The organism is Carboxylicivirga caseinilyticus, assembly GCF_050589785.1.
In the GTDB taxonomy this organism is placed as follows: Bacteria; Bacteroidota; Bacteroidia; order Bacteroidales; family Marinilabiliaceae; genus Carboxylicivirga; species Carboxylicivirga caseinilyticus.
Genome location: NZ_JBNGOX010000043.1, coordinates 1 through 52820, shown reverse-complemented (window position 1 = coordinate 52820; position 52820 = coordinate 1). Strand labels below are relative to the sequence as shown.

Annotated in this window: 45 protein-coding genes; 29 read left to right on the top strand and 16 right to left on the bottom strand. The window is 36.3% G+C overall.

Translation table 11 applies throughout. The features are described from left to right. Positions 1-129 precede the first annotated feature (129 nt). From ACRD62_RS18270 to ACRD62_RS18245, 6 genes are all read left to right on the top strand, one after another. A complete protein-coding gene (locus tag ACRD62_RS18270) occupies positions 130-495 on the top strand; it encodes a diacylglycerol kinase family protein (RefSeq protein WP_430821553.1) in 366 nt (121 codons plus the stop codon). Positions 496-972: 477 nt separating this feature from the next. Next, positions 973-2529 carry an acyl-CoA carboxylase subunit beta gene (locus ACRD62_RS18265; protein ID WP_430821552.1) on the top strand — a complete coding sequence of 519 codons (1557 nt, stop codon included), beginning with the start codon at positions 973-975 and terminating at the stop codon, positions 2527-2529. Between the two features lie 12 nt (positions 2530-2541). Next, complete coding sequence (locus ACRD62_RS18260) at positions 2542-2730, top strand: hypothetical protein (RefSeq protein WP_321410991.1); 189 nt, start codon at positions 2542-2544, stop codon at positions 2728-2730. Between the two features lie 43 nt (positions 2731-2773). Next, positions 2774-4684 carry a pyruvate carboxylase subunit B gene (locus ACRD62_RS18255; protein WP_430821551.1) on the top strand — a complete coding sequence of 637 codons (1911 nt, stop codon included), beginning with the start codon at positions 2774-2776 and terminating at the stop codon, positions 4682-4684. 193 nt (positions 4685-4877) lie between these two features. Beyond that, positions 4878-5678 carry a metallophosphoesterase family protein gene (locus ACRD62_RS18250; protein ID WP_430821550.1) on the top strand — a complete coding sequence of 267 codons (801 nt, stop codon included), beginning with the start codon at positions 4878-4880 and terminating at the stop codon, positions 5676-5678. A 2-nt stretch (positions 5679-5680) separates the two neighbouring features. Then, positions 5681-6373: a hypothetical protein gene (locus ACRD62_RS18245; RefSeq protein ID WP_430821549.1), complete on the top strand. Its 693-nt coding sequence runs from the start codon at positions 5681-5683 to the stop codon at positions 6371-6373. 47 nt (positions 6374-6420) lie between these two features. Here ACRD62_RS18245 and ACRD62_RS18240 read toward each other — a convergent pair whose 3' ends face one another. Then, on the bottom strand, positions 6421-7464 hold the full coding sequence (locus tag ACRD62_RS18240; protein ID WP_430821548.1) for a glycoside hydrolase family 43 protein: 1044 nt from the start codon (positions 7462-7464) through the stop codon (positions 6421-6423). A 253-nt stretch (positions 7465-7717) separates the two neighbouring features. Here ACRD62_RS18240 and ACRD62_RS18235 point away from each other — a divergent pair, with 253 nt between their 5' ends. Both ACRD62_RS18235 and ACRD62_RS18230 read left to right on the top strand, forming a co-directional pair. After that, positions 7718-9127 (top strand): NfeD family protein, encoded by a 1410-nt coding sequence (locus tag ACRD62_RS18235; protein WP_430821547.1) that lies wholly within the window; start codon positions 7718-7720, stop codon positions 9125-9127. A 302-nt stretch (positions 9128-9429) separates the two neighbouring features. Then, on the top strand, positions 9430-9987 hold the full coding sequence (locus tag ACRD62_RS18230) for a DNA-3-methyladenine glycosylase I (protein WP_430821546.1): 558 nt from the start codon (positions 9430-9432) through the stop codon (positions 9985-9987). A 131-nt stretch (positions 9988-10118) separates the two neighbouring features. Here ACRD62_RS18230 and ACRD62_RS18225 read toward each other — a convergent pair whose 3' ends face one another. From ACRD62_RS18225 to ACRD62_RS18215, 3 genes are all read right to left on the bottom strand, one after another. Beyond that, the gene (locus ACRD62_RS18225) at positions 10119-10730 is read right to left on the bottom strand and encodes a fumarylacetoacetate hydrolase family protein (RefSeq protein ID WP_430821545.1); all 612 of its coding nucleotides are present in this window, start codon (positions 10728-10730) and stop codon (positions 10119-10121) included. 18 nt (positions 10731-10748) lie between these two features. Further along, a complete protein-coding gene (locus ACRD62_RS18220) occupies positions 10749-11519 on the bottom strand; it encodes an exonuclease domain-containing protein (protein ID WP_430821544.1) in 771 nt (256 codons plus the stop codon). 93 nt (positions 11520-11612) lie between these two features. Next, entirely contained in the window at positions 11613-13154 is a 1542-nt protein-coding gene (locus ACRD62_RS18215; RefSeq protein WP_430821543.1) for a hypothetical protein, read from the bottom strand. Between the two features lie 199 nt (positions 13155-13353). On the opposite strand from ACRD62_RS18215, the gene ACRD62_RS18210 reads away from it, so the two are divergent. From ACRD62_RS18210 to ACRD62_RS18190, 5 genes are all read left to right on the top strand, one after another. Then, positions 13354-14094, top strand: a complete 741-nt coding sequence (locus ACRD62_RS18210) for a superoxide dismutase (RefSeq protein ID WP_430821542.1) — start codon at positions 13354-13356, stop codon at positions 14092-14094. 84 nt (positions 14095-14178) lie between these two features. Beyond that, a complete protein-coding gene (kefF, locus tag ACRD62_RS18205) occupies positions 14179-14769 on the top strand; it encodes a glutathione-regulated potassium-efflux system oxidoreductase KefF (protein ID WP_430821541.1) in 591 nt (196 codons plus the stop codon). Between the two features lies 1 nt (position 14770). Next, positions 14771-16651 (top strand): monovalent cation:proton antiporter-2 (CPA2) family protein, encoded by a 1881-nt coding sequence (locus ACRD62_RS18200; RefSeq protein WP_430821540.1) that lies wholly within the window; start codon positions 14771-14773, stop codon positions 16649-16651. A 176-nt stretch (positions 16652-16827) separates the two neighbouring features. Then, positions 16828-18177 (top strand): sigma-54-dependent transcriptional regulator, encoded by a 1350-nt coding sequence (locus tag ACRD62_RS18195; protein ID WP_430821539.1) that lies wholly within the window; start codon positions 16828-16830, stop codon positions 18175-18177. Between the two features lie 93 nt (positions 18178-18270). Then, the gene (locus ACRD62_RS18190) at positions 18271-19032 is read left to right on the top strand and encodes a Rossmann-like and DUF2520 domain-containing protein (RefSeq protein WP_430821538.1); all 762 of its coding nucleotides are present in this window, start codon (positions 18271-18273) and stop codon (positions 19030-19032) included. Here the strand turns inward: ACRD62_RS18190 and ACRD62_RS18185 are convergent. Both ACRD62_RS18185 and ACRD62_RS18180 read right to left on the bottom strand, forming a co-directional pair. Next, a complete protein-coding gene (locus ACRD62_RS18185) occupies positions 19025-19543 on the bottom strand; it encodes a GNAT family N-acetyltransferase (RefSeq protein ID WP_430821537.1) in 519 nt (172 codons plus the stop codon). The genes ACRD62_RS18190 and ACRD62_RS18185 overlap by 8 nt on opposite strands. Positions 19544-19547: 4 nt before the next feature. Next, complete coding sequence (locus tag ACRD62_RS18180) at positions 19548-20255, bottom strand: (Fe-S)-binding protein (protein WP_430821536.1); 708 nt, start codon at positions 20253-20255, stop codon at positions 19548-19550. Between the two features lie 199 nt (positions 20256-20454). Here ACRD62_RS18180 and ACRD62_RS18175 point away from each other — a divergent pair, with 199 nt between their 5' ends. Further along, entirely contained in the window at positions 20455-20919 is a 465-nt protein-coding gene (locus tag ACRD62_RS18175) for a hypothetical protein (protein WP_430821535.1), read from the top strand. Between the two features lie 15 nt (positions 20920-20934). On the opposite strand, the gene ACRD62_RS18170 is transcribed toward ACRD62_RS18175, so the two are convergent. Together ACRD62_RS18170 and ACRD62_RS18165 are read right to left on the bottom strand one after the other, a co-directional pair. Further along, the gene (locus tag ACRD62_RS18170) at positions 20935-21342 is read right to left on the bottom strand and encodes a tellurite resistance TerB family protein (protein WP_430821534.1); all 408 of its coding nucleotides are present in this window, start codon (positions 21340-21342) and stop codon (positions 20935-20937) included. Between the two features lie 68 nt (positions 21343-21410). Further along, entirely contained in the window at positions 21411-21869 is a 459-nt protein-coding gene (locus ACRD62_RS18165; RefSeq protein WP_430821533.1) for a methionine-R-sulfoxide reductase, read from the bottom strand. Between the two features lie 333 nt (positions 21870-22202). Between ACRD62_RS18165 and ACRD62_RS18160 the strand changes: the two genes are divergently transcribed. The 6 genes from ACRD62_RS18160 (at position 22203) to ACRD62_RS18135 (ending at position 28878) form a co-directional block, all read left to right on the top strand. Continuing rightward, positions 22203-23075, top strand: a complete 873-nt coding sequence (locus ACRD62_RS18160; RefSeq protein WP_430821531.1) for an electron transfer flavoprotein subunit beta/FixA family protein — start codon at positions 22203-22205, stop codon at positions 23073-23075. A gap of 21 nt (positions 23076-23096) precedes the next feature. Continuing rightward, a complete protein-coding gene (locus ACRD62_RS18155; protein WP_430821530.1) occupies positions 23097-24116 on the top strand; it encodes an electron transfer flavoprotein subunit alpha/FixB family protein in 1020 nt (339 codons plus the stop codon). Between the two features lie 139 nt (positions 24117-24255). Then, a complete protein-coding gene (locus ACRD62_RS18150) occupies positions 24256-25956 on the top strand; it encodes an acyl-CoA dehydrogenase family protein (RefSeq protein WP_430821529.1) in 1701 nt (566 codons plus the stop codon). Between the two features lie 314 nt (positions 25957-26270). Further along, entirely contained in the window at positions 26271-27563 is a 1293-nt protein-coding gene (locus ACRD62_RS18145) for a cysteate synthase (protein ID WP_430821528.1), read from the top strand. Between the two features lie 237 nt (positions 27564-27800). Next, on the top strand, positions 27801-28367 hold the full coding sequence (locus ACRD62_RS18140; protein WP_430821527.1) for a PhnA domain-containing protein: 567 nt from the start codon (positions 27801-27803) through the stop codon (positions 28365-28367). Between the two features lie 28 nt (positions 28368-28395). Beyond that, positions 28396-28878 carry an arsinothricin resistance N-acetyltransferase ArsN1 family B gene (locus tag ACRD62_RS18135; protein ID WP_430821526.1) on the top strand — a complete coding sequence of 161 codons (483 nt, stop codon included), beginning with the start codon at positions 28396-28398 and terminating at the stop codon, positions 28876-28878. 81 nt (positions 28879-28959) lie between these two features. On the opposite strand, the gene ACRD62_RS18130 is transcribed toward ACRD62_RS18135, so the two are convergent. Next, positions 28960-29787: a CvfB family protein gene (locus ACRD62_RS18130; protein WP_430821525.1), complete on the bottom strand. Its 828-nt coding sequence runs from the start codon at positions 29785-29787 to the stop codon at positions 28960-28962. A gap of 339 nt (positions 29788-30126) precedes the next feature. Here ACRD62_RS18130 and ACRD62_RS18125 point away from each other — a divergent pair, with 339 nt between their 5' ends. Next, positions 30127-30885 carry an SOS response-associated peptidase gene (locus ACRD62_RS18125; RefSeq protein WP_430821524.1) on the top strand — a complete coding sequence of 253 codons (759 nt, stop codon included), beginning with the start codon at positions 30127-30129 and terminating at the stop codon, positions 30883-30885. A 98-nt stretch (positions 30886-30983) separates the two neighbouring features. Beyond that, positions 30984-31622 (top strand): PAQR family membrane homeostasis protein TrhA, encoded by a 639-nt coding sequence (gene trhA, locus ACRD62_RS18120; RefSeq protein WP_430821523.1) that lies wholly within the window; start codon positions 30984-30986, stop codon positions 31620-31622. A 9-nt stretch (positions 31623-31631) separates the two neighbouring features. Here the strand turns inward: trhA and ACRD62_RS18115 are convergent, their stop codons facing one another. Next, complete coding sequence (locus ACRD62_RS18115; protein ID WP_430821522.1) at positions 31632-33380, bottom strand: glycoside hydrolase family 31 protein; 1749 nt, start codon at positions 33378-33380, stop codon at positions 31632-31634. Next, complete coding sequence (locus ACRD62_RS18110; protein WP_430821521.1) at positions 33347-33784, bottom strand: hypothetical protein; 438 nt, start codon at positions 33782-33784, stop codon at positions 33347-33349. The genes ACRD62_RS18115 and ACRD62_RS18110 overlap by 34 nt, the downstream gene beginning before the upstream one ends. Before the next feature lie 127 nt (positions 33785-33911). Between ACRD62_RS18110 and ACRD62_RS18105 the strand changes: the two genes are divergently transcribed. After that, a complete protein-coding gene (locus tag ACRD62_RS18105) occupies positions 33912-34796 on the top strand; it encodes a patatin-like phospholipase family protein (protein WP_430821520.1) in 885 nt (294 codons plus the stop codon). 4 nt (positions 34797-34800) lie between these two features. Here ACRD62_RS18105 and ACRD62_RS18100 read toward each other — a convergent pair whose 3' ends face one another. Both ACRD62_RS18100 and ACRD62_RS18095 read right to left on the bottom strand, forming a co-directional pair. Further along, positions 34801-36087 carry a metallophosphoesterase gene (locus ACRD62_RS18100; RefSeq protein ID WP_430821519.1) on the bottom strand — a complete coding sequence of 429 codons (1287 nt, stop codon included), beginning with the start codon at positions 36085-36087 and terminating at the stop codon, positions 34801-34803. A gap of 122 nt (positions 36088-36209) precedes the next feature. Then, a complete protein-coding gene (locus ACRD62_RS18095; RefSeq protein WP_430821518.1) occupies positions 36210-39197 on the bottom strand; it encodes a TolB family protein in 2988 nt (995 codons plus the stop codon). Between the two features lie 139 nt (positions 39198-39336). Between ACRD62_RS18095 and ACRD62_RS18090 the strand changes: the two genes are divergently transcribed. The 4 genes from ACRD62_RS18090 (at position 39337) to ACRD62_RS18075 (ending at position 43646) form a co-directional block, all read left to right on the top strand. Beyond that, positions 39337-41016 carry an alpha-amylase family protein gene (locus ACRD62_RS18090; RefSeq protein WP_430821517.1) on the top strand — a complete coding sequence of 560 codons (1680 nt, stop codon included), beginning with the start codon at positions 39337-39339 and terminating at the stop codon, positions 41014-41016. Between the two features lie 143 nt (positions 41017-41159). Continuing rightward, a complete protein-coding gene (locus ACRD62_RS18085; RefSeq protein WP_321410940.1) occupies positions 41160-41486 on the top strand; it encodes a hypothetical protein in 327 nt (108 codons plus the stop codon). 130 nt (positions 41487-41616) lie between these two features. Next, positions 41617-42666, top strand: a complete 1050-nt coding sequence (locus tag ACRD62_RS18080) for a nucleoid-associated protein (RefSeq protein WP_430821516.1) — start codon at positions 41617-41619, stop codon at positions 42664-42666. A gap of 68 nt (positions 42667-42734) precedes the next feature. Then, positions 42735-43646: an endonuclease/exonuclease/phosphatase family protein gene (locus ACRD62_RS18075; RefSeq protein WP_430821515.1), complete on the top strand. Its 912-nt coding sequence runs from the start codon at positions 42735-42737 to the stop codon at positions 43644-43646. Here the strand turns inward: ACRD62_RS18075 and ACRD62_RS18070 are convergent, their stop codons facing one another. The 3 genes from ACRD62_RS18070 to ACRD62_RS18060 all read right to left on the bottom strand — a co-directional run bounded on the left by ACRD62_RS18070 (position 43647) and on the right by ACRD62_RS18060 (position 49898). Continuing rightward, complete coding sequence (locus ACRD62_RS18070; RefSeq protein ID WP_430821514.1) at positions 43647-44414, bottom strand: creatininase family protein; 768 nt, start codon at positions 44412-44414, stop codon at positions 43647-43649. It abuts the gene before it with no gap. Between the two features lie 50 nt (positions 44415-44464). Further along, positions 44465-46888, bottom strand: a complete 2424-nt coding sequence (locus ACRD62_RS18065; RefSeq protein WP_430821513.1) for an alpha/beta hydrolase family protein — start codon at positions 46886-46888, stop codon at positions 44465-44467. Positions 46889-47099: 211 nt separating this feature from the next. Continuing rightward, positions 47100-49898 carry a SprB repeat-containing protein gene (locus ACRD62_RS18060; RefSeq protein ID WP_430821512.1) on the bottom strand — a complete coding sequence of 933 codons (2799 nt, stop codon included), beginning with the start codon at positions 49896-49898 and terminating at the stop codon, positions 47100-47102. 192 nt (positions 49899-50090) lie between these two features. On the opposite strand from ACRD62_RS18060, the gene ACRD62_RS18055 reads away from it, so the two are divergent. Continuing rightward, entirely contained in the window at positions 50091-51200 is a 1110-nt protein-coding gene (locus ACRD62_RS18055) for an isochorismate synthase (RefSeq protein ID WP_430821511.1), read from the top strand. Next, positions 51193-52820, top strand: a 1628-nt coding sequence (gene menD, locus ACRD62_RS18050; RefSeq protein WP_430821510.1) for a 2-succinyl-5-enolpyruvyl-6-hydroxy-3-cyclohexene-1-carboxylic-acid synthase, incomplete at its 3' end; no start/stop codon positions are given. The genes ACRD62_RS18055 and menD, both read left to right, overlap by 8 nt.

The following is a 52820-nucleotide window of genomic DNA, read 5'->3' as shown; positions in this document are numbered from 1 at the left end:
TTCAGGGGATTTAGGGGTGACATAAAATGATATTTTATTACAAATTGAAACTAACGTTGTTCTGATGTTTAATTTTTGGACACCCTCTTTTTTGTTTTAAATTAGTAATGGATCTTACTTCTTTAAATTATGAAACAACATCAAAGTAGACTTAAGAGTTTCAGATGTGCTTTTAAGGGAATTTTCATTCTTATCAAAGATGAAGCAAATGCCCGTATTCATTTAATTGCAGCAGTTCTGGCGGTCGTATTAGGTTTATTTCTGAAGTTAAATGTGAATGAGTGGTTGTGGGTTGTTTTAGCAATTTTTCTTGTCTTTATTATGGAGTTAGTGAATACTGCCATTGAGAATGTGGCTGATGCTGTTTCAAAGGATTACAATAAGTTTCTGGGTAAAGCAAAGGATTTAGGAGCAGCGGCTACCTTGTTGGCGACTATTTTTGCTCTAATAATAGCATTGTTTGTATTTGTGCCTAAAATATTAATGTTTATATAAATTTATTCCTCTAATAAATTTTAGAACTTAATCAGTAACCTGATAAAATATTAAATTGAATCGGTTTCAATTTTTCCCTCCATTATCATTTTATCAAATTATTTGTGATTTCAGAAAAACAGGGTTTGACTTCAATATAATTGTCCTTTAAATTTGAAGTTTCGCCATTGATATTTGAACGGGTGTTTTTTGAGTATTAAAAATGAAAATTTTACCCTCTTTTGATTGGTTTTATGTTGTATAACTATGTTGTAAAACATGTTTTAAAGATGACAAAAGTCTTAGTTTTCAGCCGTTCTGTTTAGATTGAATTTAAAATAGAGAAAAATTTCTATAATTTTGGAAATTTTAAGATATTGCGCCGCCTTGTTATTAATTTTTAACATTTCTATTGGCTAAAAATCAATCGCTGTATCTAATTTTGATGGCGAAATTGAATTAAAGAAATTTTGGTGTAATTATAAATTATCTGTATTTATGAAAGTGTCTGAAAAAATTGAGCTGCTCAAAAAAAAGAGAGAAGAAGCCAAACAAATGGGTGGAGAGGGTCGTGTAGCGAAGCAACACGAGAAAGGAAAACTTTCTGCTCGTGAGAGACTTGATGTTCTTTTTGATGAGGGGTCATTTAGGGAAATAGACATGTTTGTGGAACACCGCTCGGTCAATTTTGGTATGGAAAAGGTAGAGATTCCATCCGACGGAGTGATTGTGGGTCACGGTTTAGTACATGGACGTCCCGTTTTTGCTTTTTCACAGGATTTTACTTCGCGAGGTGGTTCGTTGGGTGAAATGCATGCAGCTAAAATCTGTAAGGTTATGGATTTAGCTGTTAAAGCCGGAGCTCCTGTGGTAGGATTAAATGATTCAGGAGGTGCTCGTGTGGAAGAAGGAGTAGATGCTCTGAAAGCATACGGTGAAATTTTTATGCGTAACTCGCGATCTTCGGGTGTGATTCCCCAGATTTCAGCGATTATGGGGCCTTGTGCCGGTGGTGCTGTTTATTCTCCTATCATGACTGACTTTATCTTCATGGTTAAGAAGAAAAGTCATATGTTTATCACAAGTCCTTATGTAATTAAAACTGTTACCGGTGAAGAAACTACCTTTGAAGAATTAGGTGGTGCTATGGTTCACAACTCAAAGAGTGGTAATGCGCATTTTGCTTATGACAGTGATGAGGAAACAATTGAGGGTATCAAAGAATTACTAGAGTATTTGCCAAATAACAATCTGGAAGAAGCTCCACAAATTCCTATGGGTGATGATCCTCAACGTGTATGCGAAGAGTTAAATACAATCATTCCTGATGAATCAAATGTACCTTACGACATGAAGAAAATCATCGAATCAGTTCTTGATAACGGTGAATTCATGGAAGTACATGAACATTATGCAGAAAATGCAATTGTTGGTTTCGGACACTTAAATAACAGATCAGTTGGTATCATTGCTAATCAGCCTATGATTCAGGCAGGTTGTTTGGATATCGATGCTTCAGATAAAATCAGTCGTTTTGTTCGTACTTGCGACGCTTTTAATATTCCAATGATTACTTTCGTTGATGTTCCTGGTTACTTGCCAGGTGTTCAGCAAGAGTGGGACGGTATCATTCGTCACGGAGCTAAGTTGCTTTGGAGTTATGCCGAAGCTACTGTACCTAAGTTTACAGTTATCACACGTAAAGATTACGGTGGTGCGTACCTTGCCATGTGTTCTAAACCATTGGGTGCTGATATGGTTTTTGCATGGCCAAGTGCAGAGATTGCTGTAATGGGTGCAAAAGGTGCTGTTGAGGTAATTTCAACCTATCGTAAACAAATTGCTGAGGCTGAAGATAAAGCCGCTAAAACAGAGGAAAAAATAAAAGAATACGAAGACGCTTTCAGTGTACCTTATTTGGCTGCTAAACGTGGATATATCGATGATGTTATCATCCCAAGTGAAACACGTCAGCGTTTGGTAGATGCAATGGAAATCATGTCGACTAAGACTGAAGTGTTGCCTCCTAAAAAACACGGTAATATTCCTTTATAAAATAGCATTGTCATGACAGAAAGAGAAAAGAAAAGAAAAGCTGCAATGATAGCAGTAGCCTATTATCTGGAACAGGAAAAAGCAGCAGCTGCTGAAGTTGTAAAACCTGCCAACAATTGGGCTGCAATGGGTAAAGGAATGATCATGAATAACCGTACCAATGTACAGCGCAAAGGTAGGTTGATGATGAAAGCTGTTTAATTGTCGGTTTAACCGATGTAAATCATTTAAAAAAGGAATAAAGATGAAATTCGATAAACACGGGGTCCTTGAGATGACCCAAGTACAATATAACGCGGATCGTCCAAAAGCGGAAAATCCAATTAAAATTAATGATGTCAGCCTTCGCGACGGACATCAATCATTGTTTGCAACTCGTGGTCGTACAGAAGATATGTTACCTGTTGCCGAAATGATTGATAACGCTGGTTACAACGCTGTTGAAACTTGGGGTGGTGCTACTTTTGATACTATGCACCGTTACTTAGGTGAAGATCCATGGGAAAGATTGCGTACGCTTAAAAAAGTGATGCCTAAAACTCCTTTCTCAATGTTACTTCGCGGACAGAACGTAGTGGGTTACCGTAACTATGCTGATGATGTGGTACAGGCATTTGTTCAGCGTGCTATCGATAACGGTATGGATATTTTCCGTTGTTTTGATGCATTGAATGATTACCGTAATTTCGAAACAGCAGCAAAGGTTATCAAAGATAATGGTAAGCATTTTCAAGGTGTAGTATGTTATACTTTAACTGAACCTCGTTTAGGTGGTGAAGTGTATAACATGGAGTATTATCTTAACAAAGTAAAGGAATTGGTAGAGTTTGGTGTTGATTCAATCTGTATCAAGGATATGGCAGGTTTGATTGCTCCTTACGATATCTATAACATGGTTCGCGAAATCAAGCAGTTTACTGATATTCCATTGAACCTGCATACTCACTTTACATCGGGTATGGGTGACTTGGCTATCTTCAAAGCTATCGAGGCAGGTATCGACATCGTGGATACTTGTATCGGACCTTACGCTTACCGTACTTCTCATGCTGCTGTTGAGCCAATCATCATGTCGTTGTTAGGTACTAACCGTGATTCAGGTATGGATATTAAAAAAATCACAGCGATTGCTGATGAAATGGAAAAATACATACCTAAGTACAAGCACCTTGATAACAGTCCTAAATATTCTACAACCGACATCAATGTATTGCTTCACCAAACACCGGGTGGTATGTTATCTAACCTGGTTAACCAGTTGAAAGCAATGGATGCGTTGGATAAATTACCTGAAGTATTCCGTTTATTACCTAAAGTTCGTAAGGATCTTGGTAGTATTCCATTGGTAACTCCAACTTCTCAGATTGTAGGTGTTCAAACAGTAAATAATGTGTTGTTTGATAAATTTGAAGGTGAGTACGCTCAAATCACTAAAGAGGTAAAAGACCTTTGTTACGGTTTGTATGGTAAAACTACCAAGCCAATCAATCCAGAGGTAATGAAAAAGGCTTTGAAAGATTACCCACGTGGCGAGAATCCTATTACTGAGCGTCCTGGAAGTATCTTGGAGCCGGAAATGGAAGGGGTTAAATCAGAATTTGCTGACTTAGCTAAAGATATCGATGACGAAGTATTAGTTGCTTTATACCCTGTAACAGGTAAACGTTTCTTGAAATGGAAATATTCAGGTGAAGAAGTGCCAGCTGAGTGGAAGGGTAAAACCATGGAAGAAGTTAAGAAAGAAGAAGACTTGGTTAAAAAAGCTCTTTCTGGTGAGTTAACTTCAAAGGCTAAAAACGGTAACGGTCGCGAGTTGGAAGTAACTGTAGATGGTGAAACATTTACTGTTGAAATTAACGATCCTTATGCAGCTGCAGCTCCTGGTCGTGTGCGTCGTAAGAAAGAAGACAAAGCTAAAGAAGTGGAAGCCAGCGGTAGTTTACACGCTCCAATACCGGGTATGGTAGTTGAATACAAGAAAAAAGTGGGTGATGAAGTTGCAGTTGGTGAAACCGTTGTGGTTTTAGAAGCAATGAAAATGATGAATAACCTTGAATCAACTGTTAACGGAGTGGTAACAGAAATCAAATTTGATTCAGGTGATTCAGTTTCAAAAGGAGATGTTTTAATGGTTATTGAACCAAAAGAAGCATAGGCTCTACAAATACAGAATATATAATTGCCAAAGGGGGTAGGTTCGAAAGAGCTTACCTCTTTTTCATTTCATGGCTTATTACCGACATTTTGAACTTGTGTTTTCATACCTCAGTATCTTTTTTATTTGGAGGGGTATCAATAGGAATATTTTTGTGGAATAATAATTCATGAAAGAATAGATAAGGGGAAACATGAGGAAAATAATAGTTTATGCTTTTTTACCTGTTATGTTCAGTTTGTTTTCATGTGATGAATGGATTGAGTTTAGTCCGTATGAAAACAAAATAAAGGCTTCAGATAGAAAGCAAAATGAAGTAAATTATAAGCGTATTGCAAGTGATGCAGAAAAAACATTCGAACCTTTTAAAATAGGCCTTATATCTGACACTCATACATATTATGATGAATTTGAAAAGCAGGTAGGTTTTATTAATTCTCAGGATGATTTAGATTTTATTATTCATTTAGGGGATATTACTTTGAGTTCCAATATAAGGGAATTTCAATGGTATAGCGACATTGTAAATAGGATTAATATTCCAGTATTTACATTGATAGGAAATCACGATTGTTTGGGTAATGGAAAGGATATCTACAAAGAAATGTTTGGAGATAATAACTTCTCATTTGGATATAAAGGTGTCAAGTTTATTCTATTTGATGATGTGGTTTGGGAGCAACAAATTGAAGATCCTGATTTTGGGTGGCTAAATGATGCTCTGGAAGGGAATGAAAATTACAATTATGTAATTCCATTTGCTCATATACCGCCATGGGATTCTCAATTTAGTTTAGGAAATGAACTTTTGTATAATGGTATTATGGAGCATTTTAATGTTCCTGTATCAATCCATGGGCATGGTCACAGTTATAGTTATGATCAACGATATGGAGAGGTTAACTTTTTGATGGTGCCATCGTGTATTAGAGATGAATTAATTGTGCTGGATTTTCAAAAAGACACAATGTTGGTTGAAAGAATAAAATACTAATCATGAATAGTAATTTTAATAAAGTGCTTCTCCAGATTTGGTATTTTTTTGTGTTAGGATACTTATTGATTGGGATAGAGGTGTTTGCCCAAAAGGGAGGCTATGCTGAAAAAGATAACTTACCTGTATTATTGCAAAATGCATATAAGAAGAGGGTCAAGGTAATTAAGAATGATACAATACATTATCGACATCGTTGGCTATTGCCAGATCAATATAAAGTTCAGTATGCAGGTAGTATTGGTTATATGTCAGTAGGATTTGGTTATGAAATTGGTAAAATTTATCAACCTGCCATGTTCTTTGGTTATGTAGGACCGCATTTTGGTGGTAGTTTAAACAGAGTGTTTACGGTATCCTTAAAAAATACCTTTCGATTTACCCGTGAGCCCTTGTTTAACTATTTTATGCCTTATGGAGGATTGTCAATAAACTGGGGAAATACTAATAATACCTTTCGTACCCTTCCTGATTATTATCCGGATGAGTATTATTTTCAGAATATGATTCATTTTGCCCCTTTTGTTGGTGGAGAATTAAAGTTCGGGATAAAAGGAAATTATTTTAAAGCTGTTGGTATTTATTCTGAAGTATCGGCATTTGATGCTTATTTATTGGAAGCCATCAGAACAAAATATGTTAAACCAGATATGATACTTTCATTGGCTGTAGGTGTAACTTTATATCTGAAATAAAAATGGAGGTTCTAATTGAACCTCCATAATACTTGTGCTTTAATTTTTTATTTTACCAGATCAACTCCTTCTGAAGTCATGATTATCTTTTTGATGGTTCCATCCGGGTTATAGTATAAATTGTCGATACAAACCGAACGACGGAAACTGCCCCCGTCGGTAGGTATACTTCCATTGTGATAAACAAAGTAATCTTTTCCTTTGTACTCAAGGATTGCCTGATGATTTGTATTGCAATTTCCGGCCACTTCATTAATAATGCCTTTAAACTCCCATGGACCAGTAATTTTTTTGCTCATTGCATAGGCTGTTTTTTCAGGGAATTTATAAGAATACGTTAAGTAGTACCAATCACCTTTTTTGTGTACCCAAGGAGCTTCAACAAAATGAGGTAATTCTAAATAGTTGATGTCACCATCCAGCTCAATTAAGTTCTCTTTTAATTTTGCCCATTTAAGCGATGTATTACCCCATAAAATGTATGATTGTCCATCTTCATCTGTAAATACTGTTGGATCAATATCATCCCAATTCATATCTCTTTTACCATCATCAATCTTGAATGGGGCCGGAGTCATGTCAGTTGTGATAAGTGGTGCTCCAATAGCATCCGTAAAAGGTCCTGTTGGACTGTCTGCAACAGCTACACCAATTGCAAATCCATTGGTTGGACCATGATAAGCTGTAACAAACCAATAAAATTTGCCTTCTTTCTCAATGGTTTGAGCAGCCCATGCGCTTCCTGATGCCCATTCGAATTCATTAACATGGAATGGTACAGGATGCTCTTCCCAGTTCTTTAAATCGGTTGATTTGAAAATCAGCCATTCATTTAATACATAACCATTGCGGCCTGCAGGAGCTTCATCATGACCGGCATACAGATAAACTGTGTCGTTATATACTAATGTTGCCGGATCGGCTGTGTATTTATGAGTGATAATCGGGTTGCCTGGCTTATCAGCCATTTCCTCCAATTCTTCAGTGCTTAATACCGGGGGTGTTTTTTTCTCAGTTTGCTGTTGATTACATGCTATGACTCCAAAAGCAAAAGCAAATCCCAATCCGAAAATTTGTTTGTTCATTTTCATATAACTTGATTTTAATTGTTTTCATAAAGGCCAAATACCTAACAAAAGTACATCTCTTTGTTTAGCTGAAAGGAGGATAATTGAGCAAAAATAGAGTACATATCCATAATTGAATTAGTTTATTAATCATGCTGAGATATGAATATTAAATGTTTATTCCAATTATTGTTGATGTGAGATTATATTAGACTTGATGTGTTCAAGTGTTATTTACATTAAAAATTTTCTATTTTTATAAATAAAACAACTCATCATGTACCGAAAATTTGCCCTGTTATTTTCTTTATTGTTTTCTATATTGGTATTTGCTCAGAATACCGAAGTGATAAATGATTCAGTTAAAAAAGTTTATACTTTCAAAATTTTTCGTGAAATAGGCAGTACCTCATGGATTCATACTCAGGAGGCTTTTGCTGAAGCTGAAGCGATGAATGCTGATGTGATTTTGTTGCATATGAATACCTATGGTGGTCAGGTTGTATATGCTGATTCTATCCGTACCAAAATATTAAACAGTCCTATTCCGGTACATGTATTTATCGACAATAACGCAGCTTCGGCTGGTGCACTCATTTCTATTGCCTGTGACAGCATTTATATGCGTCCCGGAGCCAATATTGGTGCAGCTACTGTGGTGAATCAGAGTGGAGAGAAAATGCCGGATAAATATCAGTCGTACATGCGTTCGACCATCAGAGCAACGGCTGAGGCTCATGGCAAGGATACCGTTGTGGTTGGAAATGATACAACTTATGTTTGGCGTCGCGATCCTCATATCGCGGAAGCTATGGTGGATGAAAGTATTTACATTGAAGGTGTTATTGATACAGGTAAAATATTAACCTTTACAACCGAAGAAGCAATTTTAAACGGTTTTTGTGAAGGAAAAGCAAATAACCTGAAGGAGGTGCTTGCTCATTTGGATATTGAAGAATATGAAATGTACAACTTTGAACCTTCGTTTTACGATGGTTTAAAGGGGTTTCTTACCAGTCCTATTTTGCAAGGGATATTGATACTGATTATAATGGGAGGTATCTATTTTGAGCTGCAAACACCGGGAGTAGGTTTTCCGCTGGCAGCTGCAGGTGTAGCTGCTATCTTATATTTTGCCCCACTGTACATCGATGGTTTGGCTGCCAATTGGGAAATAATTCTTTTTGTCGTCGGACTGGTACTTATTGGTCTGGAGGTGTTTGTAATACCCGGTTTTGGGGTAGCAGGTGTTTCTGGTATAACATTAGTGGTGTTAGGACTTACTTTTAGTATGCTTGATAATGACTTATTCGATTTTGAACCGGTTGGTTTTAATAAGCTTCTGGAAGCATTGGGAATTGTCTTATCAGGATTATTTGGATCGTTATTGGCAATTATTTACATCAGTAAAAAAATATTGACAAGCAACAGTGGTTTGGGAGCCAGAATTGCTTTAACAACTGAAGAAAATGTTGAGTTGGGTTATATTGGAGTGGAAGCTTCTTTGAAGGAATTAGTAGGAGAGAGTGGAACAGCCAATACTACACTCAGACCATCGGGTAAAGTTGAAATAAACGATGAGGTTTATGACGCTGTGGCCGAAACGGGTTACATCGAAAAAGGAACGGACATTAAAGTTTCACGATTCTCACATGGCCAATTGTATGTGGTGCAGATAAAGAAATAAAGTCTGTAGTCCGCATCATTGAGTCTGCAGCTTGTAATGGTTAGTATTTAAAGTTGTCTTAATATAATATACGAGTCCCGTTAGGGAAGTCTTTACAAGCATAGTGCGTAAGTGTTATGGAATTGAGTAGTGAAATAAAAAGCTCTGGATCGGATCTTTATAGAGATATTTAAACTGAAGATCCGATCCATATTTAAAGGAAAGCCATTTTACAGTCCCGAAGGGACGTTTGTAGCAGCATAGTACGTAAGTGCTATGTTAAATTATTAATGCATTAAACATTTATCATCTAGAACGATTCTATGAAAACACGATGCAACTGGGTTGATCAAACAGAATTAATGCAGAAATACCATGATGAAGAATGGGGTGTGCCTTTGCACGATGACGATAAATTATTTGAGTTCATGGTTCTTGATGCTTTTCAGGCAGGTTTAAGCTGGTCAACCATTCTTAAGAAAAGGGAAGGGTTCAGGCGGGCTTTTGATGGCTTTAATGCAGTTAAAATTGCTAATTACGATAATGCAAAGGTTGAGGAATTGATGCAGGATGAATCCATTATACGCAACAGGCAAAAGATTGTGGCCACCATTAAAAATGCCAAAGCCTTTTTGCGTATTCAAAAAGAGCATGGCTCATTTGATAAATATATCTGGCAGTTTACCGGTCATCAGACCATAAAAAATCATTATTCCGATTCAAAAGAATTACCTGCTACATCGCCCGAATCAATTGCAATGAGTAAGGCTTTGAAAAAAGAAGGTTTTGCTTTTGTAGGACCTACCATTTGTTATGCCTTTATGCAAGCGGCTGGTATGATAAATGATCATTTAACAACTTGTTTCAGGTATAAAGAATGAGGTGTGGTTTGAGAAGATTTTACTTTGGATTCAATTAAAGTAAAAGGATCACATCTGTCATCCAAAATGGCTGCCAAGATGCGATCCTGTATAACTTATCGGACTTTGAGCTCCGGTCCGTTGCTTGTCAGTTATTTTATCAAAAAGTCGAACATCATTTTATCTCCTAAATAACCTTGTAATCGATCATTGATTTTTACTGGGCCAACGCCTGCAGGAGTTCCAGTATAAATCAAATCTCCTATTTTAAGAGTAAAGTATTGCGAAACATGAGCAATGATTTGGTCTATAGGATAAATCATTAAAGAGGTATTTCCTTGCTGACGGGTTTCTCCGTTTACATCCAGTTTGAAATCTATGTTTTGAATGTTTTCGAATTCGTCTGTTGATACAAATTCCGATAACACTGCTGAACCATCAAAAGCTTTTGCTTTTTCCCAGGGCAATCCTTTTTCTTTCAGCTTCGATTGTAGGTCACGTGCCGTAAAATCAATACCCAAGGCAACCTCGTCGTAATAACGATGGGCAAATTCAGGAGCAATGTTTTTACCTATTCGGTTGATCTTCACCACAACTTCTACTTCATGATGAAAATCTTGAGCAAAATCGGGAATAAAGAATGGGCGATTTTTCAGTAATAGCGCCGAGTCGGGTTTTGAAAAAATCACAGGTTCGGCTGGCATCTGGTTGTTCAGCTCTTTAATGTGATCAACGTAATTGCGACCAATGCATAAAATTTTCATACTACTGAATTTAAAAAACTACTTCTTGTTAAAACCTCTTAACTTAATATTTGTCAGTACTTTTTTTGTAAAAAGTGGGAAATCACCGTTCATCATCCAACCATAATACGATGGATCTTTCTCCAATACTTTTTCAACAGATTGACCTTTGTATTTTCCAAAGTTAAATACTTCTTCTCCCTTATCGTTAAAAATGATACGCCCAATAAAATCAGCATTTTTATTAAACGAAGAGAAAGTATTTAAAAATTCAACATCATTTTCCAATTCGGGGTAGCGATCTAATTGAGCAAGCAAAACTTCATAGGTAGCTCTTGTGTCTGCTTCAGCAGTGTGAGCGTCTTCCAGATCTTTTTCGCAATAAAATTTATAGGCGGCCGAAAGAGTACGTTTCTCCATCTTATGAAAGATGGTTTGAACGTCAACAAACTTGCGCTTTTTCATATCAAAATCAATCTCAGCCCTAATGAATTCCTCAGCCAAAAGTGGTACATCAAATTTGTTAGAATTGAATCCGCCAATATCGCAGCCTTCCATTATTTTTGCTATCTCTTTACCCAATTTTTTAAAGGTAGGGGCATCTTTTACATCTTCATCTGTGATGCCGTGAATAGCTGTTGATTCAGCCGGAATTGGCATTTCAGGATTTATCTTGTAGCAAAACGATTCTTCTTTTCCATCTACGCTGACTTTTAAAAGAGCTATTTCAACAATACGATCGTTAGCAATATTAATTCCGGTAGTTTCCAAATCGAAAAATACAATGGGGTTTTTAAGCTGGAGTTTCATTCTTATTTTTTATAGTTGAAACACAAAAATAGAGTAATTCACCCTTTTACCATTACTATTGAAGGATAAATTCAAAACTTATCTGCTTTTCGGTTATTCGTCTTCTTTTTTTCGAATGACAAACAAGAAGTTATCAGCTTTGGTGTTGTACCATTTTTCTGGGATTACAAAAGGTTGACTAAATTCAGGTAATCCTTCGCCTTCTATATTTACAATATATGATCCGGGAGTCAGCGCCATAATGAATTTTGCCGAATCAGCAGAAGCTCTGTATTGTCCCACCAAATTGTTTAATGTATCGGTAATGGTTACCCGTGGTCGCGATGATGGAATTATCAACCCTTGTTCACTTTCAAATCTTATATCAGCTTTAATGATGTAATTAAAGGGATCTTTTTCGTTGAAAACAACTTTGTAGATGTCACGTCCACCAAGTCCTTCTGGTCGGATGGCTGAAACATATGCATGTCGTTTGCCATATACCCATGATATATTGTAATTATCATACGTGTCATTAATCGGATAACCCATGTTAACAGGTTCGCTCCATTCTCCAGTCTTTGTGTCTAAATCAGAGTAAAAAAGGTCATATCCACCCATCGAATGCTCATTGTCGGATGAAAAATAAATTCGTTTACCATCTTCTGATAATACCGGGAAATTTTCATTGTATCTCGAATTAATTTTACCGGGTAGTTCGCGAACAGGTCCCCAGTTGCTATCCGGAAGTTTAATGGCATAATATAGATCAGTATCACCATAATCTGAGTCTCCTGAAAACACTATCGTATCGCCACCAGTCGAAAACCAAACTCCAAATTCCGAACCTTTTCCATCTAACGGATTACCAAAATCCTGGAGTAAATCAAAATTGTATTTGCCATTGTAATTGGCGTAGGCCATTTTGTCTTCTTTCATACGGTTGTGATAAACCATCAGCATTTTACCACTAGGTTCTATTCCTGCAACCATTTCATCGTAAATACTATTTACCTTCGAACCAATAATTTTAGCATTTTGATGTATGTTTTGACTCATTTCTGATACATAAACATTGAAATAGTATATACCTGCAAAACTATTGTATTTCTTATCTGATGAAAAAAATAGTGTTTGTTCATCAACGGTAACAAAAGGATTAATTTCGTTACGCGCTGTATTAATATTTTCACCCAGATTGATAAAACTAACATCCACGGGGTTTTGCATCAATGCCTTAGCGTTTTGAATATTGTTTAGGAGTAATTCAGTTTTTTTCTTGAATTCAGCATTACTTGCGAATAAACTTTCATTTTTTCTGAGGTAATTCTCCGATTTTTCAAACTCATGTCCATGATAAAGAGCTAAAGCAAAATTAAAATTGCCTTCAATATCATTAGGCTTTAATTCCAGTAACTTTTCAAGGTAGGGGATAGCTTCTTCTCTAAGAGTATTATCTTTTATTATGCAGTTCGAAATCAGAGTAAGCAGTTCTGCATTGTCTTTATCTTTCCTGTAAAGGCGCTGGTAATCCTTTAATGCTCTTTGGTAATTATAGTATTTGTAATAGTCGTCAGCACGTTTTTTGTAATTGGTTTGCGCAAAAAGACTTATACTTAATAAACAAGTAAAAATAAGTAAAAAGGTGTGTTTCATTATTCAGGTTATTGTAATGCACGAGTTTAAAGAAAATAATTTGCTTTGAAATGTGAAAACATTAAGTGACAAAACTAAACAAAAAACTGTTAAACGTGTTATTTGTAAATAGGCTGCAGCTGAACCTTTTAAAGGTTTTTAAGTGGCTTTGATTAGTATTGACAGATTAATCAAATATTTTGATAAACCGATATAACTTATGGAAAGAAGACAATTTATTAGTTTACTGGGACTCGGAACTGTAGGTGCATGCACAACAGCCGGAGGAAGCAAACAAGGTGCTTCTCAATCAGGTGAACAAAAAAGTAGTCCGATATCTGGTCATTTCTTCCCTGCTTTACCATATCAGTATAATGAGCTGGAGCCATATATTGATGCTGAAACTATGGAGTTGCACTACGATAAACATCATAGAGGATACTTTAAAAAGTTCACTGCCGCTATTGAAGATTCACCTCTTGAAACAATGGCAATGCGCGATATCTTTGCTGAAGTTTCAAAGCATGACACGGGTATTAGAAATAATGGGGGAGGATATTATAATCATATGCTATTCTGGGAAAATCTTAGTCCTGAAAAAAGTGAGCCTTCAGCTCGTTTATTAAGTCACATAGTAAAGGATTTTAATTCTTTTGATGCATTTAAAGAAGAGTTTTCGAAGGCAGCTAAAACTCGTTTTGGTAGTGGTTGGGCATGGTTAATACTCACTGATGATAAAAGCTTAAAAGTAGTCTCATCACCAAATCAGGATAATCCTTTGATGGATTTGGCAGAAGTTAAAGGTATTCCTTTGATGACACTCGATGTTTGGGAGCATGCCTACTATCTTAACTACCAGAATAAGCGTGGTGATTATATAGCCGCTTTCTGGAGTGTTGTGAATTGGAAAACAGTAAGTAAGCGTTTCGAAAAAGCATTGAAAGGAGAGTGGTTAGGTTAATACATTTAATTTTCCAATCATAAACTTTTAAAAGCCCTTCCAAAAGAAAGGCTTTTCTTGTATTTTAATGCAAAATATAAGTTTATGAGAAAGATTCTGATACTTTTTGCCCATCCATTACCACATAAGTCAAGAGTAAATAGTGCTCTTGTTCAGGCTGTGAAAAAAATGAGTGGGGTAACCTTTCATGATTTATACGAAGAGTATCCTGACTTTTTTATTGATATTAAACGAGAGCAGGATCTGTTACTACAACACGATCTCATCATTTGGCAGCACCCTTTTTACTGGTATAGTGCACCAGCTATTTTAAAGGAATGGTTTGATTTGGTTTTGGAACATGGTTTTGCCTACGGTCGCACCGGTGAAGCACTGAAAGGTAAATTCAGTATGTCGGTAATTACCACTGGTGGATCAAAAGATACCTATGATTACAAGGGACATAATCATTATCCTATAACTCAGTTTCTACTTCCATACAAACAGGCTTCCACATTATGTCAGATGACGTATATACCACCAATGGTTTTTCACGGAACACATTTAATGAGCGAAAGAGATCTGGACATAGCTAAGATGGACTATATTAAGCTTATCTCTTTGTTGCGCGATGGAAAACAACCTTTGAAGGAGATTAAAAATAACATGTTTGCTAACGAATACTTAAACGACTAAGATGCATTTAGATACAATATTCTTTGATATGATGGTGTATTTGCTGGCAGCCGTTGTGTCAGTTCCCATTGCAAAAAAGATTGGTTTAGGATCAGTATTGGGTTATTTAATTGCAGGTATTGTTATTGGTCCATTTGCTTTAGGACTTGTAGGTGCTGAAGATGCTGATGTGATGCATTTTGCTGAATTTGGAGTGGTTATCATGTTATTCCTGATTGGATTGGAACTACATCCAAGTATGCTCTGGCGTATGAAGCGTTTGATATTTGGTTTGGGAGGGTTGCAAATTGGTGTTACTGCTGGTATTATAGTGCTCATTTCATCTCTTTTCTGGTTAAATTTTGCTCAAGCCATTACAACCGGACTCATATTGGCACTCTCGTCAACAGCCATTGTTTTGCAAACCTTATCAGAGAAGGGATTATTACAAACAAGAGCCGGGCGACATGGTTTTTCTGTGTTATTAATGCAGGATATTGCGGTAGTGCCAATCTTTGCTATACTGGCTTTATTGGCTAATCAGGTGGCTACTTCAACTGTTGCTGATACAACAGTTTTAACAAATGAAGGCTGGAAAAATTTGCTGTTAATTATGTTGGCTGTTGGAATTATTGTGATTGGAGGTCGTTATGTAGCACATTATTTATTCAAGTATATTGCAGATACCGGTTTAAGGGAGTTATTTACGGCAACAGCTCTTTTAATGGTTATTGGGGTAGCCATTGGTATGGATGCAGTTGGTTTATCTCCTGCGTTGGGTACTTTTTTAGCAGGTGTGGTTCTGGCTAACAGTGAATACAGATATGAACTGGAAAACAATCTTGAACCTTCCAAAGGTTTGTTGTTGGGCTTATTTTTCATTTCTGTGGGGGCGAGTATCAACTTTAATTTGTTTTTGGATCATGTTGGTTTAATAATTGGATTATTAGTATTGCTCATTTGTATAAAGTTTATCGTTTTATTCGTCCTAGGGCGGATCTTTAAACTTAGTACATCTCAAAATCTATTGTTCACTTTTAGTTTGTCACAAGCTGGTGAATTCGGATTTGTTTTAGTCGCTTTTGCTTCACAAAACGCCATTTACGATGAATTTACATCAGGCATTTTACTGATTGTGATAGCTCTTTCTATGCTTATTACTCCGCTATTGTTTATTGTGAATGAGCGTTTCATATTACCTCGAATTTCTCATAAAGAAGCAAAGGAATTACAGCAGGATTCTATTGTAGATGAGGGTAATCCGGTTATAATGGCCGGATTTGGAAGATTTGGAATGGTGTTAGGACGCTTTTTAAATGCCAATGGAATTAATACAACCATTATCGACATCAATCCCCACAATATAGAGTATTTGAAAAAATTTGGTTATAAAATCTATTACGGCGATATCACGCAGGCAGATATGTTAAAAGCCGCCGGAGCACTTAAAGCAAAGGTACTGGTTATTGTGATGGGAGACAGACAGCAAATAGATAAACTCATTGATGTGGCAGTAAAACATTTTCCTCATTTAAAATTGGTTGTACGAGCCGTTGATGTGGCTCATGGTCTTGAGTTGGCCAATAAAAAGATTGAATCTTTCAGACAGGAAACTTTTGATTCTGCTGTTGCTCTTGGTTCGGATGCTTTGCGAAGTTTGGGTATGAGTAATTACAGGGTACACCGGGCTGCGACAACATTCAGACATCTCGACCGAAAATTTATGGATAACCTTCGTCAACGATATGGAATGAATGACCCACATTTTATAATGGAAACCCGTAAATTCTCGGAGCATATCGAAAATATTCTTTTACTTCAACAAAAACATCCCTATAACGAAATGGATTGTGCCTGGGATACCGACTCAATGATTACTGAGGAAAAAGAGAATCAGGAGTAATGTTATTTTAAACAGGGTTTTTCCTTTTATGTTAATCCGACTCATAAATTGAGACATTTGTGATTTTTTAAAGTGTTAATAACTAGCATTTAGTCATTCTTATAATTTTAAATCAGAAAAAACCACTTGCTAATTAAGACCTTTGGGTATTAAATTGTGTGCAATGAGTGGAAATTATGGGTAAATCGGGAAATGTATTGGTTGTTGAAAAGGATAAAAACGTTCTTCAATGGATAGAAGGAATGTTGAAAGATTATGTGAAAAAGGTTATTACTGCAAAAACACCTTGCCAGATACCAAAGATTGTGCATGCAAATATAGTTGATGTGGTTGTTCTACCTTTTTCGTGTAATGGTGATTGTATTGATATAGAATCGGGTGTCAGGGTGTTACACTACCTCTTAAAGGTTAATCCAGATGCTAAAGTGGTATTTCTGGTCTCTCCTAATGATTTAAGTTCTGCTGTTAAAGTAATGAAGGAAGGTGCTGCTGACGTAATAAGTAACCGTTTTGAACACAAAGAGCTAATCAACAGGGTTCTTTCGTTTGTAAAAGAAACTTCGAGTAAAGGAAAAGAATTAAGTCATCATATCTTTATACCTCCTAAAAGGGAGTTTATCTATCATTCTGAAAAAATGCGTGAGGTAGTAAGAACTATTGATAAGGTGGCACCTTCGGAAGCGAATGTGCTGATTTTAGGTGAGAATGGAACAGGTAAAGAGTTAGTTGCTAATTCAATACATCAGAAATCAAAGCGTAGTGATAAAATATTCATATCGGTTGATATGGGTGCATTCAATGAATCGTTGATTGAAAATGAGTTATTTGGTCATAAAAAAGGATCGTACACCGATGCAAGAAATGATAAGGTGGGTAGGTTTGAGATGGCCGATGGAGGAACAATTTTTTTGGATGAAATAGGGAATCTTGATATAGCTGTTCAGGCTAAATTATTAACCGTTCTTGAAAAAAGAGAAGTAACAAGGATTGGAGATAATACATCAAAACCTATTGATATCAGATTAGTGTCGGCAACAAATAAATCGCTACACAAAATGGTAGATGACAGTGAGTTCAGAACCGATTTGTTATATCGTTTAAATACAGTTGAAATAGAGCTGCCTCCATTACGTGATAGGCAGGAAGATATACCTGTTTTAGTTTCTTACTTTTTATCGATGTATTGTGCACTTTATCGTAAACCATTACTTAAAATTGAAAAATCGGCCATTACCTGTATGCAAAACTATGATTGGCCAGGTAATGTAAGAGAATTGCAACACGTGATTGAAAAATCTGTTATTCTGGCCGAAGGAGACAGGTTGACAAAAGAAGAGCTTTGTCAGCGTGCTCATATTAAAGATGATGATGAAATAAGCTTTAGCAGTTATAATCTTGAAGATGTAGAACGTGAGGTAATTAATAAAGTTCTCCGATTAAAATCAGGAAATTTAACACATACAGCTGATGTTTTAGGTTTGACAAGGGCTTCGTTATATCGTCGTTTAAGAAAATATCAACTCTAACAACCAGATTATCTATTGATAAAAAACTATTGAAAATTGCAACTCTGAACATTCGTTTTTCATTTATATCTTCGCAAGGTAAAAATAAGAGTTATGCGAATTGTATTGATTGGTTCAGGTAATGTTGCAACCCATATGGGTAATGCTTTGTTTGAAGCCGGACATAAGATTAGTCAGGTTTATAGCAGAAGCAAAGAAAATGCAATTAATTTATCGGCCAGCATTGAGTCAACAGGGATAACTGATTTAAATAAAATTGATACAACTGCCGATGTCTATATCATTTCGGTTAAAGATGATGCACTGGCTGAGGTAGTTAATAAGGTGCCAATTGTAAAAGGTTTGGTTGTGCATACTGCAGGAAGTGTGGGACTTGAACTTCTAAGTAGATTTGAGAATTATGGTGTGTTTTATCCTTTTCAAACATTTACCAAAGCAAGTAAAATGAACTTTGGCAATGTGCCAGTGCTGGTTGAATGTAATACTGAGAAGAATACAGAAATACTAATGAATTTAGGACATACATTAAGTAAGACTGTTCTAAAGGCTGATTCGCAACAAAGGCTTAAATTGCATATTGCTGCTGTTTATTCCTGCAACTTTGTTAATCTGATGTATAATTTGGCTGATGAGGTATTGACAGAAGGTGGATTACCATTTAGTCTGTTACAACCGTTAATTTCTGAAACTGCCAGTAAAGTTCAAAAAATGAAACCATCAGAAACACAAACTGGTCCTGCTTCGCGTGATGATCAACAGACAATACAGAAGCATAAAGATATATTGGCTTCGAATGATGAGCTGTCTCAGATTTATGAATTATTGACAGCTGGTATTTTAAAGCGAATTAAATAGCTGGTTTAACGCTTCTGTATTCAAGGCCTTGCTTTCCATTGGAATCTGTAAATGTCGATGTTAGCAGCATTCCACATTTTTCAGAGACTTTAACTGAAGCTTTGTTATCGGCATACATTCGGGCTATGATAGTTGTGAAGCCTGCTTCGTTAAAGCAATGGTTAATTAAGGTCTGACAAACCTCAGTACCTAAACCGATATGCCAAAATTCGGAATCAATAATGTATCCTAGTTCAACTATATGTGCATTGTTATTGTAATCGAATAAGCCAGCTTCGCCAATTATTTTACCTGATTCTTTAAAGATAATGGCATAAATACCATATTCATGATATGTTTCAAATTTATGGTATTTAGCTTTTAGTTCCTTTAATGTCCATTTTTTATGAGCATTAGGAATATATTTCATATTGGTTTCGCTGTTATAGATATTTAAGAGGGTATCCAAATGATCATCATTTAAGGGTTGTAAAATCAGTCTGTCAGAAGTAATTGAGGACTTGTTTATCATTGGATTATTTGATTGAGGCTAGTACATCGGCAATATGAATGGTTTTAATGGGAAGCTTTTGAGCGTTTATATAGCTTTGGATATTTAGCAAACAAGAAGCTTCGCTGGAGACAATGTATTCTGCACCTGTTGCTAATGCATTTTCAACTTTTTGTTCAGTCATAGCTGTTGATATAGCTGAATGTTTTACCATGAAGGTTCCACCAAAACCACAGCACTCGGTATTCTTTTGCATCTCAATTAATTCCAGCCCTTCTACTTTTCTCAATAATTGACGAGGTTCATTATAGATCCCATATTCTCTTAATGCCGAACAGGCATCATGATAGGTTACTTTATGAGGAAAACAGGCTTTAAAATCATCAAACTTAAGATGATTTATAAGAAAGTCGGTTAATTCATAAACACTGTTTTTTAGCCGTTCGGCTTCCTTTGAATCAATTAAACTGGCATAATGTTTTCGAATATAACCGGCACATGAAGCTGAAGGTGTTATTACAGGACGATCATTAGGGAAATCTTTTACAAATTTATTTGCGAGCTTCGAGGCATGCTTTACATCGCCACTGTTAAATAGTGCTTGTCCGCAACAAGTTTGTTCAGGATTGTAGTTTACTTCGCATCCTGCTTTTTCTAACAGGTGGATAACGTTAAAAGCAGTCTCAGCAAACATCTGATCAATAAAACAGGGGACAAATAAATCTACAATCATGCCATTATTATTTTGTACTACAACAAAGATAGAAACACAATCAGAACCATGATCAATAATTTATTTAAATATAATATTTGTCTTTTAGACATACATATGGATATGCTCATCAACAATAACTTAATGACATCTCTAACTTTTATAACTACCCAATAATTTTTGCGTTCAACGCCACAAAAGGAGGGACAACGCAATGTGGATGAAAAGATATGTTGAACAATTGATTGAGGATTTAGAGGTTTCTCTTGAGAAGGCAGGTCAGAAGCTGTCATTATTCTTTGATTCTTCAGATAGTTTAGGTTATTTTCCAATGATGGATGATGAAGAAGGGGGAATTCAGTTATCGGATCTTATTGGAATGGAGAAATTTGTTTTTCCGAAAGTTAGTTTTTTAAGTGAGTTCGAGGCAAGCGCATTAACCAATGTTATGGTTAAAGTATTTAATGCCTATGGTTTGAATCCAATATTTTGGAATGAAATTACAGATTCGATACGATACGGACAGTTAAGGGAGTATATAGATCATATTGTCTACCCTGAAGAGGGAACATTTGTTGATCTCGAAATGTGTGATTATCTGCCGGAAGATTGTTCTTTTGCATCAACCTGTCCGGTAGCCTATATCACAGGAAAATGTTGTGGGGAGAGAAAATCAAGGGCGTAGAAACGCCCTTATTTTTTATCTTAATAATTCTTCTACTTCTTCAAATTGTATTAGCTGTTTTTCTTTTTCTTTTACAAATGAAAGTACAGAATCAACTTTTTCTTTATTAATGTTGAGGCGGGATCCTAAATTTCGGCACATTTCCAATTCTTTCTCATCAATATTTAAATCAACCTTCATTAATTGAATTACCCTGAAAAACAGGAAGAATCGTTCTTTTTCTGTGCTTGGTGACTGGAAGTTAAATTTGTCGAGGTTAACTTTTATTTCATCCAGTTCCGAAGGTTTAATCCCCATGCTTACAGTAACAAATCCTAGCCACATGTTCTCTGCAGCAGTTAATTTATTATCAGCATTTGCCATTTTTATTAAAGTGGCGGCATAACATTTTACTTCGTCGAAGTAATCGGAGAATTGTAACATGAATGTTAGTTTAGATTAGAATTATATTTTAAATATACCATATAATCTAAACTATTTAACATCATATTTCATTTTTCTTTGTCGGGTACAAAGATCAATGAGATAGAATTGACACAATGGCGGGTATTCTTAGGTGTAAAACCTTCACCTAAAAAAACATGACCTAGATGTCCTTTACAGGTTGAACATATTATTTCAGTCCTTCTTCCATCAGCATCAGGTAATCGGGTTACAGCACCCTCAATTTCATTATCAAAACTTGGCCATCCGCAATGTGAATCAAACTTATCACTGGAATGATATAATGGGGCATTGCATTGTTTGCACACATATGTTCCTTTTTCTTTATTGTCAGTGTACTTACCAGTATAAGGTAGTTCAGTTCCTTTGTGCAATATAACTCGTTGTTCTTCTTGTGTTAATGGATTCAGTTTTATCTTGGTACTATCGTTTTGTGACATGATTGCAGGTGTTAGAACTAGTGTGAAAATATATGAAATAACAAAAATGTAGACCGACTTTCTCATGGGTGCTCTTTTAGATGAATTGCAATATAATAACAACCATTTTTTGTTTACTTAAACTAATTATAAATAAAGCAAATCAGTTAAGATTTTGTTCATTGCTTTCATATGCTAAAAGTACCTGAAATGCTTAAATAAATACATATATCTAATGATCAGTATTACAGTGTTATGTATGTGGTAAGGGATTGTAATTGATAAAAAAGTTACGAAATTATAAAATTAGATAAATTGTTGTATGTATCAGTATTTCAATAATAAAGGCTTCGTATTGTTAATTCGCTTATTTTAATATATTTGTCAACCGTTAATAATTCTTTACCAAAAATTGAAACGATGGGATTAAATGTAATTGTTCTTGCCAAGCAAGTGCCGGACACCCGAAATGTAGGCAAAGATGCCATGAAAGCAGACGGGACTGTTAATCGTGCAGCTTTGCCGGCAATTTTCAATCCTGAGGATCTGAATGCACTTGAGCAAGCCCTAAGATTGAAAGATAAGTATCCGGGTACCACAATCACTATTCTAACGATGGGACCAGGTCGTGCAGCCGATATTATCAGAGAAGGTTTATATCGAGGTGCTGATAATGGATACTTGCTTACCGACCGTGCTTTTGCCGGATCTGATACATTGGCTACTTCTTATGCATTGTCTTGTGCCCTAAAGAAAATGAGTAAGATTGATCTGATTATCGCCGGCCGACAAGCGATTGATGGAGATACAGCTCAGGTTGGGCCACAAGTCGCTGAAAAATTAGGATTACCACAAGTAACATATGCCGAGGAAGTAATTTCGGCTGAAGGCGGTTCAATAACCATTAAACGACGACTGGAAAGAGGTGTCGAAACTGTTGAAATGCCTTTGCCGGGTGTGATCACAGTGAATGCCAGTGCTCCTGAATGTCGTCCACGTAATGCCAAACTATTAATGAAATTTAAGCACGCCCGAACGATTACAGAACGTCAGGGTGAAGCTGAAGATTACATCGATTTAACTGCTGATCGTCCTTATCTTAACATTGAAGAGTGGAGTGTTAATGATATCGAATCCGATATGAACTGGTTAGGTCTGTCTGGTTCACCAACTAAGGTGAAAAAGATTGAAAATGTTGTATTTCAGGCAAAAGAGGCTAAGCATTTAACACCTGCTGATGAGGAAATCGACGAATTAATGAAAGAACTTATTGCTAACCATACAATCGGCTAATCGATTTAGAAATCATTAAACATGAACAACGTATTTGTTATTTGCGAAGTAGATGAGGGAAAGATAGCCGATGTTAGCCTGGAGCTGATGACCAAAGGCCGTTCCCTTGCCAACCAGTTAAAATGTAAGCTCGAAGCATTGGTGCTGGGGCATAATTTAAAAGGAATTGAAAAAGAATTGTATCCTTACGGTGCTGATGTGATTCATATTGGTGACGATGAGCGATTAGATCCTTATACAACTCTTCCACATACTTCTGTTATTGTTGACTTATTTAAAAAAGAAGAACCACAGATTGCATTATTGGGTGCTTCTACATTTGGTCGTGATTTAGGACCTCGTGTTTCTTCTGCTTTACAAAGTGGTTTAACAGCAGATTGTACTTCTTTGGAGATAGGTCCGCACGAAGATAAAAAAGCCGGTAAGACATATGAGAATCTGTTGTACCAGATTCGTCCCGCCTTTGGTGGTAATATCGTTGCAACTATTATCAATCCCGATTGCCGTCCACAGATGGCCACAGTGCGTGAGGGAGTAATGAAAAAAGAAATTTTCGATGCTACCTATAAAGGAAAAGTAAATAAAATAGATGTTGATGCAATATTGAAACCTGAAGATTTAGTGGTAAAAGTTATTGAACGCCACATGGAAAAATCAAAGGTGAATATTAAGAACTCATCCATCATTGTTTCAGGTGGGTATGGTGTTGGATCGAAAGAGAATTTCGACCTGTTGTTTGAACTTGCAGAGGTGCTGGGTGCCGAAGTAGGTGCTTCGCGTGCAGCGGTGGATGCCGGTTTTGCTGAGCATGAACGTCAGATTGGACAGACAGGAGTAACAGTTCGACCAAAATTATATATTGCGTGTGGTATTTCAGGTCAGATTCAGCATACAGCAGGTATGGAAGAGTCTTCTATGATCATTGCCATTAACAACGATCCTAATGCACCAATCAATAAAATTGCCGATTACGCTATCACTGGCGATGTTGGCGAAGTGGTGCCTAAGCTGATTAAGTTCTATAAGCAGAACACGAAATAGACGTTAGACATTAGACGTTTAGATAGATAGACCGAAAATTCTGTATCTAATAGTCTATAGTCTCCAAGTCTAATAATCAATTTTAAATTAATGTTGGATCATGAAACCCCATCAGGGGAATCAATAATACAAAAACAAAATGGCAAATTTTTTCACAGATAATCAGGACTTAAAATTCCACCTGACTCATCCGTTGATGAAGAAAATTGTAGCCCTTAAAGAGCGCAATTTTGCTGACAAAGATAAATTTGATTACGCACCCATGGATTTTGAAGATGCCATGGATAGCTACGAAAAAGTATTGGAAATAGTAGGGGAGATTTGTGGGGATATTGTTGCACCAAACGCTGAAGGTGTTGATCAGGAAGGACCAAAAATTGTTAATAACGAGGTGGTTTATGCCAAGGGAACACAGGAAAACCTGGATGCATTGGTAAAAGCAGGGTTGATGGGGATTACCTTACCTCGCAAATATAAAGGACTTAATTTTCCAATTGTACCATATATTATGGCTGCCGATATTGTGTCGCGTGCTGATGCAGGTTTCGTTAATATTTGGGGATTACAGGATTGTGCCGAAACTATTAATGAGTTTGCTGATGAAGATCAGAAGGCACGTTTTCTGCCTCGTATCTCAGAAGGTGAAACAGCTGCAATGGACTTAACAGAACCAGACGCCGGATCGGATTTGCAGGCTGTTGAATTAAAAGCTTACGAAAAAGATGGTAAATGGTATCTGAACGGGGTGAAGCGTTTTATTACAAACGGTGATGCTCATGTTTCATTGGTTTTGGCTCGTTCTGAAGAAGGTACTCATGATGGTCGTGGTTTATCAATGTTTATTTACGACCGTAATCATAAAGCTGTTATTGTTCGTCGTTTAGAGAATAAGATGGGTATCAAAGGTTCACCTACCTGTGAGCTGGTGTTTAAAGATGCTCCGGCTGAGTTGGTCGGATCTCGAAAAATGGGGTTGATCAAATATGTGATGGCTCTTATGAATGGTGCCCGTTTGGGTATTGGTGCTCAATCTGTAGGTGTGTCTGAAGCGGCATATCGCGAAGCTTTGGCATATGCCGAGGAACGTAAGCAATTTGGTAAGTCAATTATACAGTTTCCTGCTGTTTATGAAATGCTTGCTGTGATGAAGGCAAAGCTTGATGCTTCCCGTTCATTGTTGTACGAAACATCTCGTTATGTGGACATCTATAAAACCTACATGCATATTTCAGAAGAACGTAAGCTGGAGCCTGAAGAGCGTAATGAGATGAAACGTTATCAGAAACTGGCTGATTTCTTTACTCCACTGTTGAAAGGTATCTCAAGTGAATACAGTAATCAGTTGGCTTACGATGCTGTTCAAATTCACGGTGGCTCCGGTTTTATGAAAGATTATCCGGTGGAACGTATTTATCGTGATGCACGTATTACTTCCATTTATGAAGGAACAACTCAACTACAGGTCGTAGCGGCTATTCGTGGGGTTACAACAGGTGGATATCTTGACAGAATCCGCGAATTTGAAATGATGGAGCTGAAGCCTGAATTGCATGGCTATCGACGTACGTTAATTGGTATGACTGATGAGTATGAACGTGCTGTAAAGGCCGTGGTGGATGTGAAAGATAACGAGTATATTGATTTTCATGCCCGTCGTTTAGTTGAAATGGCCGGAAATATTGTAATGGGTTATCTTTTGGTATTGGATACTCAACGCGAAGATAGTTTCCGTACTTCGGCTGATATCATGATTAAAAGAGGAAAGGCAGATAATCATGCCAAAGCAGGATTTATCTTCAATTCTTCAATAGATGACTTAGGTTTCTATAAACAAAACTAATATAGTAAAACAGAAACATATTGTACTAGCCCCGCAGTGATGCGGGGTTTTTGTTTTAATAATGAATTTAATCGCTACATATTAGTTTAAAAATATGAGTTAGGATTAACATGCAATGGAGAACAGGAATGAAAGATAAGATTAGAATGCATTTAAATAGAGAGTAAATTACCGCAGAAGATAGTAGGTTAGGAGAGGGACCTGAACCTATTTGTAAATACAAATCAACACAATTTTAGTAGGTTTTAGTTGAATCCTTTTAATAAAATCCTCAAAAAAATTACCTTTGCGGCGCAATAATCGAAGCAACAATCATGGTTAAAGAAATTAAACCTACACTTTATAAGTTAGAATCTGTCGCCAGTGGAAAGCAGTTCGATGATGAAGGCTGGACGTTGGATGCCCCCAATGAAGTAACATTAGTCAGGGCTGTTTACGAGAAGAAACAAATTGAGGTTAAAGATCCGTCGTACGGAGTATTCCGTTTTGCTGACTGGTTACCGGTTCAAAAAATGCTACAAGGCTCATCAGCGCCTGTTACCTATAAAAGTGAGGGTTTGGCGAAGCATTTAGGGCTTTCTGATTTGTATATTACCTTTAGTGGTTACTGGCCGGAAAAAGGTGCTAATTTCCGTACCTGTTCATTTAAAGAAACCGAAGCTTTTTCGGTGGGTGGACGATTAAAGCTTGATGGCGAAACAATATTGGTGGTTGCCTCGGCAGGTAATACTGCCCGTGCATTTGCCCGAGTTTGTTCTGATAACAATATTCCTTTGTTGCTTTGTGTACCCGAAGATAATATTGATGCCCTTTGGTTTGATCAACCAATCAAAGATAATGTAAAATTGGTGGTGACTAAATCAGGATCTGATTATTTCGATGCAATCCATTTGTCAAATCTGGCTTGTGAGTTGGATGGTTTTATTGCAGAAGGAGGAGCTAAAAATGTTGCTCGTCGTGATGGTATGGGAACAACTGCTTTATCAGCTGCAACAGAGATAGGTCGAATTCCTGATTATTATTTTCAGGCTGTTGGAAGTGGTACTGGTGCAATTGCAGCCTGGGAAGCCAATAAACGTTTGATAGAAGACGGACGTTTTGGTTCAAACTTTATGAAGTTAATGGTGTCACAAAATCACCCTTTCTTACCAATCCATGATGCATGGAAAGCTGATTCAAGAGCAATGTTGCCATTAGACGATGATGTTGCCCGTAAGCAGGTGGAAGAAATAGATGCTAAAGTACTTTCGAATCGTAAACCTCCCTATTCAATTACCGGTGGGTTATATGATGCCATGAAAGAAGCTGGTGGTGATGTATTACAGGCAAGTAATAAAGAAGCTGCCGAAGCTGCCCGATTATTTGAAGAATTGGAAGGAAACGACATCCATAGCGCAGCGGCTGTTGCCACAGCTACTCTTATCAATGCTGTAAAGGATGGTGTGGTTGAAAAAGACAGTTGTATCATGCTAAATATTACCGGTGGTGGAGAAAAGAAATTCAAGCAAGATAAAGAGGTTGTTTATTTAAAGCCTTCTTATGTGTTTGAAATCAATCCTCCTTTAGCTAAGGTAGAGGAAGTAATGAATGAACTTTTTAAAAAATAGTATTATTAATTTTGGGATTAGACCATAATGAATTGACTATTTAATGATATATGAATGCCTCTGAAAAGGAGGCATTTTTCATATAAGTAAGGTTCTGAAATTTTATTGAGTAGAAATATTGAAAATATTCAAATCTGCTTTTATTCATAGGTAGAACAATTTCGATAAGTTGTAAATAGCAAGTGAAAAGGAATTAGAAATTAATACCTTTGTCGCTCCAAAAATAAACAGATTAAAATGAGTGTTGAAAAAGCTTTGAAGCAACGTAGTGGAGATAAATGTGAGTTGTGTTCATCAGAACAGGATTTAAGTGTATATGCTGTGCCACCTGTAGGGGATGTATCAGAAGAATATTCAATATTGGTATGTTCTACTTGTGCATCTCAAATTAACGGTCCAGAATCAATGGACCCTAATCACTGGAGATGCCTGAATGACAGCATGTGGAGTACTGTTCCTGCTGTACAGGTAATGGCATATCGATTACTTAATCGTATCAAGTCAGAAGGATGGCCACAGGATTTATTGGATATGCTGTATCTTGATGATGAAACATTAACATGGGCGAAGGCTGAAAGCAGTGACGACTCACTCAAATATATTGATAGTAATGGTGCTGAATTAAAGGCCGGTGATTCTGTTGTATTGATTAAAGATCTGAATGTTAAAGGTGGTGGATTTACTGCTAAACGAGGTACTGCAGTTCGCAATATTGGTTTGGCAGCTGATGATCCTGAGCATATTGTTGGAAAAGTTAATGGACAAACTATTTATATTCTTACCAAATTCGTAAAGAAAAACTAAATTGCACTCATAATTCGTTACACTATCTATGATTCGACCTGTATTAAAAACTGATGCCAAAGCAATCTGTGATATCTACAACTATTATGTAGAGAACACTATCGTTACTTTCGAAGAAGAGAATGTAAGTGTTGGAGAAATGCAGGAACGCATCGAAAAAGTTTTGCAACAACACTCGTGGTTTGTGTATGAAAAAGAAGGCGAAATTGTAGGATATTGTTATGCTACAGGTTGGCGGGCACGAACTGCTTATCGTTATTCAACAGAGACGACTGTATACCTAAAAAAGGGTTATGAAGGTAATGGTGTTGGCACGCAACTCTATAAGTATTTAATTCAGGATCTGATAAGAAAAGATGTGCATTCATTCATTGGCGGGATTTCATTACCCAATGAAGCTAGTGTTGCTCTTCATGAAAAAATGGGTTTTAAAAAGATAGCTCACTTCAGCGAGGTTGGTCAGAAATTCAATAAATGGATTGACGTTGGCTACTGGCAGCTGGTTTTATAAGGCAAAATGCAAAAAACAAAAAAGGCAAAAGTGAATATTACTCTATTCAACTTTTGCCTTTTCTATTTTGATTATTCTTTATTACTTGACTAATTTAATTCCTTCCTTCTCAATAATAATCAGGCGTTGTTTGTAAAGAGTTCCAATGGCTTTTTTAAAGCTTTTTTTGCTCATTTTAAAGATTTTGTAGATCAATTCTGCAGCACTTTTATCCGAAACAGCCAGATAACCACCTTTTTCTTTTAAAATTGTCAGTACTTCTGCGGCTTGTCCTTCAATGGCTTCGTATCCGGGTTTCTGCAGTGAGACATCAATTTTGTCATCTTCACGCACTTTTTGTACAAATCCTTTTAAGCGGTCGCCAATCTTAATAGGTTGAAATAACTGACTGTGGTATAGCATACCTGAGTGAAGTTCGTTCACCACAACTTTATATCCGATATCCGCTTTATCATAGACAAACAAATCAACTTCCTGACCGGGTTCATATTCAGGTAAAAGGTTGTTTAAAACGGTATATAATTTTGAAGTAGCTACTATGCGGTTACTTTCTTCATCAAGGTAGATGTATACAGGATAGTATTTTCCTTCTTCCATTTTTTCTTCCTGCTCTCTGAAAGGTACCAACAGATCTTTCATTAAGCCCCAGTCAAGGAAAGCACCTATTTTAGTAACTGATTTGACTTGTAAATTAGCAAACTCACCAACCGTTGCAAAGGGCTCTTCTGTAGTTGCTATCAGTCGATCTTCCGAATCAAGATAAATAAATACCTTCAGCTCATCATCAACTTTAGTGTTATCAGGTACATAGCGTGTTGGCAAAAGAATTTCACCTTTTTCACCACCATCCAAATAAACACCAAAATCAACTTCTTTAACTACTCTGAGTGTATTGTATTTACCTATCATACTATAACATTTAGCTTGCAAAGATAGATAAAAACAAATGTTGTGAAGGTTGATTAATTTAAAATTAATTTATTTTTGAGAATACAGTAATACTAAACAGACTAGCAATCGGATTAGTAAATTTTAGTTGGCATTGATCCGAACATTTACAATATAGTATTGGATGTGGGTTTAGATCATCGGTTACTAAATTCGGCACCGAATGAGCATTTTAAGATGATGGATGACAGATAATTTAAAATGAGGCGTTAGATTGTAAGGCTGGATGGATGTATGATGTACAAAGAATACACGATTTTCAAAAAAGCTTTATATTAGTTTTATAAATGAATTATTAGTATGTGTTACGATATTAAAACAAAGCTCGAAACCCAGTTGAAAAGGGCAAAGCACTACAACAATCAACGTTGGATTGAGGAGTTGGAGAACAAGCTAAAACCCTATTTAGATAAGGACATTAATCATGCTTCCGGTTTTATGCATCCTACCGTTTTAATTTACACATCTGAAAAACCTTTTGAACCGCAACCTTATCAATGGGGTTTGGTGCCTTCATGGGTTAAAGACGATAATCAAAAGAACCTTATCTGGAATAAAACCATTAATGCCCGTCGCGAGACAATGTTTGAAAAACCTTCATTTAAAGCAGCTGCCAAATCAAAACATTGTATTGTTTATGTAGATGGCTTTTTCGAACATCATCATTACAAAGGTAAGACCTATCCGTTTTATATTTACAGGAGTGATAATCAGCCAATGGCATTGGCAGGTTTGTATGATCAATGGGTAAACAGACAAACCGGTGAAGTATTCAATACATTTACTATTGTTACAACCCGGGCAAATGAACTGATGAGTAAAATTCACAATAGTCCTAAATTAGCTGAGCCGCGCATGCCGGTAATTCTTAAGGATGATGCATGTGAAGATTGGTTAAGTAATAAGGATGAAAATATTGCTAATAAAGTACTTCTACCATTTTCTGATGAAAAGCTAAAGGCTCATACGGTTGCTCCACTGAGAGGTAAACTGGCATTGGGGGATGTTCCCGAAGCAAGTGAACCATTTGCCTATGAGGAATTAAAATGGGCTATATAATAAAGTTGGCACTTTTTGATTACCCAATCATATGACGCCGGATATTTTTTGTTTTGATTAGGTTCTTTCCCTTTAATATTAATCTATATTTGCGTTCTATGAAAAACAACGTTAAGTATTACTCACCAATCGAAGAAAGACTCAATATCTTATCACACTTAGCTGGTTTTATTGCCGGTTTGTTGGCATTTGCTTTTCTGATTGTGAAATCAGTACAATTAAATAGTCTTATTCATTTTGGAGTCTATACAATTTATTCCTTTTGTATACTTACTCTTTTTCTGGCATCAACTTTATATCATCAAGCCAAATCGGATAAGACACGAATGCGATTAAAAATTTTCGATCATTGTGCTATTTATCTGCTGATTGCCGGAAGTTATGTACCCTTTATTGTGTTGGGTTTAAATAATACATGGGGCTATGTTATTCTCGGTATTGTTTGGTTACTCGCTATTGCCGGCATTATTTTAAAACTGTTTTTTACCGGTAGATTTAAATTGGTTTCCACCATTAGCTATGTGTTGTTAGGCTGGATGGTTGTAATTGCCTCAAAATCATTGATAGATAATTTGTCTACTCAAGCTTTATTATGGTTAGCTATTGGAGGAGCTTTTTATACAATCGGCGCAGTACTTTATATGATTAAGCAACTGCCTTTTAATCATGCAATCTTTCATTTTTTTGTGTTAGGTGGAGCTTTCTCACACTTCTGGGCAGTTTACTTTTATTTGTGATTCGTTACTCTATTCAATTAATTCCCATTTTTTAATTAAGTATCTTTTATTGTATTTTCCACTGCGAGAAACTTTGCCTTTTAAGTTTTTCCAGGATAGGAAAACAGTATTGTATTTTCCATTGTCAAAATCATAGGAGATTCCATCGTCTTCATAGAGTGTAAATTCCGAATTGCTTTTACCATAAACTTTACAGGTAATTTCAAATCTAGTATTTTCTGAAACTGACTGGACCGGAGTTGCCATTGGTAATATGCTTCCTGCTTTTATAAAAACAGGTATTTCAGCCAATGAAAAACTTACTTGATAGCTTTTGCCACCTTCATATTTCTGATTGTTATTATAATTATACCAAATTCCTTCAGGCAGGTAAACAGTTCGGGTATCAGAATCACCAGTTAATGGAGTAGCCAGTATATTTTCACCAATCATGTATTCATTCCATACATCTAAGACTTTTTCATCATGAGGGTAATCAAGTACCAAAGCTCTGAAAGGAGGAATGCCCTTCAGGTGATATCGAACAAAAGCTGTGTATAAATATGAGATAAGGCTCATTCGAAAGTTAAGCTGAATACGAGCTAGGTCTTCCAGTTCCTTTGCATTTTTAAGAAATTCGTAGCGGTTGTTTTTATCTTTGTTGTACTGCAGCCATGGAGGATTGGATAAATACCAGCTGTTAATAAGAGTCTGGGCAGACAATACTGCTGTTTGAATCCGTCTTATGAGTTCAGTATCTGAGTTTGATTCTCTTAATTCTGGCGACCATAATAGGCCACCAAAGCCCGAATTACTGATCATACGGATATATTCAGAATGATTGTATGTATCGCTATATAGTGAAGCCGGCAGTGATGATGCAAATGGTCCCGAGGCTCTGTAATCTAGATAAGTTCGTTTGTTATTCTTTTTATATATGTCGTTAAAGACGCGAGCGTAGAGAAGTCCAAACATCTGGTGCATTTGTTCTCCATCCATGCCTGAAGGAAACTGACTTACTTCTGGAAAAGACCACGTGGCGCTGCCTTCTGATAAGTTCGAATTGTCGCATTCATCGAGTTTAAAACCGGCTATCCCTTTTAATACAAATGTATTGTTGTGATATCCACCAAAAATTTCACGTGTCTTATTCAGACTGAAATCCGGAACTAAACCATTCCATACTCTGTAATCTCCCGATAATTCCAATAAGTCATCATGAATAGGAGAAGAAGGATGCACAAAGGCGTGCTCCCACAGGTTAATCTTAAAATCTTGCTTTTGCAGGCTGTCAATTAAGTGTTGAGGTTCAGGAAATGTTTCATCATTCCATACATAAGAACATGAGTAAGCTGCAGTTTGCCAGCGGGGTTCCAATCCTATAACATCGCATGGAATTTGATGCTCACGAAAATACCGGGCAGTTTTATATACATCTGTATCTTTTGAATCTCCTTTTACTCTGTATTTTACACCTAATCCCCATAAAGCAGGTAAACACCCACCTCCGGAAAACAAATTGTAGCGTTGAATGGCATTTATCATATCAGGTCCGCTGAAAACGAAAATTTCAATTCCCTTTGCAATGGGTATGTCTGCAACAACGGCCCCATTAACAGGTGATTGATTTGCGTATAGCTCGTCGGTACTTAATGCTGTTTTATTATTTTCTGTTGTTTTGCTATGTGCATCTTCTTTAGGGTTAAGTGTGCCACAATAGAAGGTTGTATATCGGGCTGTATTAATTAGAACAGCATATCCATTAGTTGAAATATACATGGGAATAGGTGCGTGTGTATAGCCCAGATTGTGCAAAGGATATCGTTAACGATCGGGCGACGCTTCAAATGCTTTTGTTGAAATGAGTTGATTTGCATGCCAAATCCATAAATCTGTTCATCATCACTTAGTGGTATGTCAACCTTACAACCTCTTTGGTTAATAGTAATCTCAATTCCTTTCAGGTAATCAGGTAAAGAAGCTTTTGGTAATTGGTTCATTGCCTCTGTCATTGCCTCTGGTTGCAGAATAGAATAGGGAGTATATTCTTCAGGTGATCCAAATATTATCTTAAAAACGCCTGGTGCGACTTCCTCAGATACATAATTGGTTTGGGCATGGACTAATGTATGGCTGATAAATAGAAAACAAAGAAAGATAAGATGATGGATCCTGGTTCTCATAAAAATATGGGTTTCGATTTAGTTTTAAGAAATACTAATATAATATAAATGTTATTTTTTGTCTTATTTGCGGATAGTTAATCATTATCTTTGATGTTGATAAAACCTATATCGAATTATCCTGACAATGAAATCAAAGATTAAGAATACCGCACTGGTTCTGGAAGGTGGAGGCTTTAGAGGCATGTTTACATCTGGTGTCTTGGATGCCTTTCTAAAGAATGAAATTTATTTCTCATACTGTATTGGTGTTTCTGCCGGAGCAGCGTATGGAATATCATATATGTCAGGTCAGTATGAACGGAATCGTCAGGTTAATCTTCAGTATACAGCCGATCCGAGATATATGAGTTGGGGAAATCTGCTCAAAAAAGGAAATTTGTTTGATTGGGATTTTGTATATGATGAGATTCCCAATAAACATATTCTGCTGGATTATGATGCGATTCTGCACTCTGATGATACCTTTAAAATTGGTATCACTGATGTTAAAACTGGCAAGTCAAAGTTTGTTCAGGCTAATCAGGTTAACAAAAAAGAGTTGATTGATCTGTGTATTGCTTCTTCAAGTTTACCTTTTGTGTCACAATTAGCTGAGTTCAAACATCAGATTTATATGGATGGGGGTATCAGCGATTCAATACCTGTTGAACAGGCTTTAAAAGATGGTTATGAAAAGGTGGTTGTGGTACTCACACGTAGCAAAGAATATCGCAAACATGAGGTGAAATTTAAATTGCCTGTTAAATGGTACTATCGTAAATATCCTAAACTTGCTGAGGCTATTTTAACCAGATATGAGCGTTATAATGCAACACTTGATTTAATTGATAAGTTGGAAGAGGAGGGAAGAGCCTATGTGATTCGGCCTGCAGACCTTATGAATGTTTCAAGGATTGAGAATGATCCCCAAAAGCTTGATCAGTTATATTTGGAAGGATTACAGCAAGGTGATGATCTCATTGCTGATCTAAAAAGATGGATGAAACCCAGTAATGTAATGATTGATTAGTTATTTACATTGGATCATTACTGATAGGACCTCTGGTTAATTCAATAATGGTTATTTCAGGAGGCATGCCAACACGAGCAGGCATTCCAAGATAACCCAAACCGCGGTTTACGTATAAAAACTGTTTGTCTGCCTGATAGAGTCCAGCCCATCTTTTGAATTTATATTTTGCCGGACTCCATTGAAATCCTTTAAATTCAAGTCCAAATTGCATACCATGCGTATGACCGGCAAGTGTTAAATCAAAGTCGGTTTGAGGAACTACTTCAGCATCCCAATGATCAGGGTCATGCGACATTAATATTTTAAACGGAACGCCATCAATTCCTTCGCTGGCCTGTTCAAGATTACCGTAGCGTGGAAAAGGAGGATGTCCCCAGTTTTCAACACCTGCCATGGCTATTTTATCACCATTGAATTCAATGATTGACGAGGCATTGTTTAATATCTTAAATCCTAAGCGATGGTGTGCATTTTTAATGTTCTGAAGATTTTCTGCTTTTGCTTCGGCTGAAGGCCATTTCGAATAGTCGCCATAGTCGTGATTACCCATAATGGAATATTTGCCCAACCGAGCCTGAAGTTTTGTAAATACCTTTTCCCAGCCTATGGTTTCTTCATAAAAATTATTAACCAGATCGCCCGTAAAACAAATGATATCCGGGTTTTCAGCATTAATAAGCATTACGGCTTCTTCCATTTCCTGATAATTCGAATTCAGACTTCCCAGATGTAGGTCAGAGATTTGTACAATCTTTAGGCCATCGAATGAATCCGGTAAATTTGGAAACGACAATTTGGTGTATCTTTTACTAAAGGCAAATCGTCCTTTTATAACTCCAAACATCAATGATACAAATGGAATTGATGCCGTGATAATACCTACCTGACTTAAGAATTTCTTACGTGAAATTTTTGGGTATTTACCCTCATTCATCTTTTTAATCTTACCCTTGTCATCAAACTTGTGTTTCACCAGATGGAAACGACCCACAATTTTTTGAGTAAGATAATAGAACGCCTTTGGTATATAAATAAGCATATATGCCATCATAAACCATTGAAATACCACGTATGTAGTTGATGTTTTTGTGATGGTTATTAAAGTATATAGGATTCCAAAAGAGAAAATGAAGAAAGAGGCAATGCTGTAATGCCAGAAAGCACCATATGGAAATTTGAAATGTGGAGGATGCTCGGTTCTGGATTTAAGAAATAAACGATAAAGAAGGAAATCAATTAATACCGTATAAATAACCAAACCCACAAAAGCCCACATTGTAAATTTCATAATTATCCTTGGTTTTTTAGCAACTCCAAAATGGAATATCACTACTCAATACGTAAGTCTAACACAAATGTTGTGAATAAGTTAATTAGCTAATAGGTTTTTAAGTTTTTTTAGCTTTTGATTTACCTGTCATTTCCTAATGAAAAACCACTGAAACTCATGCTTAACAGGAATTCGTTAAAATTGGATCCTGAATCAGGAATATAGGCAAATCGATAACCCAGGCTTATTGGAAAAACAAATCTGAATGGATGCAATTCTGCCCTTAATTCCGCACCCAATGATTGAAACCGGTTTTGGTATGTGAACCACTCATTGGTATCAACATCCTGAATGTGATATTTTGATTGAGAATAATCGTAGAATAAATTAGTTGTAATTCTTTTCAGATACATTATACCACGAATATTTAAGTCGGGCGAAATTAAAGGAAAAATATAATCTCCCTTGAATGAATATAACTGATCATTGCTTTGGAGATTAATACCTCTAGGAAATTTTACAAAATCAGTAAAGTAACGATAGTAATTTCTTATTTCTGACTGATCGTATAATTCACCCCTTTTTTTCTTATGAAAATCATTGTCTATTCGTATTGAATGATGTTTTATGAATCCCGGAAAATAAAGGCGCGTGTGTACTCCAAAGATGGATCCTAAATCATTGCCGGCAAAGGGGGTGTGTCTGTATCGCAATTCAATCAATTGTCCCCATCTGCTGGTTACATCCCTTTGAGAGCGGTTATGAATATTGTAGGCATATAGTCCATAATTAATGGGATTGGCACGAAAAGCATTTGTTGTAATTGTTTCATTATCTTTAATAACCCACTGGTTGTTAACTCTGCTTACGTAGGTTAGTTCATAAGAATAATCAGAAGCATACTGATAACTGGTGCTGATTGATGGTTGAATATAACGTTGCCATTTACCTCTGGTCAAGGTTAAAGGAACATTAATCTCAAGATGAGTATAGAGATGCTTTCTTTTTACATCCATATCAATAGCAAACGTGTCCGTAGCATTTGCAAATAAACCATCCTGATAATATTTCTCATCACCTGCTCTTATTTCAAATTCAATAACAGGATACCAGGCCCGGTGCTGTATGCTGAAGTAGTATTTTTCTCTGCTGTCTTGTTTGTTGGCATTATAACCAAATGTTGTGAAAGTGGTACTCAATAGATTTTGCGACATTAATGAAACGCCCTGGGTAAGTGTTACATCATTAATGTTCAGATTTACTGGGGCCCAACTGTGGAAGTTAAAGATATTTCCCTTTGAATACTTTTTGCTATCAAATTCAATCGAATCTGACTGACTAAATTCGGGTAAGCCTTTTTCATCTTTGCTCAAATCAACGATAAATTCCTCGGCTGGAATTGAAGATGGGTGATAGTTTTCTATCCTCAAAGAATCAAGATCAGCCTGCGCAATTAAATAGCCATCAGACGTGTAATCCTGATATAGTATTTGGTTAGAATTATTACCTGCAGAAACCTGCGTGGCTCCAAATCGCGATTCTGTTACTTTTTGGAGATTGGTGCCATCTAAGTTGATACGATAAATATTATCTATTCCACTCCACGATCCTGTAAAATATATCTGACTATTAATGATTTTAGGAGATACTATTTCAGTAAATTCTGGTTGAGTAACAGATGTCCATTCTTGAGTTAAGGTATTTAACAGGGAAAGTTGTTTGCCTTCATCTGAGAGAAGGACCATAACTAAATTTTCTCCTCTTTTATTCCAACTAGGAGTGATGGCTAAATTGTTGCCAGGTATACTTATTTTTTTGAGAAGTATGCCATCTGAAACATTCAGAAGGTGAATTTCTTTTTTATTATCCTGTGAAACAAAAACAGTAGCAACTTTTTTACCATCAGGAGAAATGGCTGGAGAAAAATAGCGACTTTTAAAAGTGAGTTTCTTTTGCTTTTGAGTGTTCAGATCATAAATTCTGATAACAGAATAATATTGATTTTCCCACCTGGGATTAATCTCCAGCTCAGTCCAGCAGATTAAGTTATGAGCATACGAAAAAGGTTCACTATCACGGTATCCAATGGTCAGTAGCTTTTCTTCGGAACCATCCTTTGTGTTTACCTTAACAAAATGCCTGATCTCTCCGAGGCCATTTACTTCAGCAATGATATGCTTATCATCAATGGCAATAGGGTATAAATAGTTTTTATAGGATCTGTCTCGTGGTGTTAAAGCAGATTTTTTACTTAGAGTTATACTATTATCCTGTTCTTTCCACTTTTTTTGCCAATCTGAGAAAACTTCCTTGTATAACGGCACTTTATTTTTACCTGTTACTTTTTTTATTCCATAATTAAATGGAGTTAGCGACCAACTGTTTCTTCCGGTTTCGGTGAGGGCATTTTCCCATACCTCGGTTCCGTATTTTTGTCTGGCACCTGCTGTAAAAAGGTAACCCATCCGGTAATGATTGGGGATATAATTTTGATAGGAACCAAAATAGGCCTTTTCGTAATTGTAGATTCTTTTTTCGAGTAATTGAGCTCTGATCTCCTGCTCAAAAGCAGGAACCCGTCCTCTTCCACTCTTCGATAAGGTTGTTTCGGTAAGTACAGCATCGCCTTCTAAAAACCAGAGAGGAACATACAGTCCAAGTATGCCTCCTACAATTTGTTGTCCAAAGGGATAACTCAGTAGATTTGTAAATCCCTGGTTGATTTTGTCAATCTGCACAACATGTCTGAATTCATGAATGGCTAATTGTTGTAAATAATCCTGAGCAAAAATATTCTGACTTGGGGTAGGGTAGAGCTCCATTCGTTTGGGAGCCCAGGTTACTAATCCATTAGAGTATGCCGAATGTGAATGAATCACTACCGGAATTGGTTTAGGAGTATGATTAAGTGTGTGGCCTCCGTATAGATACAATGAATCAAGCATCAAAACCAATCGTTTGGCTTCAGATTCAAAATCTTCAGGGTAGATTACTTTAAAGAAAGAGCTTTTTATTTGTCTCCATTTTATATTGGCGGGATCTGAACCTGTACTGTAATACTGTCCAAATGAATGGGTGAAAATAAAAAAAAGAATTGCTGAAAGTAAAGAACCCCTCAAATATTTCATTGTGATCTTGTTTGAAGCTAAATTACACTTTTCTCTATTATCTGTATAATTATGATCTTTCGTTTTATTGCTATTTAAATAATAACTATCTTTTCAAAGCCCTTTTTAGCTTAATTAATCCTTAACAAAACTAGTCTATATGGGTAAAGCAATAATATATCAGGTATTACCCCGGTTATTTTCTAATAACAAAAAAGTCAATGTTAAAGATGGGACCATTCATGAAAATGGTTCAGGTAAGCTTAATGCGTTCGATGATAAGGTTTTGAATCATTTTAAATCGATGGGCATTACGCATATGTGGTATACAGGTGTGATTGAACATGCCACAACAACAGATTATTCAGACAATAAAATAATTGTGGATAATCCTCAGGTTGTTAAGGGAAAGGCAGGAAGTCCTTATGCAATAAAAGACTATTACGATATTGATCCCGATCTGGCTGAGGCAGTTGAGCATCGGATGACTGAGTTTGAAGCATTGGTTCAGCGCACTCATTTGGCTGGAATGAAAGTTCTGATTGATTTTGTGCCTAATCACCTTGCTAGGCAATATCAATCAGATGCTAAACCTTCCGGAATTAAGGATTTTGGAGAAGATGATGATACCACCCATACATTTAATCCCAATAACAATTTTTATTATTTAACTGGTCAGAGGTTTGAAGCACCCGTGGGAGCTGAAAATCCATGGCAAGAAGAACCGGCTAAAGCAACTGGCAACGACTGTTTTTTAGCAAATCCATCGATTAACGATTGGTACGAAACGGTTAAGTTAAATTATGGAATTGATTATAATAATGGAAAAGCAAGGCATTTTAATCCAGTGCCAGACACCTGGTGGAAGATGAAAGATATTTTGTTGTATTGGTGTTCAAAAGGTGTTGATGGATTCAGATGCGATATGGCCGAAATGGTTCCGGTTGAATTCTGGCAATGGTGTATTAATGAGGTTAAAGAGCAATTTTCCAAAGTTGTTTTTGTGGCTGAAGTCTATCAACCTTCCTTATATCAATCGTACCTGACAGAAGGTGGTTTTGACTGTTTGTACGATAAAGTTGGGTTTTACGATAGTGTAATTGGCATTCTTAAAAATGAAAAGCCTTTAAAAACAGTGCAGGATTCTTGGCAGGCCATTGATCATTTCTCCAATAATATGCTGTTTTTTCTTGAAAATCACGATGAACAAAGATTGGCTTCGGAGTTTATTATCGATGATGCAAAGAAGGCTTGGCCGGCCTGGGTTTTAACAGCAGGCTTCTCAACCAACCCTGTTATGATATACAACGGTCAGGAAATAGGTGAGAAGGGAATAGATGAAGAAGGATTCAGTGGAAGAGATGGACGGACAACAATTTTTGACTACTGGTCGGTAGATTCTCTACGCAGATATTATTCTTCCATTAAAGGAAATAATCAATTAACTGAGGATGAGACATGGCTTCTTAACAGATATATTAAGCTAAATGATTTAATAAAGAAATATTTGCCGTTATCCGAGGGTGGTAATTATGATTTAATGTGGTGTAATAATACTCCCGGAGGATTGGTCGAAAAAGGAGTTTATGCATGGTTGCGATTTTATAAACATCGTTGGATAATGTTGATTGCCAATTTATCTGATAGTAATCAGGATTGTAGAATTATCATACCGAATCACGCTTTTAAAATGGTAGGAGAAGATCATCATAACTATTTTCGTGGAAAAGAGTTACTGGAAGGTGGTCGATCCGTTCATTTTCCAAGGGAAGTAGCAATGACATCAGGTGTTGGTGTTCATATTGAAAAATATCAGGCCTTGATGTATTTATTCGATTGAAAATTAACATAGTAGGATTTTGTTTTCAAGAAATTTTTCTTTATTTAGAATTTGGATAAATAACGAAATATATCTCTAATGGTCTTTATTTTGGTTTGTTTTTTTACTAATTTGAGAACAGTCAAACTAAAAACCAAGGTGTTATGTCGAAGCAAAATCTATCATTGCATGTAGTATTGGAAAGTGATGAGTATATTAAAGTTTCTGATCATGTTTATACTACAAAAGCCTCATTATTAAATGAGGAAACCAAACTTCATCTTATTGACACATGTTGCCTTAATATTTTAAAAGAGTTTGAAGGAGAGTTGACTCAACCCATTGTTGAAGAATGGTTGTTGTTGTCAAAGGCGTTGGATCAATCATGCAATTACGAGAATAGTTGGGACGATAGAAAAATGTTAAAGGAACTGATTGATGGCAAATCTCATTCTGTATCGTGGTATGCCTTACATTGCAAAGTGAGTTAATTGAGCTACATTTATATTACAGGCAGTTATTGAAATGATTTGTTTCGATAACTGCTTTTTTTGTATCTGTTATTTTCTTTCTGAAAATCTTTCTGATTCCATTATATTTGTGTGCTAAAATTTTAAAAAGATGATTGATTTCACACAAACCGAAATACAAAAAATTGTTGTCCATCATATTGGCTGTAGAGCTGAAGGAGAAGAAATAAGATTTTCGAACAGCGAAGCTAGTTTACATGATGAGGATGTTGTTTCGGAAGTACTTAAACAATATTTTTTCAAACCATTCAAGTCGGAATTGTATTTTAATTTCGATCATGAAGAGGGTTTTGAGAATAACATTGTATTTAATTTGAGTGATAAAGTTTTTAATAATCCTTCTGCCTTTCATGAAGTGTCAGTGGCATTGGGTAATCATCTTTTTGAACAGTCCAATCATCCTAAAATCAAAGGTGGAGAGTTTTATATGGTATTGTTCAACAATGTTGTGGTTGATGGAGAAGTAACCGATGCATTGGGAATTTTTAAATCAGAAAATAAAGACACCTTTTTAAAGGTAATGCTGCAAAATCAAGGGTTTGAATTGGATGCTCAGCAAGGTATTAATATTAAAAAACTTGATAAAGGTTGTTTAATTTTTAATACAGAGAAAGAACTGGGATTTAAAGTTTGCTCGGTTGATAACATCAATAAAGGTAATGAGGCCCATTTTTGGCAGACTGACTTTTTAGGATTAAAACCACGAGAGGATAATTATTATTTTACCAACAACTACCTGCAAATGTGTAAGGGTTTTGTTGGAGAGGTTTTTAACGAGGATAATGATGTTTCCCGGCCCGATCAGGTAGATCTGCTGAATCGTTCCATTGAATATTTTGGTAAACATGCCAACTTTGATGAGCGGGAGTTTGAACGCGAAGTAATTCGTCAACCGGAGGTTGTGGATGCCTTTCAGGATTATAAGAACTTTTGCGTGGCTGAAAAAAATATGCCATTGCAGGATAGTTTTGATATATCGAAGGATGCTGTAAAATCAGAAAAAAAGCATTTCAAATCAGTACTAAAGCTCGATAAAAATTTCCATGTTTATGTACACGGGAAACGCCAGTATATCGAAAAAGGTTTTGACAGCGAACGTGGATTGAAATTTTATAAACTTTATTTCGAGTCGGAAGAGTAAAATTATAGTGTTTGTATATCTCGTTAAATAATTGAATCTTTGCGACCAATTGGTCTAATGATTTAATTATGAATAATCGGTTTTTCTTTACATTAGTTTTAGTGGTATTTGTGTTGGGATGGTCATCATGTAAAAAGGATGATCCTGAACAATCGTGGGCAATTGATTTTGGAGATTGTATAGAAACAACCAGTTCTAATGCGCTGGAAGTGGTAACTCTAAATTTAGAAAATTTCCGATTAAGTAGTAGTCACGATTATAATGTTACTATCCGTATTCCTTATATAGCCAGCTTATTAGGACAGTTAGATGCAGATATTGTAGCTTTGCAAGAGATAGGAAGTGAATATGTCGCGCAACGTTTAGCCGATGAAATACCGGGTTGGGAAGCTGTATTTACGCCCAGTTCATCCGGAGATCAGTCGCTGGCTTATTTGTATAAAACCTCAGAAGTTGATTTGTACGAAGAAGAAACAGAAGCTTTGTATAAAGATGACTATTATGCTTTCCCTCGTCCTCCGTTTAAAATAAAGATTCATCATAAAGGAACCGGAATAGAAGTTTATTTGATAAATAATCATCTAAAAGCATTTGGCGATTATGCAAATGAAGAAAGAAGAAGAGATGCATCTGAGAAACTACAAAATTACATTGATTCTTATTTAGCAGATGAAGCCGTTATTGTACTGGGAGATTATAACGACTATATAAGTGAAAACTACTATTCAGACAATGTATTCTGGAATTTTGTTTCTGATGAAGTGCACTATCGTTTTGCTGATATGAATATAGCCATGGGGGATGAGGAATATTGGTCATACCCGGGTTCAAGTTATTATAGTCATCTTGATCATATTTTAATGACCAACGAACTGTTTGACTTGCATCAATCAACAACTACCATACGACCTTCTTATTGCTATAGCAATTATTTAAATATGGTAAGTGATCATAGACCAGTCATGGCGGTTTTTAAATAATTAATAACTATAAAAGTCGGTGTTAGGAGTAGTAGCCAGTTGGTGAATGAACTTTGACAGTACCTGGCATACATCTGTAAAGAATTTCTCTCCTTTCTCTGCAGATGAATAATGTGGATTTCCCACCCCTGTGTCATTGGTTACCTGAGTCCATTTTCTTTCTGCCCAGGCCCAATTTTCATTGAGGCCCTGTACTCTGAATTTTTTATGCTGACCATTTCCTGCTGTTTCCAAAGGAAGAACCAACTCAGGATATAAATACATCATTAGACTGGTTTCCATTTCATCGGCATGTTCTCCGGCATGTGTAAAGTAATTGCTATGTTTCAGCACCTGAAACCAGTTACTGCTACAGATAATTTTATTAGGATATTTAGCACCTGTTTCTCTTATTATCGTTTTGAAATCATTACCTCCATGGCCGTTAAAAATCAGAAGTTTATCAATGTTACTGTTGAAGACTGATTGAGCCACATCATTGATAATTGCAGCCTGTGTGGAGGGCATCATATTAATGATATATGGGAGATCCATTTGTCCGGTATTTACTCCAAACGGAATGATGGGTAAGATTAAGACTGATGCACCTTCGTTTGTAGCCAACTCAACTGACTGTTTTAGTATTACTTCGGTTTCCAGATTATCAGTCCCATAGGGTAAATGATAATTGTGGGCTTCTGTGGCTCCCCAGGGTAAAATGGCCAAATCGTAATGTCTGTCTTTTACCTGTTGATAGGTTAGTTGCTGAAGGTGAGATATATCTTTCATAAGTCTTTTGGAAAAGAGAAGGGGCTGGCTAACACCAGCCCAATCATAGGTTATTTCTTATTCTTTACATATTTTTCCAGCCATTGATCCTGTTCCCAAAGCAAGTGTAAAACTGATTCTTTTGCTCTGTAACTGTGACTTTCAGTAGGTAGTAAAACCAGGCGAACCGTTGCGCCAAGACCTTTTAATGCATTGAAATAACGTTCGCTCTGCATAGTGTATGTACCTGAGTTATTATCTTCTCTTCCGTGTATCAATAATAGCGGATGCTTCATCTTATCTGCATGCATAAATGGTGACATCTCATAATAAATGTTAGGTGCTTCCCAGTAGTTACGCTCTTCACTCTGGAATCCGAAAGGGGTAAGTGTACGGTTATAGGCACCACTTCGTGCAATACCTGCAGCAAACAAATCAGAATGAGTTAACAGGTTGGCTGTCATAAAAGCTCCGTAAGAATGTCCACCAACAGCAACTTTATTTCGATCGATATATCCCTGTTCATCCAGATAATCGATAGCAGCTTTGGCGTTACTAACCAATTGAGGTATAAAGGTATCATTGGGTTCTTCATCGCCTTCACCAACGATAGGGAATGAAGCATCCTCAAGAATGGCATATCCTTTCATAACCCAGAATACTGGAGATCCATACCACGGGTATATAAATTCATTAGGAGAGGAGGTAACCTGTGCTGCACTTTTTTTATCCTTAAATTCATCAGGATATGCCCACATTAATAAAGGCAGACGTTCTTTATTATTAAAATCATAATTAGCCGGTAAATATAAGGTGCCTGATAGAGGTAAACTGTCTTCACGAGTATAATGAATGATCTCTTTATGCACACCCGCCATGCTCTCAAAAGGATTTTTGAAATGAGTAACAGGCATTGGTGCTTTTCTGCTCTTAATATTTCTCAAGTAGTAGTTTGGAAAATCAGTAGGCGATTGAATACGCGTAAGAATCAGTCCTTTTTTGATATCAATAACTTTAGAGATTGTTTCAAGGTTTTCTTTGTTTTGAGCCTGGAAAAGTCTTGTTTTCTTTTGTGTTTTCAGATTCATTCTATCAATAAAAGGTTTTTGTCCTTCAGCAGAATAACCATCACCTTCGAGATAAACATTATCATTATCCAGAAGAAGAATATTTCTATCCAAATCATTTTTTGTGGTTATAAATGATCCGGGATCATTGTATCTATCCTGATAGTTGCGATCGAATAAGATCTGAGGTTCTAGTGTATTATCTTCCGGATTAAATACATAGGTTTTTGTGTTTCTGTTGTTCCACCACATATCATATGCTACGGCAATTTGATCGTTACCCCATATGATATAAGAAAATCTGTTTTTAACCTTTAGGATTGATTTAGGCTTATCACTAAATGGAGCGTCAAGTGTAAATATTTCGTCTCTGAATTCTACCTCTTTTTCCGGATCTCCATCGTCAAGTACTGTGGCCCAATAGATGGTTGATGGTTTATCGGCTCTCCAACCAAAATCTCTTTTCCCTTTACGCTCAGCCATAAAACCCTGGGGTAAATCTTCAATTAGAGGCACTTCTTCCAATGTCTTGATCAAATCACCATTGATGTTATAGATCAAATAATCAGTACTAAACCGGTAATAAGGAACCAGGTAGGAGAAAGGTTTCTTAATGACTGACAGAAGAACATATTCTCCATCAGGTGATATGCTAATGCTACTGTAAATGGCCTTTGGAGCCCATGTTTTGGCAGATCCATCAAGACCAATAATGTTTAGTTCGGATTCGGCTAAAGTAACAAAATTCTGCTCATCAGTCTTATCTTTTAATAAATCCTGATACGTTCTGTTCTGAGCTTTCTTACCATCGTTTACTGAGATTACCGGACCTGTTGGAATTGATTCACTTTTGTTTATGATTGACGGTCTGTCTTCTGGTAGTATTTTTACTAATAAGCCATTATTATCTTTCAACCATGTATATGGTCTGTTTCGTAAATTTCCATTGATAATAGGGCCTGTTAAACGATATGCCTTTAAAGTAACTAAGTCGGCATACCATAATTCAGTTCCATTAGACGCAGTATTAGCAAAAGCTAATTTGGTCTGATCTGGTGACCAACTGAAGTTCGATAGTCTTGGATTGTCAGGTAAGCCTTCAATCTGCGACGGTTCTTTTGAACCTTTTTTTATTAACTCCAGATTATTATAAAAAGTACTACGCGATGACATATTTGTGACCGGGTTGGTACGAATACCCGCCAACTTTAATTCTTGTTCTGATAGTTCGGCTATGCTTTTGTATTGATTACGATACAATAATACCACCAAAGAAGCATCATCGTTGGTTATAGTTGAAGGGGGTAAAGGAACGTCAGCTAGTTTTAATATTTCTTCGGAAGGTACCTGATACTTAATATCAACCTGAGCAAAAGAAATAACTGATATAAATACAAAAAGTAAAACAGCAATGAGTTTATTAGTCATGATGTGTAGTTTATTTGGTTGCTGCTTCAATTTACTTGAATTATATTTAATGCACAACGCTAATAAATGATATTATTAATTTAGATAGATTTATGAATTGCAATGGGTATTTCAACAGAAGTCTAATATTGAGCTATCATCAGGATTGATTATAAAATAAAAAAGAGGTTGCCAAAAGACAACCTCCTACTTGAATCAGGAACTGTAATATCTAACGAATTTTCATTAGTTTACCTTGTATGATTTCGTCTCCACATATTAATCGATAGAAGAATATACTTTCCATAGTTTTATCCGGACGGAATTCAAAGTTGTAGTTTGTATTTGCTTCAACGGGTCCGCTGTATAAGCATTCAACCATATTACCATAAATATCATAAATATATAATTCGGCATCTGTTGTGGTTTTTGATGTAAACTCAATTTGAGTTGCATCGGTAAAGGGATTTGGGTATGAATTAGCTGAAAGGGAAGTATTAAATTGTTCCTGGTTAAATTCAAATACATCTGTCACTACACATTGTGCAGATTTATATGCTACAGTAAATTCGCGTAGAGATTCATCATCAAAACAAATAGTATATTCAATATTAAATTGATCTATGCTTTTGCCAAAGTTGGAAATGTCATCAATCTTAAATCCATAAATGCCTGTGGTTGGATCTGTTGAATTGAGTTCGGTTTTCCATCCTTTTGAGTTATACACTGATTTTACATAGCCATCTTTTACCTCAATCGACAGATGTGAAAGATCATAACTGCAAGATCCATCAGTTTTTACTGTAATGGTGTACTTGTAACAGTTATCATCTAATTGTTTGATATCTGTTGGTATAATTTCATAACAAGAGTCGCAATTTTTATCCTCATCACCACCCGATATAGAATCGGTTGGATTCGAGTCATCAAGTGACTGGCAATTCAATAATATGGAATCTCTTGCTTCACAATTGTCAATACTCTTAACCAATAACTGTACCCATGTGCTACCCTCACCAGCAGTATAACTGATTTGATCTTCAGTCTGACTTTCAATAGTCCATCCTGAAGCGGTATTGGAGATTGACCATTGGTATGAACTTGTATTATTAGTGAATGCATACAGTAAATTATTGCTTGATGAACATTCAGGCATAGCGTCAGGAGCAATGATTTCGGCCGAAGCGATTTCAACAGAATTAATGGTTATGGAATGTTGTGATGTACAACCGATGGCATCAGTTATTAATACCTCATAGTCACCTTCAGTAAGATTATTACGGTTCATGGCTTCTGATCCATCAGACCATATAATTGTATAAGGTGCCTCACCATTAATAACCGTTATTGCAGCTGACCCGTAACCCGAACTCGAACATGTTGGCTGACTAACCGTAATGTTGGTATTTAAATTAGCTTCGGGACGAGTTACCAAAATTTCTTGTGTTTTTTCACATCCGTTGGCGTCAATTACTGTAAATTCATAATATCCAGTTTTGTCAACTGTAATTGTTTTATCGGTTTCTGCTCCATCTCTGTAATAAGTGTATGGAGGTGTTCCTCCACTTACAATTATATCAACAATAATACTTGAATCATTTGCATTACAGCTTGCTTTTGATAATGAAGCTGATATTGTTAGTTCATTGGGTTGTGTAATATTTACATATTTACGGTACTCACATCCATTAGCATCAGTGATATCTGCCCAATACCATCCTGCAGCCAGATCATTGATTGTAGTTTCAGTAGAACCGGTGTTCCAGATAATATCATATGGTTCTGTTCCATTTATAATTGTTATAGTTGCACTACCATTTGATTCGCCATTACAAAGAGGATTGTTTATAACCGCTGAAGCATTCAATTTACTTATGATTACATAGGATGTTTTTTCAGTAGTACATCCGACTGCATCAGTGATAATTACTTTATGAATTCCACTGTTTAAATCTGTTGCAGTACTGGTTGTATCACCATTGTCCCACAAATAGCTGTATGGTTCAATTCCACCTGTAACAGTAACAGTCAGACTTCCGGAACCTTCTTCATGACATTCCAGATTGTCTGTAGTGATAGTTGCTCTTAGAGTCGTTTCGTTTTTTATATTGTAGTTAAACGATTTTGAGCAACCAATCGAATCAGTTACAGTAACAGTATATTGTCCGCTTTCCAGCTGATCAATCATAGAAGTAGAAGCTCCATTACTCCACTCATACGAATATGGTTCTTTTCCTCCGGATGCAGTTACTTCGATAAAACCATCGTTTAATCCACAATTTGCATTTTGTATGCTAGCCTGAACTGAAATAGCTTCAGGTTCATTTATTTGAGCACTTAATGTGAGATTCTCACCATTGGCATCTGTAATAGTTACTTCATAATATCCTGCCGTAACATTTAACAGATCTTTTGTAGTAGCACCAGTATTCCATAAAAAAGTAAAAGGTTCAGTACCTTCAGTAATGGTTGTAATCACTGTACCACTTGCATCGCCGTTACAAATTAGGTCTTGCGTTGTAAGAAACGCATCTAATGGAGGGTTTTCTGATTCAATGCGATCAATAAAAATACAGGTTGCTGCTTTGTAAGCGATATCAAAACCTGATTCCAGAATGTTTTTACACTCTTGATCGGTATAACAAACAGTGTATTCCAGAGTGAAAGAAGCAGAATCACCATCTTCTCCGAAATTATTGATATTATCTACTTTCAATCCATATATACCGCTTGTAGGATCTTCTGAATTAACTTCGATGGGCCATCCTCCTGAATTCGATGCTGAGGTAACTGTTCCGCAAGGCACTTCAACTGTAAAATGTGATAAAGCAGAGTTGCAATCAGATGCTTGTATCTTTAATTGAATGGTTGTGCAATCGTCCTCACTTTCAATTGAAACCAGCTCAGTAGAAAAACAATTGATACATTCTTTTGTTAGTTCTTGGGCTTGCATTGGTGCAAAAGTAGTAATACAGACCATTGCAAATATGTAGGACAATTTGGTTATTAAGTTCAGGTAATAGTGTGTCATAATAACGAGTTTGAGTGTATGACGTTATACTTAGAAATAACCAATTGGTTTCATTCATCAGGAAAAATTAATCATTAATCAGATGTAATGATGTGTTCATCATTACGGTGCGGGATTTAATTTTTTTAGTGCAAGAGGAAATGTTCGTCATTGGAGGCTATTTTATTATCTTTGTTTTAAGTTTAAATAAAAGTGAATACAACGCATATACCAGATAAGATAAATGATTTGATAAGATTGGGTGCAGACTCAGTTATTCTTTACAGATTACCACATCAAAACAATAAAATACTTCAGATAGGAAAGTCTTCTGATGCAAAAGAAATAAAGGAAGAATGGCTTAATGATGGTTTTATTATTCATCCTTTTAATGCAGAGAATTTCAGGTCAATTCATATCAGTCGTGATTTAAATTATGTATTTGAAGGAGTATTGTCTGAAGATATTGCTTATAATGTGATCTCACTTTTTCAACAATTTTTGAAAGAAGATGAAGATGTTGAAATAACTTTTGAAGAGTATCATCAACAATTTAAGATGATGCATAATGCTCTTTTGAAAGGGGAGCTCGATAAAGTGATTCTGTCACGAATTAAGAAAGTGCCTTCTTTTGCTGTTGAGAATGTTATCCACTTCTTCGATGAACTTTGTGGGTTGTATGAACATGCGTTTGTTTATGCTTTGGTAACACCTGAAACCGGAGTGTGGATTGGTGCTGGTCCGGAACTTTTATTGGGTAAATCGGAGGAATCATTGCAAACAGTTTCATTGGCAGGTACATTACCCAACAGATCAAATACTTTTTGGAGCCATAAAGAAGAAGATGAGCAGGCATTGGTTACCGATTATATGAAAACTGTGCTGGATAATAACAATATTCAGGATTACCAGATAAACGGTCCTTATACGATGAAGGCCGGTCAGGTGAAACATCTCAGAACCGATTTTAAATTTAATTTATCTCAGTTGGGAAGTGGTTTAATGAGGCTGTTAACTCAACTTCACCCTACACCAGCCGTGTGTGGAATGCCCAAGGAAGGGGCAATTGAACATATTTCAGAGATTGAATCTAACCGACGAGAATATTATGCGGGTTTTTTAGGTCCGGTTAATAATGGTGACTTTTCTTTTTATGTTAATATCAGGTGTTTGAAACTAACTCACTCTCATGCTTCTTTGTATTTAGGAGGTGGTTTAACACGAGGAAGTGAAGTAAACAAAGAATGGGAAGAGACAGAACTGAAGGCTCAAACCCTTTTGTCGGTATTAAAAAATATAGCAAATTTGCAGGGTTATGAATAAACCTGTTTCCGAGAAGAAAGTTGTAAAAACTTTAGTAGATATATGTTTGGCAGAAGGATTAAGGGAAGTGGTCATTTCACCCGGATCAAGAAATGCTCCTTTAACCATTACCTTTGCTGCTCATCCCGAGTTTAATTGTTACAGTGTGGTTGATGAACGTAGTGCCGGTTTTTTTGCATTGGGTATTGCTCAGCAAACACGAAAACCAGTAGCTCTTGTATGTACTAGTGGCTCTGCTTTATTAAACTATGCACCAGCAATTTCAGAAGCTTATTATCAGAATATACCATTGGTAGTGATCAGTGCTGATCGTCCAATGGAGTGGATTGATCAGGGTGATGGTCAAACGATTCGTCAGATTGGAGCTTTGGATAATGTAGTGAAATACTCGTGTAATATACCTACTTATCTCGAAGAAAATGACTGGTACGTAAAACGCTTGGTAAGTGAGGCTTTTTATAATTGCCTGAACCGCAAACCCGGACCTGTTCACATCAATTTGCCTTTACGGGAACCTTTATATGGTAAAACAGTACACCCGACTGATGAAATAAGACAGATAAAACAATACCAGGCAGAATATCGGCTATCGGATATGCAGGTAGAAGATCTTTCTTCTATTTGGAATAATTCTGACAGAATAATGATTCTGGTAGGATCGCAATTTCCAGATCTAAAATTGAAACAAGTATTAAATCAATTGTCAGAATTCGAGCAGGTAGTTGTGCTTTCAGAGGTATCATCCAATATAAGTGGAGCAAACATTGTTGGGGGTATCGATAAAGTTGTAGCGACCATCACTGAAGAGGAAGTTCATTTTTTTAAACCTAACCTTTTAATTACCATGGATGGGGCTGTGGTCTCCAAAATGGTTAAGAAATTCCTTCGTTCGTATCCGGCAAAACATCATTGGCATTTAAGTTCTGTTAATCGTCATTTGGATACATACAAGCAGTTGACAGCTTCAATTGAATCGGAACCTTTGGATTTCTTTAAGCAGTTATTACCTAATCTTAATTCAAAGAAGAGCCATTTTAAAACAACCTGGTTAAATAGAAGAGAACGTTCAGAGAATCATCATGCTGAATACATGGAGAAAATACCATGGAGTGATCTGAACATGTTTAACCATCTTCAGGCAAAATTACCTGAAGATTACATGATTCAGTGGGGAAATAGTTCTGCAATTAGATATGCTCAGTTATTTGAAGAATTTCAGAAATATGAATCGTTCTGTAACCGTGGTACAAGTGGTATAGATGGATGCACCAGTACGGCTGTAGGAGCATCATACATTACCCAAAAACGAACTTTACTGGTTAGTGGTGATTTATCATTTTTGTATGATAGCAATGGATTATGGAATTCATATCTAAAACCAAATCTTCGTATTCTGGTTTTTAATAATGGAGGAGGAGGTATATTCCGTTTTATTCCGGGACCATCAGATACTGAAGAGTTAGAAACATACTTTGAGGCTAAGCACAGTTTAAGTGTAAAACCTTTGGCTGAAATGTATGGTTTGGATTATTTGTTGGCTGAGAATGAAGAAGAATTAGATAGTCAATTAGATAAGCTTTTTAAGGAAAGTGAAAAAGCTGTTATATTAGAAGTTAAAAC

Bases quoted from the DNA above. Each gene is read 5' to 3' on its own strand.
- ACRD62_RS18150 (WP_430821529.1), top strand. From the start codon at position 24,256: ATGGCAAATTTTTTCACAGATAATCAGGACTTAAAATTCCACCTGACT.
- ACRD62_RS18145 (WP_430821528.1), top strand. From the start codon at position 26,271: ATGGTTAAAGAAATTAAACCTACACTTTATAAGTTAGAATCTGTCGCC.
- ACRD62_RS18155 (WP_430821530.1), top strand. From the start codon at position 23,097: ATGAACAACGTATTTGTTATTTGCGAAGTAGATGAGGGAAAGATAGCC.
- ACRD62_RS18190 (WP_430821538.1), top strand. From the start codon at position 18,271: ATGCGAATTGTATTGATTGGTTCAGGTAATGTTGCAACCCATATGGGT.
- ACRD62_RS18135 (WP_430821526.1), top strand. From the start codon at position 28,396: ATGATTCGACCTGTATTAAAAACTGATGCCAAAGCAATCTGTGATATC.
- ACRD62_RS18225 (WP_430821545.1), bottom strand. From the start codon at position 10,730: ATGAAAATTTTATGCATTGGTCGCAATTACGTTGATCACATTAAAGAG.
- ACRD62_RS18245 (WP_430821549.1), top strand. From the start codon at position 5,681: ATGAATAGTAATTTTAATAAAGTGCTTCTCCAGATTTGGTATTTTTTT.
- ACRD62_RS18175 (WP_430821535.1), top strand. From the start codon at position 20,455: ATGAAAAGATATGTTGAACAATTGATTGAGGATTTAGAGGTTTCTCTT.
- ACRD62_RS18100 (WP_430821519.1), bottom strand. From the start codon at position 36,087: ATGAAATTTACAATGTGGGCTTTTGTGGGTTTGGTTATTTATACGGTA.
- ACRD62_RS18115 (WP_430821522.1), bottom strand. From the start codon at position 33,380: ATGTATATTTCAACTAATGGATATGCTGTTCTAATTAATACAGCCCGA.
- ACRD62_RS18260 (WP_321410991.1), top strand. From the start codon at position 2,542: ATGACAGAAAGAGAAAAGAAAAGAAAAGCTGCAATGATAGCAGTAGCC.
- ACRD62_RS18185 (WP_430821537.1), bottom strand. From the start codon at position 19,543: ATGATAAACAAGTCCTCAATTACTTCTGACAGACTGATTTTACAACCC.
- ACRD62_RS18220 (WP_430821544.1), bottom strand. From the start codon at position 11,519: ATGAAACTCCAGCTTAAAAACCCCATTGTATTTTTCGATTTGGAAACT.
- ACRD62_RS18070 (WP_430821514.1), bottom strand. From the start codon at position 44,414: ATGAAAGATATATCTCACCTTCAGCAACTAACCTATCAACAGGTAAAA.
- ACRD62_RS18265 (WP_430821552.1), top strand. From the start codon at position 973: ATGAAAGTGTCTGAAAAAATTGAGCTGCTCAAAAAAAAGAGAGAAGAA.
- ACRD62_RS18060 (WP_430821512.1), bottom strand. From the start codon at position 49,898: ATGACACACTATTACCTGAACTTAATAACCAAATTGTCCTACATATTT.
- ACRD62_RS18075 (WP_430821515.1), top strand. From the start codon at position 42,735: ATGAATAATCGGTTTTTCTTTACATTAGTTTTAGTGGTATTTGTGTTG.
- ACRD62_RS18170 (WP_430821534.1), bottom strand. From the start codon at position 21,342: ATGTTACAATTCTCCGATTACTTCGACGAAGTAAAATGTTATGCCGCC.
- ACRD62_RS18180 (WP_430821536.1), bottom strand. From the start codon at position 20,255: ATGATTGTAGATTTATTTGTCCCCTGTTTTATTGATCAGATGTTTGCT.
- ACRD62_RS18235 (WP_430821547.1), top strand. From the start codon at position 7,718: ATGTACCGAAAATTTGCCCTGTTATTTTCTTTATTGTTTTCTATATTG.
- ACRD62_RS18200 (WP_430821540.1), top strand. From the start codon at position 14,771: ATGCATTTAGATACAATATTCTTTGATATGATGGTGTATTTGCTGGCA.
- ACRD62_RS18195 (WP_430821539.1), top strand. From the start codon at position 16,828: ATGGGTAAATCGGGAAATGTATTGGTTGTTGAAAAGGATAAAAACGTT.
- ACRD62_RS18215 (WP_430821543.1), bottom strand. From the start codon at position 13,154: ATGAAACACACCTTTTTACTTATTTTTACTTGTTTATTAAGTATAAGT.
- ACRD62_RS18080 (WP_430821516.1), top strand. From the start codon at position 41,617: ATGATTGATTTCACACAAACCGAAATACAAAAAATTGTTGTCCATCAT.
- ACRD62_RS18085 (WP_321410940.1), top strand. From the start codon at position 41,160: ATGTCGAAGCAAAATCTATCATTGCATGTAGTATTGGAAAGTGATGAG.
- ACRD62_RS18105 (WP_430821520.1), top strand. From the start codon at position 33,912: ATGAAATCAAAGATTAAGAATACCGCACTGGTTCTGGAAGGTGGAGGC.
- ACRD62_RS18230 (WP_430821546.1), top strand. From the start codon at position 9,430: ATGAAAACACGATGCAACTGGGTTGATCAAACAGAATTAATGCAGAAA.
- ACRD62_RS18130 (WP_430821525.1), bottom strand. From the start codon at position 29,787: ATGATAGGTAAATACAATACACTCAGAGTAGTTAAAGAAGTTGATTTT.
- ACRD62_RS18125 (WP_430821524.1), top strand. From the start codon at position 30,127: ATGTGTTACGATATTAAAACAAAGCTCGAAACCCAGTTGAAAAGGGCA.
- ACRD62_RS18110 (WP_430821521.1), bottom strand. From the start codon at position 33,784: ATGAGAACCAGGATCCATCATCTTATCTTTCTTTGTTTTCTATTTATC.
- ACRD62_RS18140 (WP_430821527.1), top strand. From the start codon at position 27,801: ATGAGTGTTGAAAAAGCTTTGAAGCAACGTAGTGGAGATAAATGTGAG.
- ACRD62_RS18160 (WP_430821531.1), top strand. From the start codon at position 22,203: ATGGGATTAAATGTAATTGTTCTTGCCAAGCAAGTGCCGGACACCCGA.
- ACRD62_RS18255 (WP_430821551.1), top strand. From the start codon at position 2,774: ATGAAATTCGATAAACACGGGGTCCTTGAGATGACCCAAGTACAATAT.
- ACRD62_RS18095 (WP_430821518.1), bottom strand. From the start codon at position 39,197: ATGAAATATTTGAGGGGTTCTTTACTTTCAGCAATTCTTTTTTTTATT.
- kefF (WP_430821541.1), top strand. From the start codon at position 14,179: ATGAGAAAGATTCTGATACTTTTTGCCCATCCATTACCACATAAGTCA.
- ACRD62_RS18240 (WP_430821548.1), bottom strand. From the start codon at position 7,464: ATGAAAATGAACAAACAAATTTTCGGATTGGGATTTGCTTTTGCTTTT.
- ACRD62_RS18065 (WP_430821513.1), bottom strand. From the start codon at position 46,888: ATGACTAATAAACTCATTGCTGTTTTACTTTTTGTATTTATATCAGTT.
- ACRD62_RS18090 (WP_430821517.1), top strand. From the start codon at position 39,337: ATGGGTAAAGCAATAATATATCAGGTATTACCCCGGTTATTTTCTAAT.
- ACRD62_RS18210 (WP_430821542.1), top strand. From the start codon at position 13,354: ATGGAAAGAAGACAATTTATTAGTTTACTGGGACTCGGAACTGTAGGT.
- ACRD62_RS18270 (WP_430821553.1), top strand. From the start codon at position 130: ATGAAACAACATCAAAGTAGACTTAAGAGTTTCAGATGTGCTTTTAAG.
- ACRD62_RS18250 (WP_430821550.1), top strand. From the start codon at position 4,878: ATGAGGAAAATAATAGTTTATGCTTTTTTACCTGTTATGTTCAGTTTG.
- ACRD62_RS18165 (WP_430821533.1), bottom strand. From the start codon at position 21,869: ATGAGAAAGTCGGTCTACATTTTTGTTATTTCATATATTTTCACACTA.
- trhA (WP_430821523.1), top strand. From the start codon at position 30,984: ATGAAAAACAACGTTAAGTATTACTCACCAATCGAAGAAAGACTCAAT.